Source organism: Microcoleus sp. AT3-A2 (genome assembly GCF_036705685.1).
GTDB lineage: Bacteria > Cyanobacteriota > Cyanobacteriia > Cyanobacteriales > Microcoleaceae > Microcoleus.
This window is the reverse complement of the sequence record NZ_JAUBVF010000010.1, coordinates 1-57,671: the sequence shown is the minus strand read 5'-3', so window position 1 is coordinate 57,671 and position 57,671 is coordinate 1. Positions and strand designations below refer to the sequence as shown.

General features: G+C 46.4%; 48 protein-coding genes, 1 pseudogene and 1 riboswitch. Of the genes and pseudogenes, 23 read left to right on the top strand and 26 right to left on the bottom strand.

Going from position 1 to position 57,671, the window contains the following annotated elements:
* Positions 1-143 precede the first annotated feature (143 nt).
* The 6 genes and pseudogenes from pstB to QUB37_RS08750 form a co-directional block, all read right to left on the bottom strand.
* Positions 144-995 carry a phosphate ABC transporter ATP-binding protein PstB gene (gene pstB, locus QUB37_RS08775; protein ID WP_333161002.1) on the bottom strand — a complete coding sequence of 284 codons (852 nt, stop codon included), beginning with the start codon at positions 993-995 and terminating at the stop codon, positions 144-146.
* A gap of 56 nt (positions 996-1,051) precedes the next feature.
* Positions 1,052-2,032 carry a phosphate ABC transporter permease PstA gene (gene pstA, locus QUB37_RS08770; RefSeq protein WP_333161000.1) on the bottom strand — a complete coding sequence of 327 codons (981 nt, stop codon included), beginning with the start codon at positions 2,030-2,032 and terminating at the stop codon, positions 1,052-1,054.
* 75 nt (positions 2,033-2,107) lie between these two features.
* Positions 2,108-3,109: a phosphate ABC transporter permease subunit PstC gene (pstC, locus tag QUB37_RS08765; protein ID WP_333160998.1), complete on the bottom strand. Its 1,002-nt coding sequence runs from the start codon at positions 3,107-3,109 to the stop codon at positions 2,108-2,110.
* 202 nt (positions 3,110-3,311) lie between these two features.
* Positions 3,312-4,340 carry a phosphate ABC transporter substrate-binding protein PstS gene (gene pstS / locus QUB37_RS08760; protein WP_333160995.1) on the bottom strand — a complete coding sequence of 343 codons (1,029 nt, stop codon included), beginning with the start codon at positions 4,338-4,340 and terminating at the stop codon, positions 3,312-3,314.
* A gap of 210 nt (positions 4,341-4,550) precedes the next feature.
* Entirely contained in the window at positions 4,551-5,816 is a 1,266-nt protein-coding gene (locus QUB37_RS08755) for an NYN domain-containing protein (RefSeq protein ID WP_445300011.1), read from the bottom strand.
* A gap of 60 nt (positions 5,817-5,876) precedes the next feature.
* Positions 5,877-5,981 (bottom strand): annotated as a pseudogene (locus QUB37_RS08750) (IS1/IS1595 family N-terminal zinc-binding domain-containing protein); the annotation flags it as partial.
* A gap of 189 nt (positions 5,982-6,170) precedes the next feature.
* Between QUB37_RS08750 and QUB37_RS08745 the strand changes: the two are divergent.
* Complete coding sequence (locus QUB37_RS08745) at positions 6,171-7,679, top strand: UbiD family decarboxylase (protein ID WP_333160993.1); 1,509 nt, start codon at positions 6,171-6,173, stop codon at positions 7,677-7,679.
* A 184-nt stretch (positions 7,680-7,863) separates the two neighbouring features.
* Here the strand turns inward: QUB37_RS08745 and QUB37_RS08740 are convergent, their stop codons facing one another.
* The 3 genes from QUB37_RS08740 to QUB37_RS08730 are packed head-to-tail and all read right to left on the bottom strand — an operon-like array spanning position 7,864 to position 8,542.
* On the bottom strand, positions 7,864-8,076 hold the full coding sequence (locus QUB37_RS08740; protein WP_333160991.1) for a helix-turn-helix transcriptional regulator: 213 nt from the start codon (positions 8,074-8,076) through the stop codon (positions 7,864-7,866).
* A gap of 20 nt (positions 8,077-8,096) precedes the next feature.
* Complete coding sequence (locus QUB37_RS08735; protein ID WP_333160989.1) at positions 8,097-8,309, bottom strand: helix-turn-helix transcriptional regulator; 213 nt, start codon at positions 8,307-8,309, stop codon at positions 8,097-8,099.
* A 20-nt stretch (positions 8,310-8,329) separates the two neighbouring features.
* A complete protein-coding gene (locus QUB37_RS08730) occupies positions 8,330-8,542 on the bottom strand; it encodes a helix-turn-helix transcriptional regulator (protein WP_333160987.1) in 213 nt (70 codons plus the stop codon).
* A 127-nt stretch (positions 8,543-8,669) separates the two neighbouring features.
* On the opposite strand from QUB37_RS08730, the gene QUB37_RS08725 reads away from it, so the two are divergent.
* Both QUB37_RS08725 and QUB37_RS08720 read left to right on the top strand, forming a co-directional pair.
* A complete protein-coding gene (locus QUB37_RS08725; RefSeq protein WP_333160985.1) occupies positions 8,670-8,912 on the top strand; it encodes a hypothetical protein in 243 nt (80 codons plus the stop codon).
* A 157-nt stretch (positions 8,913-9,069) separates the two neighbouring features.
* Positions 9,070-9,858: a DUF4058 family protein gene (locus QUB37_RS08720; protein ID WP_333161142.1), complete on the top strand. Its 789-nt coding sequence runs from the start codon at positions 9,070-9,072 to the stop codon at positions 9,856-9,858.
* An 80-nt stretch (positions 9,859-9,938) separates the two neighbouring features.
* Here QUB37_RS08720 and QUB37_RS08715 read toward each other — a convergent pair whose 3' ends face one another.
* From QUB37_RS08715 to QUB37_RS08700, 4 genes are read right to left on the bottom strand one after another with little or no spacing between them, the layout of a single operon-like run.
* Complete coding sequence (locus QUB37_RS08715) at positions 9,939-10,250, bottom strand: type II toxin-antitoxin system RelE/ParE family toxin (RefSeq protein WP_333160983.1); 312 nt, start codon at positions 10,248-10,250, stop codon at positions 9,939-9,941.
* Positions 10,247-10,501, bottom strand: coding sequence for a hypothetical protein (locus tag QUB37_RS08710; RefSeq protein WP_333160981.1), 255 nt, complete (start codon positions 10,499-10,501; stop codon positions 10,247-10,249). The genes QUB37_RS08715 and QUB37_RS08710 overlap by 4 nt, the downstream gene beginning before the upstream one ends.
* Before the next feature lie 59 nt (positions 10,502-10,560).
* Positions 10,561-11,232 (bottom strand): energy-coupling factor ABC transporter ATP-binding protein, encoded by a 672-nt coding sequence (locus QUB37_RS08705; protein WP_281363590.1) that lies wholly within the window; start codon positions 11,230-11,232, stop codon positions 10,561-10,563.
* 23 nt (positions 11,233-11,255) lie between these two features.
* On the bottom strand, positions 11,256-11,525 hold the full coding sequence (locus tag QUB37_RS08700; protein ID WP_190663726.1) for a hypothetical protein: 270 nt from the start codon (positions 11,523-11,525) through the stop codon (positions 11,256-11,258).
* Between the two features lie 398 nt (positions 11,526-11,923).
* Here QUB37_RS08700 and psbD point away from each other — a divergent pair, with 398 nt between their 5' ends.
* From psbD to QUB37_RS08660, 8 genes are all read left to right on the top strand, one after another.
* The gene (gene psbD / locus QUB37_RS08695) at positions 11,924-12,982 is read left to right on the top strand and encodes a photosystem II D2 protein (photosystem q(a) protein) (RefSeq protein WP_333055206.1); all 1,059 of its coding nucleotides are present in this window, start codon (positions 11,924-11,926) and stop codon (positions 12,980-12,982) included.
* Between the two features lie 190 nt (positions 12,983-13,172).
* A complete protein-coding gene (locus QUB37_RS08690; protein WP_333160979.1) occupies positions 13,173-13,325 on the top strand; it encodes a hypothetical protein in 153 nt (50 codons plus the stop codon).
* Positions 13,326-13,883: 558 nt separating this feature from the next.
* The gene (locus tag QUB37_RS08685; RefSeq protein ID WP_333160977.1) at positions 13,884-14,165 is read left to right on the top strand and encodes a 4a-hydroxytetrahydrobiopterin dehydratase; all 282 of its coding nucleotides are present in this window, start codon (positions 13,884-13,886) and stop codon (positions 14,163-14,165) included.
* Between the two features lie 141 nt (positions 14,166-14,306).
* Entirely contained in the window at positions 14,307-15,956 is a 1,650-nt protein-coding gene (locus QUB37_RS08680) for an HD domain-containing phosphohydrolase (protein WP_333160975.1), read from the top strand.
* Between the two features lie 293 nt (positions 15,957-16,249).
* Positions 16,250-18,520 (top strand): iron uptake porin, encoded by a 2,271-nt coding sequence (locus tag QUB37_RS08675; RefSeq protein ID WP_333160973.1) that lies wholly within the window; start codon positions 16,250-16,252, stop codon positions 18,518-18,520.
* A 393-nt stretch (positions 18,521-18,913) separates the two neighbouring features.
* Complete coding sequence (locus QUB37_RS08670; protein WP_015176708.1) at positions 18,914-19,354, top strand: RrF2 family transcriptional regulator; 441 nt, start codon at positions 18,914-18,916, stop codon at positions 19,352-19,354.
* A 58-nt stretch (positions 19,355-19,412) separates the two neighbouring features.
* Positions 19,413-20,375 (top strand): cysteine synthase A, encoded by a 963-nt coding sequence (gene cysK, locus QUB37_RS08665; protein WP_333160970.1) that lies wholly within the window; start codon positions 19,413-19,415, stop codon positions 20,373-20,375.
* Positions 20,376-20,820: 445 nt separating this feature from the next.
* Complete coding sequence (locus tag QUB37_RS08660; RefSeq protein WP_333160968.1) at positions 20,821-21,501, top strand: J domain-containing protein; 681 nt, start codon at positions 20,821-20,823, stop codon at positions 21,499-21,501.
* Between the two features lie 149 nt (positions 21,502-21,650).
* Here the strand turns inward: QUB37_RS08660 and QUB37_RS08655 are convergent, their stop codons facing one another.
* The gene (locus QUB37_RS08655) at positions 21,651-23,150 is read right to left on the bottom strand and encodes a cyclic nucleotide-binding domain-containing protein (RefSeq protein ID WP_333160966.1); all 1,500 of its coding nucleotides are present in this window, start codon (positions 23,148-23,150) and stop codon (positions 21,651-21,653) included.
* A 436-nt stretch (positions 23,151-23,586) separates the two neighbouring features.
* Here QUB37_RS08655 and QUB37_RS08650 point away from each other — a divergent pair, with 436 nt between their 5' ends.
* The 4 genes from QUB37_RS08650 (at position 23,587) to QUB37_RS08635 (ending at position 30,782) form a co-directional block, all read left to right on the top strand.
* On the top strand, positions 23,587-24,459 hold the full coding sequence (locus tag QUB37_RS08650; RefSeq protein WP_333160964.1) for a 6-carboxytetrahydropterin synthase: 873 nt from the start codon (positions 23,587-23,589) through the stop codon (positions 24,457-24,459).
* Between the two features lie 213 nt (positions 24,460-24,672).
* Positions 24,673-26,928 carry a tetratricopeptide repeat protein gene (locus tag QUB37_RS08645; protein ID WP_333160962.1) on the top strand — a complete coding sequence of 752 codons (2,256 nt, stop codon included), beginning with the start codon at positions 24,673-24,675 and terminating at the stop codon, positions 26,926-26,928.
* A 388-nt stretch (positions 26,929-27,316) separates the two neighbouring features.
* Positions 27,317-30,658 (top strand): HEAT repeat domain-containing protein, encoded by a 3,342-nt coding sequence (locus QUB37_RS08640; RefSeq protein WP_333160960.1) that lies wholly within the window; start codon positions 27,317-27,319, stop codon positions 30,656-30,658.
* Complete coding sequence (locus tag QUB37_RS08635; protein ID WP_333160958.1) at positions 30,630-30,782, top strand: hypothetical protein; 153 nt, start codon at positions 30,630-30,632, stop codon at positions 30,780-30,782. The genes QUB37_RS08640 and QUB37_RS08635 overlap by 29 nt, the downstream gene beginning before the upstream one ends.
* Position 30,783: 1 nt before the next feature.
* Here the strand turns inward: QUB37_RS08635 and QUB37_RS08630 are convergent, their stop codons facing one another.
* A complete protein-coding gene (locus QUB37_RS08630) occupies positions 30,784-30,915 on the bottom strand; it encodes a hypothetical protein (RefSeq protein WP_333160956.1) in 132 nt (43 codons plus the stop codon).
* A gap of 225 nt (positions 30,916-31,140) precedes the next feature.
* Positions 31,141-31,237, top strand: a riboswitch (TPP riboswitch).
* 7 nt (positions 31,238-31,244) lie between these two features.
* Between QUB37_RS08630 and thiC the strand changes: the two genes are divergently transcribed.
* Entirely contained in the window at positions 31,245-32,618 is a 1,374-nt protein-coding gene (gene thiC, locus QUB37_RS08625; protein ID WP_333123374.1) for a phosphomethylpyrimidine synthase ThiC, read from the top strand.
* A 399-nt stretch (positions 32,619-33,017) separates the two neighbouring features.
* Here the strand turns inward: thiC and QUB37_RS08620 are convergent, their stop codons facing one another.
* The 4 genes from QUB37_RS08620 to pyrE form a co-directional block, all read right to left on the bottom strand.
* On the bottom strand, positions 33,018-33,179 hold the full coding sequence (locus tag QUB37_RS08620) for a DNA cytosine methyltransferase (RefSeq protein ID WP_333055191.1): 162 nt from the start codon (positions 33,177-33,179) through the stop codon (positions 33,018-33,020).
* Between the two features lie 176 nt (positions 33,180-33,355).
* The gene (locus QUB37_RS08615; RefSeq protein WP_333160954.1) at positions 33,356-33,832 is read right to left on the bottom strand and encodes a hypothetical protein; all 477 of its coding nucleotides are present in this window, start codon (positions 33,830-33,832) and stop codon (positions 33,356-33,358) included.
* Between the two features lie 326 nt (positions 33,833-34,158).
* Entirely contained in the window at positions 34,159-35,445 is a 1,287-nt protein-coding gene (gene dcm, locus QUB37_RS08610) for a DNA (cytosine-5-)-methyltransferase (protein WP_333160952.1), read from the bottom strand.
* A 114-nt stretch (positions 35,446-35,559) separates the two neighbouring features.
* Positions 35,560-36,135 (bottom strand): orotate phosphoribosyltransferase, encoded by a 576-nt coding sequence (gene pyrE, locus QUB37_RS08605; protein WP_333160950.1) that lies wholly within the window; start codon positions 36,133-36,135, stop codon positions 35,560-35,562.
* Positions 36,136-36,219: 84 nt separating this feature from the next.
* Here pyrE and QUB37_RS08600 point away from each other — a divergent pair, with 84 nt between their 5' ends.
* A complete protein-coding gene (locus tag QUB37_RS08600) occupies positions 36,220-36,747 on the top strand; it encodes a hypothetical protein (protein WP_333160948.1) in 528 nt (175 codons plus the stop codon).
* Between the two features lie 181 nt (positions 36,748-36,928).
* Here QUB37_RS08600 and QUB37_RS08595 read toward each other — a convergent pair whose 3' ends face one another.
* Both QUB37_RS08595 and QUB37_RS08590 read right to left on the bottom strand, forming a co-directional pair.
* Entirely contained in the window at positions 36,929-37,672 is a 744-nt protein-coding gene (locus QUB37_RS08595; protein WP_333160946.1) for a pentapeptide repeat-containing protein, read from the bottom strand.
* Positions 37,673-37,692: 20 nt separating this feature from the next.
* On the bottom strand, positions 37,693-38,337 hold the full coding sequence (locus QUB37_RS08590; RefSeq protein WP_333160944.1) for a hypothetical protein: 645 nt from the start codon (positions 38,335-38,337) through the stop codon (positions 37,693-37,695).
* A gap of 322 nt (positions 38,338-38,659) precedes the next feature.
* Here QUB37_RS08590 and QUB37_RS08585 point away from each other — a divergent pair, with 322 nt between their 5' ends.
* Entirely contained in the window at positions 38,660-38,971 is a 312-nt protein-coding gene (locus QUB37_RS08585) for a WGxxGxxG family protein (RefSeq protein ID WP_333160942.1), read from the top strand.
* A gap of 375 nt (positions 38,972-39,346) precedes the next feature.
* Here the strand turns inward: QUB37_RS08585 and QUB37_RS08580 are convergent, their stop codons facing one another.
* The 3 genes from QUB37_RS08580 to QUB37_RS08570 form a co-directional block, all read right to left on the bottom strand.
* Positions 39,347-44,704 (bottom strand): PAS domain S-box protein, encoded by a 5,358-nt coding sequence (locus QUB37_RS08580; protein ID WP_333160939.1) that lies wholly within the window; start codon positions 44,702-44,704, stop codon positions 39,347-39,349.
* Between the two features lie 437 nt (positions 44,705-45,141).
* Positions 45,142-45,771, bottom strand: a complete 630-nt coding sequence (locus tag QUB37_RS08575) for a DUF4276 family protein (RefSeq protein ID WP_333160937.1) — start codon at positions 45,769-45,771, stop codon at positions 45,142-45,144.
* On the bottom strand, positions 45,738-46,892 hold the full coding sequence (locus QUB37_RS08570) for an AAA family ATPase (protein WP_333160935.1): 1,155 nt from the start codon (positions 46,890-46,892) through the stop codon (positions 45,738-45,740). Before QUB37_RS08570 ends, QUB37_RS08575 begins: the two co-directional genes overlap by 34 nt.
* Positions 46,893-46,924: 32 nt before the next feature.
* Between QUB37_RS08570 and QUB37_RS08565 the strand changes: the two genes are divergently transcribed.
* Positions 46,925-47,728, top strand: coding sequence for a creatininase family protein (locus tag QUB37_RS08565; protein WP_333160933.1), 804 nt, complete (start codon positions 46,925-46,927; stop codon positions 47,726-47,728).
* Between the two features lie 81 nt (positions 47,729-47,809).
* On the top strand, positions 47,810-48,565 hold the full coding sequence (locus QUB37_RS08560; protein WP_333160931.1) for a DUF561 domain-containing protein: 756 nt from the start codon (positions 47,810-47,812) through the stop codon (positions 48,563-48,565).
* A 211-nt stretch (positions 48,566-48,776) separates the two neighbouring features.
* Here QUB37_RS08560 and QUB37_RS08555 read toward each other — a convergent pair whose 3' ends face one another.
* On the bottom strand, positions 48,777-49,454 hold the full coding sequence (locus QUB37_RS08555; RefSeq protein ID WP_333160929.1) for a calcium-binding protein: 678 nt from the start codon (positions 49,452-49,454) through the stop codon (positions 48,777-48,779).
* An 80-nt stretch (positions 49,455-49,534) separates the two neighbouring features.
* Here QUB37_RS08555 and QUB37_RS08550 point away from each other — a divergent pair, with 80 nt between their 5' ends.
* From QUB37_RS08550 to dprA, 3 genes are all read left to right on the top strand, one after another.
* On the top strand, positions 49,535-50,182 hold the full coding sequence (locus tag QUB37_RS08550) for a DUF2301 domain-containing membrane protein (protein WP_333160927.1): 648 nt from the start codon (positions 49,535-49,537) through the stop codon (positions 50,180-50,182).
* 130 nt (positions 50,183-50,312) lie between these two features.
* Complete coding sequence (locus tag QUB37_RS08545) at positions 50,313-50,966, top strand: YdcF family protein (RefSeq protein ID WP_333160925.1); 654 nt, start codon at positions 50,313-50,315, stop codon at positions 50,964-50,966.
* A gap of 264 nt (positions 50,967-51,230) precedes the next feature.
* The gene (dprA, locus tag QUB37_RS08540) at positions 51,231-52,382 is read left to right on the top strand and encodes a DNA-processing protein DprA (RefSeq protein ID WP_333160923.1); all 1,152 of its coding nucleotides are present in this window, start codon (positions 51,231-51,233) and stop codon (positions 52,380-52,382) included.
* A gap of 476 nt (positions 52,383-52,858) precedes the next feature.
* Here the strand turns inward: dprA and QUB37_RS08535 are convergent, their stop codons facing one another.
* The gene (locus QUB37_RS08535; protein WP_333160921.1) at positions 52,859-57,574 is read right to left on the bottom strand and encodes an FG-GAP-like repeat-containing protein; all 4,716 of its coding nucleotides are present in this window, start codon (positions 57,572-57,574) and stop codon (positions 52,859-52,861) included.
* Positions 57,575-57,671: the final 97 nt, after the last annotated feature.

The following is a 57,671-nucleotide window of genomic DNA, read 5'->3' as shown; positions in this document are numbered from 1 at the left end:
TTCAGTTTTCAAGGTGCGTTGCCTTCCGGCGACTGGGTTTTTAATGTGGTTGAATACCCTAGCCACATTACAATATTATCACGACCAAGAATAAAAAGTCGTCCTAGAAGGAGGGGGCTTTAGACCCAATTTTTTGGTAAGTATTAACCGAAACGGCCTTGAATGTAATCTCTCGTACTGGAATTGCCCGCAGAAGTAAAAATCTTACTTGTCGGCCCAAATTCAACCAGCCGGCCGATGCGACTTTCATCAGTATTAAAAAATGCCGTGTAATCAGAAACACGAGCCGCCTGCTGCATATTGTGCGTTACAATCACAACAGTTAACTGCTGCCGCAGAGTCTGAAATAACTCCTCAATCTTCATCGTGGAAATCGGATCAAGAGCCGAACAAGGTTCATCCATCAGCAAAATTTTCGGCTTCACAGCCAAAGCGCGAGCGATACAAAGTCGCTGCTGCTGTCCCCCCGAAATCCCCTGGGCCGATTTCTTCAAATCGTCTTTGACTTCATTCCAAAGCGCCGCACTTTTGAGTGCAGATTCCACAATTTCATCTAATTCTGCTTTGCTTTTGCGACCAAAAATCCTCACCCCGTAAGCAATATTATCGTAGATGCTCAGCGGAAAAGGATTTGGTCTTTGAAACACCATCCCAATTTGGCGGCGCAAACTATTAATGTTTACTTTCGGGCTGTAAATATCCTGTCCAAAAAACTCTACTCTTCCTTTAATTTGAACCTTTCCCTCCAATTCACCAATCCGGTTGAGAGCTTTGAGAAAGGTAGATTTGCCGCAACCTGAAGGGCCAATAATAGCCGTAATTTGCGGATGAGGAATATTCATCGATAAATTTTCTAAGACTTTGTGACTTCCGTAATAAAAACTTAAGTCCTGAACCCGCAGTGCTGGCATTGCATTGGGGTCAATTTCCGGGGTTGCATCGTCTAGGAATTGATGTGTATAGTCTTCGGATTTTAAGTTAGCTTTAGGTTTCATTATTGGTCTGGTTATATTGTTAATATTTGACTTAGAGATGCACTTTAGCTATTGATTTATCGGTTTTGCACGCGTTTCCGAGTTACTATACGGGATGCGACGCTAGCAATTAAAACCATGCCCAAAAGCACAGAGGCAGCAGTCCAAGCTAATTCGTTCTGCTCCTTGTAAGGAGAGCTGGCGTAGCTATATATTAATACCGACATAGAAGGAGTCGGAGTCAGCAGTGTTTCGGGAATTTCTTTGAGTTTTGAGATAGTTTCTACACCTATAGGAGACTGCATTATCTCGCCCAACTTATCAACTAAAGGAGGCCAAAATTGACTCGACAACGCCGTTACAATCAGCGGTGCAGTTTCCCCGGCGGCCCGGGAAGCAGCGAGTAAAATACCTGTGGTAATAGTTGGAAGTGCTGAGGGTATGATAATGCGAAACATAGTTTGAAAGCGTCCGCCTCCCAAACCAGCAGAAGCGAGGCGGTAAGAAGTAGGCACTAATTTTAATGCTTGTTCTGTTGTCAGAGCAACAACTGGAAGCATGATGATACCGAGGGCAAAACCGCCTGCTAAGGATGAAAATGCTTTGGTGGTAACGACGATTAGGGCGTAGGAAAAGACGCCAACTACGATCGAGGGAACGCTGCTGAGAATGACGGTGATAAAGCGAATGCTATTGGCGATAGCTTTGTTTTCTCTACCAAACTCAGACACAAAAATTCCCGTCATTACGCCTATGGGGACGCTTATTACTGTAGCAATTCCTACCATTAAAGCAGTGCCGATAATCGCATTGGCAAAGCCGTTAGGCTGGTCTTCAACTCCTACGGGTGCTGGTAGAGACACTAGCACTTCCCAGCTCAAATGTGTGAGTCCTTCCCCCAGAATATTGTATAAAATAGCAAACAAAGGGAGCAAAGCCAGAACTGTCAGAGCGAAAGCGATAACTGTCATTCCCCGGCTGAAAAAAGTTCGGCTTAGGGACAGGGGGTTGTTGATTTCTGCATCCAGAATACTGTTTGAATTTTGTGCTTGAGTCATGCGATTTTAGATTTTAGATTGAACCATGGGATAAATCCGGCGGCGCGGCTTGTGACCAAATTGCTTGCGATGATGCTAATTTTTAGCTCCCTTGGCCCCAATTAGCTGAACTAACAATACTGCGATCGCATTTACAAACAAAGTAATCACAAATAAAATTAAGGCTAAATACATCAAAGCGCCGATGTGCAGCGGTTCGAGAGCTTCTCTAAATTGACTCGCCAAAACAGCAGGAATTGAGTAGCTGGGAGCGAGCACGGATGGGTTAATTTGAATCGAGTTGCCAATCACCATTGTGACGGCCATTGTTTCGCCTAAAGCGCGTCCCAATGCCAAGATTGTAGCGCCGATAATTCCTGAACTAGCTGCTGGTAATAACAGCTTAAATATTGTTTCCCAGCGAGTGGCACCGAGAGACATCGAAGCACTTCGCAAATCGACTGGAACTGACAGCAAGACATCGCGGCTGATTGCGGCTACTGTGGGCAGAATCATAATCGATAAAAGTATCCCAGCGGGCAGCATTCCGGGGCCTAAAGGTTCGCTGCTGAACAAGGGAAACCAACTGAAATTATCAAACAATGACTGCTGCAATGGCAACAAAAAGGGAATCAAAACAAAGATTCCCCAAAGGCCAACTATTACGCTGGGAATAGCCGAGATTAATTCAACCATGAATCCCAAGGGCGATCGCACCCAAAGGGGTAAGAAGTTCTCGCTAGTAACTATAGCTACTGACAGCCCTAAAGGAAGTGCGATGATTATGCCGATCGCAGAACTAATTACAGTACCGTAAATAAACGGCAAAGCCCCAAACTGCAACTCGCCGATATCCCACTTGCGATTCCACAAGAATGAGAGTCCAAATTGGCTAATAGCAGGCCAAGCATCTTTAAAAATTACCGCACTCATCCAGAACAGCGTACCCGCTGTCACTAGGGCAAAACCCCATACCAACAGTGTAAATCCTGACTCCATCCATAGACCTTCACCAGCAGTATCTGTCAAATCTACTTCTGTGTTTATTTCTGTCTGTTTCCGAGTCAATCTCTTCGGTTTTTTTGAAATATTCGTCATACCGGAATTAGTGCGTAAAAAGTGAAATATTTGCTTAAAAGAAGAGCAATTCTAATGCACTGGCTGCGCGCTACGCACCTGGTATGTAAGGTACGCATTGCGTACCTTACACAGTAAATTTAGCGCACATTAACCTGATAGTTTATGAATTTTGAGTTATCGATTTAACTCGTCAACTCCTAACCCCGCGCGATCGCCGGAATTAACCTCTGGCAACCACAGTCTGATTAACTGTTTGAACCACCTTTTGAGCTGTAGCTGAAGGAATGCTAGTAAACTCTAACTGTTTGTTGATACCTTGACCTGTAGTCATCACCCAATTAACCATCTTTTTAATAGCCTCTGCTTTCGCAGCAGGATACTGTTTGTAGATTAACAGCCAAGTCAAACCAACAATCGGATAACCGTCGTTAGGATTGCCTTCTACTAAGCGGAAGTCGGCGGGGAATGTTTCCCCTGCTAAAGCTTTCTCTGCTTCAGCCAAGCTAGGATCTACAAACCGGCCAGCTTTATTTTGAATAAATGCTGTTTGGAGATTGTTTTGCCGAGCATAAGTATCTTGAACGTAGCCGATCGCACCCGCTGTATTCTTCACCAAAGCAGCTACGCCGGGGTTTCCTTGACCCCTGACAGGGCTTCCTGGCCAACTCGGCTGAGCGGCAGCTTTGATGCTGCTACCAGTTGCCTGCAAGTGATTAGCAAAAATAAAGGTTGTACCGCTGCTATCTGCGCGTACAGCTACTCGAATGGGAGTATTTGGCAAGTTTTTAGCTTGTCCAGAAATTCCGGCTATTTTAGGATCATTCCAGCGAGTAATCTTGCCTTCAAAGATGCCGTTCATGGCATCCTTATTTAGCCTCAGATTGGTCACTCCGGGCAAGTTGTAAACAACTGCAACAGCACCGCCAGCAGTGGGAATTGCCATGACGCCGCGCTTTACTTCGGCTATTTGCGCCGCCGTCATCAGCGCGTCGCTGCCTGCGAAATCAACATTGCCTCCAATGAATGCTTTGATGCCAGCACCGCTGCCAGTTCCTTCGTAGTTTACAGTAATTTGATTTGCACTTCTCATCTGAGAGAAGTAGCGATCGTAAAGAGGTTTGGGGAAAGTTGCTCCCGTACCGTTTAGTGTGACGGCTGCTACAGCGGAACTAATCAAAGTCAGCGAAAATGCTGCTGCTGCTAGTGTCACTATAAAACTACGTCGCCAACGTCCTGTGAAAAAATTCATATTCCTCCTCTCCCTTAATAGCCGACTTTGCAAATCTCCTCCATAGGATAGACTGAAACATCCAAAGAAAAGGATCTAAAAGAATAAGCTTGTTTTAAATTTTGGTTAATTTTAGATTAAATAATAAAAGAATAAGCTTGTTTTAAATTTTGGTTAACTTTAGATTAAATTTTCATACCGAAGACTCGGAAACCGGATTTCTTAAATAAGTCAGGGATCTGCCTGTGCGATCGCCACTTGATGATCCTTACCCTTTTTCTGAACTTTAAATTTTTGGCATGACTGCAAAAAATCGTGAAAATTGCTACCCAAATGCAGCGATTGCAGCTTTTTAGTAATTGGTTGACCGTATTGCTTGTGAAATTCGGTGGCTACCTGGTTAATGCCAATGTAATTGCCTGGAGATTTAGCAGTTAATGCCAGTACAATATTTGCTATAGATGCTTCCAGGGCGGCTGAGGACTCTGTTTTTGAGGCTGCTGCTGCTTTTGGAGCGATCGCCACTTGATGTTCGTTACCGAGCAATTCCATTTTGAAAACAGACGGACGCGATTTAAAAAAATTAATTAAACTAGAATCAGGCAAAAAATTTTTCACAAGTAAATCGGCATGACACTGATATTTAGTATAAAATTGTTTCTTGATTTTTGTTACAGGAATAGCATTCTGTTTTAACTCAACTATCGCTTTCGCAATCATTGCTACAAGTATCTTTTCTAAAGCATCCAGCGAATTAATCCCAATTGAATTTACTGACTTGGTTTCGGGAACTTTTTGGGATTCAATATCTAGATCCACGACAAGAGGAGTGACACACTCTTTAGTCCCAGAAGAAATTTTGTCTTCTGCTGACTCCAACAGTGTTGCTGCATGGGAAGTTGTAGAATTGAACGCAACATTACGGCGCTCTTGAAAAAGCTCAGCCACACTAGAAAAACGAGCGATTCGCTCATCAATAGATTGGTGTTCAGCCTTCAACAACTCTGCAACTTGATTAGCCAATTCTTCAAAACTAGGGATTTCCTCTTCCCTTTCGCAAGAATAGTGCTTGCTCTCACCATTCTGACAGTTTTCTACAGACAAAACAGAATTTTGCCGACGCACCCGAAACACAGTCAATCCCTGATTTTGCAACTGATTGCAAAGATGATTTAACAAACCATCCGAAGAACAGACAAAAACTTGTCTGACATCCCGATATCGATATAAAATAGCCGCGCCAAAAGCAATCATCTTACCATCAGCACTATTAGCACCACCCGGAACGTGAATTAGTTCGTAACCGCGATCGTAAAGTTCAGCATCCAACTTGCCGATACTTGGGTTTTTCCAGTTAGCAAAAGCAATTTTAACTTGCAGGGGATAGTCGCACAAACCGGCTAAAAATTGTTCTGTATTAACCTTAAGTTTGAGATTTTCGGCATCTAACAGCAAAATCGCAATCCCGCCGGACTCTGTGGTGGTTGCAGGGGCGATTCCTTGCGGGATAGTTTCGTTTAACCGTGTTTCGGTGCATTTGCCATTTAAAGAGTGCGGGCCGGGCGGCTCAAAAAAATGTTTGCGGCAAGCTTTGCAAAGATACCGCTGGTGCCCGTTGGGACGGCCGTTTTTACGAACTTGGTCAGATTCGCATCGAGGACATTTCATTAACCCATTATGCAACCTACTCCCGAACCGAACAAGGCATTACCTATCTTCTTCTTCCTCTTCCTTTGCGCCCTTGGCGTCTTCGCGGTTCGTTAAATACGTATCTTTTAAGCGGTTCAGGAGTAACTTGTGGCAGTCGATCGGCTCATAATAACAAAAGAACGTTAACAATTCTTAAAAAAAATGGCTAGAGACTTGCGGGGATTCCTAAAACTGCTCGAAGAACGGGGACAACTGCGCCGGATTAGCGCTTTAGTCGATTCCGACCTCGAAATTGCCGAAATTTCCAACCAAATGCTGCAAAAAGGCGGCCCTGGACTGCTGTTTGAAAACGTCAAAGGGGCCGAATTCCCCGTCGCAATCAACCTGTTGGGTACGGAAGAGCGCGTTTGCTGGGCGATGAACATGGAAAAGCCGATCGAACTAGAAGAGCTCGGCAAAAAACTGGGAATGCTGCAACAGCCAAAACCGCCGAAAAAGATTTCCCAAGCGATAGAATTCGGCAAAGTGCTGTTCGACGTAGTGAAAGCAAAACCCGGCCGCGACTTTTTCCCAGCTTGTCAGCAAGTGGTACTTGAGGGAGAAGGGCTGGATTTGAACAAAATCCCGATGATTCGCCCTTATCCGGGAGATGCGGGCAAAATTATCACCCTGGGTTTGGTAATTACCAAAGATTGCGAAACGGGCACGCCGAATGTGGGGGTTTATCGGTTGCAGTTGCAGTCAAAAAACACGATGACTGTACACTGGTTATCGGTGCGGGGCGGGGCGCGGCACTTGCGGAAAGCGGCGCAGGCTGGTAAAAAGTTGGAAGTTGCGATCGCCCTGGGAGTTGACCCGCTGATTATTCTCGCCGCAGCAACGCCAATTCCTGTAGATTTATCGGAATGGTTATTTGCCGGACTTTACGGCGGTTCCGGCGTCCAATTGGCGAAGTGCAAAACGGTAGATTTGGAAGTACCGGCGGACTCGGAAATCGTGTTAGAAGGAACGATTACGCCGGGGGAAGTTCTGCCCGACGGGCCCTTCGGCGATCACATGGGTTATTACGGCGGCGTGGAAGATTCGCCGTTGGTGCGGTTCCACTGCATGACGCACCGCAAAGACCCGATTTATCTGACCACATTTAGCGGGCGGCCGCCGAAAGAAGAAGCAATGATGGCGATCGCGCTTAACCGTATTTATACCCCTATTTTGCGGCAGCAAGTATCGGAAATTGTCGATTTCTTCTTACCGATGGAAGCGCTAAGTTATAAAGCGGCAATTATCTCGATCGATAAAGCATATCCCGGTCAAGCGCGCAGGGCTGCTTTAGCATTTTGGAGTGCATTACCGCAGTTTACTTACACTAAGTTTGTGATTGTTGTCGATAAAAGTATCAACATTCGCGACCCGCGTCAAGTAGTTTGGGCAATTAGTTCTAAAGTCGATCCAGTTCGGGATGTATTTATTCTGCCGAATACGCCTTTTGATACGTTAGATTTTGCCAGTGAAAAGATTGGTTTGGGAGGCAGAATGGGGATTGATGCTACTACGAAGATGCCGCCGGAAACCGATCACGAATGGGGTGAAGTTTTGGAGTCCGATCCTGATGTGGCGGCGATGGTAGAAAGGCGTTGGGCTGAGTATGGTTTGGCTGATTTGAATTTGGGAGAAGTCGATCCGAATTTGTTTGGATATGAGATGAAGTAGGGAAGTGCAACAAGGTTGTCTCCTGGCTTTTTTGAGTAAAATACGATTCCTCAATTACTGACAATACAGTATAAACACAACAATGTTGTGTCCTGGTTTTTTTGAGTAAAATACTAGAAACACAACATTGTTATTTCCTTAGACAATAAACTCTCTTTGAATCTTCGCGAGCATTATTTCTTCTTTATTGTTCCAAAATCTCAACTAAATCTTTGATCGCAATCTCAAAAGCACGAGCCATCTTGTCCAAAGCCGTGTAGTCAACAGTTGCCATACCTGGAGAACTGGCATAGGTGGCGATCGTAGTGTATGGAATACCCGTTCTGTTGGAGACTTCCCTGAGAGTCCAACCCTTCTCTTGAGCAAATTCTCGAACTCGCAGCCTAATTCGTCCCATATTCCCAACGATAAATCAGCCTACTCTTCCAAAATCTCAACTAAATCTTCGATCGCAATATCGAAAGCACGAGCCATTTTGTTCAAAGCCGTATAATCTACAGTTGCCAGCTTGGGAGAATGGGCATAACTTCTAACGGTACTGTAAGGAATGCCCGATCGCTCAGAAACTTCTTTCAAAGTCCAACCTTTCTCTTGGGCTAGTTCTCGAACTCGCAACCGAATTAACCCCATTTTCCCGCTGAAAAATCAGTTTACCGTTCCAAAACCTCAACCAAATCTTCGATCATCAAATCGAAGACAGCAGCAAGTTTCTGCAAAGCCGTGTAGTCTACCGTTGCCAGTTTAGGAGCTTGGGCGTATTTTTTAACCGTGCTGTAGGGAATTCCCGTTCTGTCAGACACTTCTTTGAGCGTCCAACCCTTCTCCTCAGCGAGTTCTCGAACTCGCAATCGAATTAATCCCATTTATGCTTGACAGCAGCTATGCTCATATCTTTTAATAAAGATAGTTAACAGCGATCGCCCCCTGACCTGAGAAATCTAGAGCGATCGCCTTTCATTCACCACCCACAAAAGTGGGAAGGATTTTCCTATGATACCAAAACAACCGACTTATCGCGATCGACTTCAACCTTGGTGCATAATTCGCCACCTCCCCAACTGTCAGCGGTTAACAGTCACCCGTTTCGCCCGTCGCCCCGATGCCGAATCTTACCTAAATGCGCTGCGCCGCTTAATGCCCGCAGTCCCGCATACAATTGTTTTCGTGAATGCGCTGTCTGTCTTAAATGAAAACAGCGTTCCAATTCCGATGCAATTGTCGATCGAAGTTTAAGCGTTGAAAAGTGTGAACAACAGGTAAGATGCCGGTTCCACAAACATTAAAATATGTTGTGGGGTGGGCATCTTGCCCGCCCAAGAAACAGGCAAGATGCCTCTTCCACAAATATTCAACTAAACTAGAAATAGATTTGAGTCAAGGAGTCACATCAATGCCATCTCCCTTCCCCGGTATGGACCCGTATTTAGAGCATCCCGAACTCTGGCCTGCCCTACACCACTGGCTAATTATTGAAATTGCCAGATCATTATCTCCGCAATTACGTCCTAAGTATTTAGTGTCTGTAGAAGTGAGAATGTATGAAACCGCTGACGACAATTTATCAATTGGCATTCCTGATGTAAACGTAATTCAGCCAAGAACTACAACCGAATTAATCACATCAAACGTAGCCGTTGCAGCGCCACCAACACAACCCTTGACAGTAAACATTCCCATGCCCTACCAGGTTCGGGAAGGCTATTTAGAAATTAGAGAAAGAGGAAACCAAGAACTAATCACCCTGATTGAAATCCTCTCGCCTAGCAATAAGCGCACAGGAAAAGGACGACAAATGTACGAAGAAAAGCGAGAAGAAATTTTATCCAGTCGCACTCATTTAATTGAAATAGATTTATTGCGGCGCGGTCAAAAAATGCCAGTTATTGGCAATGACATTGAAAGCCACTATAGCGTTTTGGTGTGTCGGGGAAATCGCCGTCCCAGAGCAGATTTGTACGCTTTTAACGTGCAGAACCCGCTGCCTGCCTTTCCTCTGCCGCTGCGATCGGGGGACACCGAACCTATAATCAATTTGCAGGAATTATTCACTCAAATTTACGACATAGCAAGTTATGACCTGAAGATAGATTACCGCAACTGGGAAGTGATACCAGCGCTGTCAGAGGCCGATACAATTTGGGCAGATGCTTGGTTGCGCGATCGGGGATTGCGAGATTAATTTGGTATCAAGCTGGCACGCTGCTACCTGATGTTGAAGCTCTTCACCTTCCCATGCTTCATGGGTACTCACTCACACGATCAATCCTCATCAGATTGTGAGAAGAGAACCCGTAAATCTCGATAACCGCTGACGACTCGCAAAACTTCAATACCTTCCTCAATAGCACGATAGAAAATTAGGTAATCATCGATCGGGAAACTTCGCACCTTGGGAGCCAGTTCATCCCGCTTCTGTCCCATACTGGGAAAGCTTGCCAACCTCTTGCACCGATCGTTAATTCTATTGAGCAACCGTTCCGCAGCATCAAAGCTGCTGTTATCAGCCACATAGTCAATGATCGCTTCGATATCTGGACTCGCGGGAACTGTGAACTTGCAAACATGGATCATTGACCTACCTGAGCTTGCTGCTGTCGTAGTTTGTCCCGCAACCTTTGAAACATCACGTCAGCATCGATGACATCTCCTCGATCCGCCGCAGCAATTCCGATCTGCACTTCTTGCTGGAGTTCCTTAAACCGCCCTTTATAGATATGCTCCCACTCATCCGAATCCAAAAACTCGATGAACGCTAACACCTCTTGTTGCTTTTCAGGTGGCAAGACCCGCACCTTATCGATGATGGCTTCTTCAACGGTCATTTTTTTGCTCCTAGCGACTCTTTGACTTCTACCGCTATTTTACGTCCGCTACTTAACAGCTAAACATCTTGACTTTGCATCAACCGCTGCTTCAAACGCGCCGGATCTCCGCGATCGACAACTTGGCCCTTTTCCAACAAAAAAGCCCCATCACAATAATTCAACTCATCCAAACGGTGAGTCACCCACAAAGCCGTAATCCCGCGATTTTTCACCAACCGCTGCACCGCCGCCACCAAATCCAACTGAGAATCAGGATCTAACAAAGCCGTCGGTTCATCCAACAGCAAAATTTCGCAGTGACGGGCGATCGCCCCAGCCAGGGCAATTCGCTGCTTCTGGCCCCCACTCAAAGCATAAATCGGCCGCCGCTGCAAATCCAGCAAATTCACAGCCTCCAAAGCCTCCGCCACCCTCTCCCGCACCTGAACGTTAGAAAGCTTTTCCTCCACCAAACCAAAAGCCACATCCGCACCCACCGTCGGCATAACCAATTGGTGGTCGGGGTTTTGGAACACAAAACCCACTCGCCCGCCCAGGTCAATTTCCCCCGACTGGGGGTGCAGCAGCCCAGCCATCAGCCTCAGCAGCGTAGATTTGCCACTGCCGTTAGTGCCCAAAAGCATCCAAAACTCGCCCTTGGGTACATCCAGAGAGCAACCTTGCAACACTCGATCGCCCGACGGCCAGCAAAAACCCAAATCCCGCACAGCAACCGCTGACTGGCTCATATCGGCACCAACACCCCCAGCCCTCATTCTGCTGTCATCGAGACAAAGCCAGGGGATCTGCCTGTAGATGACGCCCCCGATTTCTGAGAAACCACCACCCCAGAAATCTCGCTGCTGAGTACAGCCACCTTTTTCTCAGGATTTTTCTCGCAGGTGAGTTCCAAAATTTGCGGTTGGGAGTTGCGAATCGCCGCCAGTACCTGCTGGTAAACAGTCTCAGCGTCCTCCTCCAACTTCCGCTGCACCGACAGCGAGACGGGCGTATTTTTCACAATGATGTCAATGCTGAACATATAGTCTTAAAAACCTAAGTTTGGAGCTCTATCCTCAGTATATATATAGGACTTACCCACGGAAACCCAGTTTCTTAGAAAAATAAGAGGTTGAGGCCGATATATCTACCAAGCCACCGGGCTTCTGACGCAAAGCGCAAACTCTCCTATATATTAGAAGCTCCCCAATGCAGGGCAAGGGCTTCGGGGACTTCGGGGGCTTCGGACAAGTCAAGATCCGGAAGTTTTTTAAGAAAAACTTGCTCTTGTAAAGAATTACCTCTATAATCGTCAATACGGTAAAGAAAAGTAAACTCTGTTCATAATCCAACTTGTTTTCTGCTAAGCAGAGGCAACGGTTGGAGACTAATGACTAGAGAAAGATCCGCTGTAATTATATCCATTTGGAGATTTGCGTAATGACAATCGCAGTCGGACGCGCCCAGACCGAAAGAGGCATATTTGATGTACTCGACGACTGGCTCAAACGCGATCGCTTCGTCTTCGTAGGCTGGTCTGGCATCCTGCTATTCCCCTGCGCCTACCTAGCCATCGGTGGCTGGTTAACAGGCACCACCTTCGTCACATCCTGGTACACCCACGGTTTGGCAAGCTCCTACCTCGAAGGAGCCAACTTCCTCACCGTAGCAGTCTCCACCCCAGCCAACAGCCTCGGACACTCCCTGCTGTTCCTGTGGGGCCCCGAAGCACAGTGGGACTTCACCCGCTGGTTCCAACTCGGCGGTTTGTGGACATTCGTAGCCCTCCACGGCGCCTTCGCACTGATCGGCTTTTGCCTGCGTCAGATTGAAATCGCCCGTTTGGTAGGCATCCGTCCCTACAACGCCCTAGCATTCACCGGCCCCATCGCCGTGTTTGTGTCGGTGTTCCTGCTTTACCCCTTGGGTCAATCAGGCTGGTTCTTCGCCCCCAGTTTCGGCGTCGCAGCAATTTTCCGCTTCCTGTTATTCCTGCAAGGCTTCCACAACTGGACGCTCAACCCGTTCCACATGATGGGCGTTGCAGGCATCTTGGGCGGTGCGCTGTTGTGCGCCATCCACGGTGCAACCGTAGAAAACACCTTGTTTGAAGACGGCGAAGGCTCAAACACCTTCCGCGCCTTCAACCCAACTCAGTCTGAAGAAACCTACTCGATGGTTACAGCCAACCGTTTTTGGTCGCAAATCTTCGGAATTGCCTTCTCCAACAAACGCTGGTTGCACTTCTTCATGCTGTTCGTACCTGTCACAGGCTTGTGGATGAGCTCCATTGGCATCGTCGGTTTAGCATTAAACCTGCGCGCCTATGACTTCGTATCACAAGAATTACGCGCTGCTGAAGATCCTGAGTTTGAAACGTTCTACACTAAGAACATTCTGCTTAACGAAGGCATTCGTGCTTGGATGGCTCCGACAGACCAACCCCACGAAAACTTCATCTTCCCTGAAGAAGTTCTGCCTCGCGGTAACGCTCTGTAATTAGCGCGAAACATCAAAATTTCCAACATTTTAAAAGGGTAAGATAAAGCAGTTTAGGCTTTACCCTTAATGCTTAAAAAGCTCCCGCCACCAGGCAGGAGCTTTTTGTTTCCAGGAGTTGAGCGAATTAGCGCCCTAAAAAAAGTTGATTTTGTACAAAAACCAACTCTGCCTGTAGCTAGAAAAACTTGTGTCTTTATATCTCGTGAACTCTCCTATCTGGCAAGAAATCGATCTGCCTTTCCCAGCCGCCAGAGTTGCAATGAACCTGATAGCCACACAGCGCGGATTTTGGAGAACATATCCGCAAATGGCTGAAACTTCGATCGCCCGATTGCTGTAGAGATCGATCAAAGACCTTGCAGCAGCAGTAATTTGCCCTCATCTTACAAAAATCTCAATTTGCATCCCCCACTTCTAATTCCTTGTGTTATTCTAATAATTGTGAATACTAGAATGATACTCAGAACGCAAGTTCTTCTGGTAACGCTGGCAATGGCTAGCGCACAAATCATCACCTTAAATCTTGTATTTAGGTGATGTGCGTTCCAATATTAAGCCATTTAGCTAAATCTGGAGGTGATGCCCATGATAGAAAGTAGTAAACGCATGGGTCATCAGATTGGAAACTACCGGCTGTGCGCCGGGGCCGCTCACTAGCAGTCAGCCGTCGTCTCCAACGGGAAACGACTTCCACGGGGAACCAGGCTGAGCTAGGGATTCTCCCGGCAGTCAGGTTCTAATCTGAAGACCCGCTAGACCGCTCTCACCTCAAATAGTGTTAAATCTTGAGTATTAAAACTTGAGACTAAACGCTATTGGTGAGAGCGGATAGTTTTTGGTCAGGGTTTCTACACGTTGGCAGTTAATCTGCCATTCCTAATCCCAAAGAAAAAAAATTATGGCTGAGCTAATTAACAATACTGAAATTCAAGAGCGCGCCAGTCAATTGTCAGGCTGGACGGTTGAAGGTAAACAACTGCGGTGTACCCGTTTATTTAAAGATTTTATCGAAGCGATCACCTTTGTCAATAAGTTGGTAGCCCCCTCAGAAGCCGCAGCACATCACCCCGATATAGAAATTTCCTACAACAAAGTTACACTTAACTTGACAACTCACGATGCCGGAGGGTTAACTGAGAAAGACTTTGCGCTAGCCCAAGAAATTTCTACGCTAGATTAAAAGAGTGCCCGCTGGCCCAACAAGAGTCCCCGCTAGAGAAAAGCTCGCAAATAAAAAATCGACTTGGGATTAGAATCGGGTGCTAAAAAGTCGAGAGGCCAAACGTTCAATGTATAAAAGGCTATTCCCCATCATCCGACCATGATCGTATTTGAAAAGCCAGAGTTCAAGAACGAGTCTGCTGCCGAAAAAACCGATCTGATAGAAAAGCTTTTAGATATTGGCGCGGCTCTGTCGAGCGCCCAAGATTTGGGCGACTTGTTAAACTTAATTTTATCCAAAAGTAGGGAAATTACATACAGCGATGCTGGCAGCGTTTACTTAGTAGATCACAGCGACGAAAAATCTAAGCTGCTGTTCAAGGTAGCCCAAAACGCTTCTAAACCGAGACTGTCGTTTAAAGAGTTTGCCCTGCCACTGACAGACAAAAGCTTGGCGGGATACGTGGCAATTACAGGTCAAAGTTTGAACCTGTCTGATGCCTACGACTTACCCGTCGGCGTACCCTATCGGCTAGATACCAGTTTTGACAGGGATATTGATTACCGCACTTGCTCGGTAATGGTACTGCCGATGCAAAACCGACAGGGAGAGACAATAGGTGTACTGCAACTGATCAACCGGAAAACAAAGGCAGATACGGTGCTGACAGCAGACAATGCCTGGGAATCGACGCAGCAGTATTCGGAGTGGGAAGAAAGGATAGTTCGATCGCTCGCTTCTCAAGCAGCAATCTCGATCGAGCGCAATCAACTCCAAGACAGCATAGAAAATTTGTTCGAGGGCTTCGTCAAAGCCTCGGTGCAAGTCATAGAAGCCAGAGACCCCTGTACCTACGGCCATTCAGAACGAGTAGCAGCCCTCACAGTACGCCTGTCAGAAGAAGTAAACACTGTCACCAGCGGACGGCTGCGCTCTATTTACTTTAACAACCGCCAAATTCAAGAACTTCGCTACGCCGCCCTGCTGCACGATTTTGGCAAAATAGGAGTGCCCGAAGCAGTTTTGACCAAACAGAAAAAGCTTTACCCCGCACAGCTAGAAATCATTCGCCACCGCTTTGGCTTAGCTCTGCGGACGATGGAAATGGAATGCGTCCAGTCTAAGTATAAATACTTGCTGGAGCATTCTGCCTACCGAAAACACCCGAGCCAGGAGCCAGAGTGCGCTCACTGCCAGGACATCGAACAGCTAGACACTAAGCTAGCAGAAGCGAAAACCAGATTAGCAGAATACTGGGAAGTGCTGCTAGAGGCAAACGAGCCTCACATTTTGGCAGCAGAACCCCTAGCTCAACTGCAAGAGATTGCTCGACAAACTTATAGAGATATAGATGGGGCAAGGAAACCCCTGCTGAACTCAGACGAGATCGTGCAATTGATGGTGTCGAGGGGCAACCTGACGCCGGAAGAACGATCGGAAATAGAATCTCATGTAATTCACACTTACGAGTTTCTCAAACAAATTCCTTGGACAAAGGATTTAAAAAATGTTCCAGACATTGCCTACGGACATCACGAAAAACTCGACGGTACAGGCTATCCGCGAGGTTTAAACAAGTCAGAAATTCCAATTCAAGCGCAATTGATGACGATCGCCGATATCTACGACGCCCTGACAGCAGGCGATCGCCCCTACAAGCGAGCTCTGCGGACAGAGGCAGCGATGAAAATTTTGCGACAAGAAGCAGCTCACAATAAAATAAACGCTGATTTGTTAGAACTGTTCGATCATCGCCAAGTCTTTAGCGTCCTCGGACACAACTTGGATGTTAAAGTCGAATCAGCCTAGACGAGTCGGTCGTGCTGTGCTAAAAAGTAAATAAGGCGATCAGGTGCTATCTAGTGTCAGCCGTCAAATCAATCCCCAACCCAGTCCTGGTATGGTTTTGACGCAGTTGAGTAGAGGTTAAAAAACAGGCTCTATGCAGCCGTCAGTCACATCTATATACTCGGTCAGCCCGAAAGAATCAAAAGAAAAAGTGAATTTTAGGTCTCTTTTTAGAGTATGCTAGTTGAGCAACAACTGACCACATAGAAGACTAGAAAAGTTTCTCTGTAATCGGTGTGAGGATGAGAGTGAATATGTCGAAATTTTTGTGGAGTTACCTATTAATCAGCCCAGCAGTCTTAGGAGCTACCCTAGTAGTTTCTTCGAGCGCGATGGCAGCAGACGCTCAGCAGGCTGCTGATGCGCTCCAGCCAGCGGCAGCCAAAGCTGAAACCGCTGAAACCTCAGAAGCGAAACTAAATGCTTTAGCTGCTGTTTCCGAAACAACTGCCGCCAAAGCTGAAACCGCTGAAACCTCAGAAGCGAAACTAAATGCTTTAGCTGCTGTTTCCGAAACAACTGCCGCCTCCGAGCCAGTAGAAGAAATTTCCCAAGTCGCTGGCAGCGAAACTCCGGCAGCGATGGCAGATTTGGCCACGGCTGCAACTGAAAGTGCGATCGTCGGAGCCAACACAGCCCCTGCTGAGGCAGTGCCCCAAGCGGCATCACAACCTACAAGTGAATCTTTAGCTGCAGTTGAGCCAACAGTTGCTCAACCAGTAGAAAATTCGGCCCCTGCAGCGCAACTAGAAATTCCAGCCCCGGCAGCTACCGCTCTCCCAGAGCAAATCGGTGCAGTTCAATTAGAAACTCCAGCCCCGGCAGTGGCAGAGTCGATCGAACAAAGTTTGCCACAACCGGCTGAATCTTTAGCTCAAACTGCCACACCACAAGAGCAAAACCCAGCCGCCACATTAGAACAGCTCAACGAGTACAGCAGCGAAGGTGCTGCCGGCGGCGAAACTCAAGGTCAAGTCACCTCTGTTTCCCAACTTTCCGACGTGCGGCCTACAGACTGGGCCTTCCAAGCATTGCAATCCCTAGTCGAGCGCTACGGCTGTATTGCTGGTTATCCTGACGGCACCTTCCGTGGCAACCGGGCAATGACTCGCTACGAATTTGCAGCCGGTTTAAATGCTTGCTTAGACAAGGTGAGCGAGCTAATTAGAGGCGGCACGGGCAACTTCGCTACGAGAGATGACTTGGCAGCCCTCCAACGGCTCCAAGAAGAATTTGCAGCGGAACTGGCAACCCTGCGCGGTCGCGTCGATGCTCTGGAAGCTCGGACATCCGAACTCGAAGCCAACCAATTCTCCACCACTACCAAGCTGACTGGGGAAGCTATTTTCGCTCTCAGCGACGACTTTAGTAGCGACATTAGCGTTTTTGGCAGAGACGGCGAAAGAATCGGCAGCAACAATAACGAAACTGTCTTCCAACAACGGGTGCGTCTCAATTTAAATACGAGCTTCACCGGCAGAGACTTGCTGCTGACCAGGCTTCAAGTCGGCAACGGTCAAAGATTCAACCTTGGGGCTACCAGCGAAGGCACTCAAACTTGGAACGTAGTCGGCAGAACCGACAACGTTGTTGCCCTCGACACCTTGCTATACAAGTTCCCCGTCGGTCAGCGACTGAACGTTAGCCTGATAGCCAACGCTGGCGTTTGGGACGACATTATGCCGACTGTCAACCCTTATTTTGAAGACTTTGACGGTGGTAACGGATCACTGAGCGCCTTTGGACAGCGCAACCCAATCTACCGCTTGGGCGGTGGTGCAGGTATCGGCTTTGACTATGCCTTCGGCGGCAGGGGCTTACTGGGCGGCGTGTTCGGCCCAACTTCTCTGTCATTTGGTTATTTGGCGTCAAATGCAGCCAGTCCGGTTAAGGGTGCTGGCTTGTTGAACGGCGACTACGCGGCGATGGGTCAGTTGACTTTTACTCCTGGACGCAACTTGCAAGTTGCTTTCAACTATAACCACGGTTACTTTAATCGAGGTAACTTTGGCTTTGACAACGGTTTGGGAAATGGAATCGACAACCTCGGCGGTTTCACAGGTACCGGCGTGGCTAATTCTCTCAACGGTTTGAGCGAAGGCTTTGATGGCTTCAATGCTCGCAAAGTTGTCACCAACTCCTACGGGGCTCAGGCTTCGTTGCGACTGAGCCCGAGATTTATCCTTGGCGGCTGGGCTGGTTTAACCAATGCCCGCATTCTCGGCATCGGCGATGCGAGAATCTGGAACTACGCTGTTACCTTGGCTTTGCCCGATTTAGGGAAAGAAGGCAACTTGCTAGGGCTCGTGGTAGGTCGTGAGCCTTACTTGGATAAACTTGAAGCTGCAAGCAGTTTGCGGAGCTTCCGCAACGATGATTCGTATCACGTTGAAGGGTTCTACAAGTTTCAGCTCTCGGACAACATTTCTGTTACTCCGGGCGTGATTTGGGTGACAAATCCTAATCAAGATGACCGTAATGATGACATCATCATTGGTACTCTGAGAACTACTTTCACTTTCTAAGAGCGGGTTAGAGGAGGCAGGGAGGTTATACCCTCTCTGCTGGCCACTCTAAAGGCCAAGTTTAGCCCTGCCGAGCGCAGGGCTTTTTTGTTTGCGGGACGAAGGGGGCGTCAAGAATATATTAAAAATTAAAAATTATCAGTCATAAAGGCAGACAACCAATTTCTTGAGATCAGGCTGTGGTGGAAGGGGAGGGAGTCGAAACGAGAAACTGGGTTGGTTGGGTTCAGATTGCCGATCGTTCCAAGGATGAAGTGATGAAAGTCGATTAAGTTCAGTGGAAAACCGGGGTATAATAAAAGGTAAAGTTAGGAGTTAGAATTGGGAACTCAACATTGAGGAGAATTTTAACATCTGACTTCGGAGTTGATAATTCTGGTATTGGAAGCAATTATGGTAGAACTCTCCTGTAAAAGCGAATACGCAATCTTAGCTTTGCTGGAGCTTGCCGATTGCTACGATGAAGGCGAGCCTCTGCAAATTCGCCAGATAGCGGCTCAGCAAAATATTCCCGATCGATATTTAGAGCAGTTGCTGGCTACGATGAGACGCTGCGGGCTGATTCGCAGCCAGCGAGGAGCTAAGGGAGGTTATATCTTGGCGAGGGAACCCTGGAAAATTACACTCCTAGAAATTATCAACTGTCTCGAAGGCTCAGAGTTCGATCGCTCTGAAAAAGACTCGCCTGCTCAAACTGTAGAAAGTGCGGTGATTTGGGAAGTTTGGCAAGAAGCTCGATCGATTGCCAACTCAGTTTTGCAAAAATATACGCTACAGGATCTGTGCGAAAAGCGCAATGGCAGACGGCAGCTCGATATCATGTATTACATCTAGTTAAAATATTGCCAACTAGGAATTAACATTTACTTTCAACCACAAACTGACAAAGATTATGCGTATTGCTGGCGACATTACAGAATTGGTAGGGCGGACGCCTCTGGTGCAACTCAACCGCATTCCCCAAGCCGAAGGCTGCTTGGCTCGGATTGTGGTAAAACTTGAAGGCATGAATCCGGCAGCATCGGTGAAAGACCGCATCGGTGTCAGTATGATCAATCAAGCCGAGGCAGAAGGGCTGATTACTCCAGGCAAAACGGTTTTAGTTGAACCGACTTCTGGCAATACCGGAATTGCTCTGGCAATGGTGGCGGCGGCTAAGGGCTACCAGTTGATTTTGACCATGCCGGATACGATGAGCACGGAACGCCGATCGATGCTGCGAGCTTACGGGGCCCAACTAGAACTGACTCCCGGAATTGAGGGCATGAGTGGCTGCATCCGCCGCGCTCAAGAGATTGTGGACAAAACTCCCAATGCGTATATGTTGCAGCAGTTTCGGAATCCAGCGAACCCCCAGGTTCACCGTTCGACAACGGCTGAGGAAATTTGGGAAGATACAGACGGCGAAGTGGATTTCCTGATTTCGGGAGTCGGCACCGGCGGTACGATTACGGGTGTGGCAGAGGTGATTAAGTCGCGGAAACCAGAGTTTAAGGCGATCGCCGTTGAGCCCGCCAATAGTCAGGTACTGTCGGGCGGAAAGCCTGGGCCTCACAAAATTCAAGGTATCGGTGCTGGTTTTGTGCCGCCGGTGCTGAATGTCGATTCGATCGACGAAATTATAGTTGTTACGGATGACGAGTCGATCGCCTACAGCCGCCGCTTGGCCAGAGAAGAAGGACTGTTGTCCGGTATTTCCAGTGGTGCGGCACTATGTGCGGCTGTGAAAGTCGGCAAGCGCCCCGAAAATGCAGGGAAATTGATTGTAATGATTCAGCCTAGCTTCGGCGAACGCTATCTGAGCACTCCCTTGTTCCAAGATCCAGAACTCAATATGGCGATGGCCCTCAACTAGGCTAGCCTCCGACCCAAGTAGCAGAAAATGAGAGCAGGGCGTACAGTGTACGCCCTGCTTGGCTTTTGAGTTTAAAGGATTGTGATAGGTTGTAGCTCCCTCGATGGCGAATGATGCCGAATTTCTGAATACGCTTTTTTTTGAACCGCTTTGGGCACGTTAACGAAGGGGGCGCTGAGTGCTCTTGTAGCGAACGAAGAGAAAAGAAAAGAAGGAGCTAACTGTTGGCGGGAGGAGCGCTCTAGGAGTCCTCAATGTCGATCGGCTTGCCACTTCAAAAGCATCAATCTTTTTCTAAAATAGATTTATGATAATTTGAAAACTGACGTTTTTAACTTACACTTTTTGACATTTATATCAGATAAATACCTAATAAATTAGCAAATAATGATATTTTTGTCAAGCACTTTGTCGCAAATTATCCAGATTTCAAGGAAATAACAGCGTGTCTTCCGTTACCAATCACTACAAAACCCTAAAAATTAGCCCAACCGCAACACAAGCCGAGATTAAACAAGCATACCGCCGTTTAGTCAAATTATTTCATCCAGACAGCCGCAGCGACACAGCGGGTCACGAAGAAATTGTCCGCCTCAATGCAGCCTATGAAATATTAGGAGACGCCCAGCACAGACAATCTTACGATCGCCAATTTTCCGAGCAAACCGAACAGCAATCACCAGCCGCACCAAACGTCAGCCGCCAGCAAACACAAACAGCACGGGACGCTGACGAACAAATGGAACAGTGGCTGATTAAAGTATACAAACCCGTCAATAGAATGCTCAACAGCATCTTGAAGCCGCTTAAAAAAGAAATAGACGAATTGTCAGCAGATCCGTTTGATGACGAACTGATAGAAAAGTTTCAACTTTATATCGAAACCAGCCGCGAGTTCCTCAAAAAAGCTCATAACTTTCTTACCTCAATGCCCAATCCATCTAATGTAGCCGGAGTTGCGGCCCATCTCTACTACTGTATCAATCAAGTCGGAGACGGCATAGAAGAATTGTATTTATTTACCCTCAATTATGACGATCGCCACTTGCACACCGGTCAAGAACTGTTTAGAATTGCCGCTAGACTGCGGCGGGAAGCACAGAATGAATTAAAAATTAAAAGTTAGGTAGTCAAGGAGAGTGGGAGAGTGGGAGAGTGGGAGAGTGGGAGAATTGCCCAATTCCCAATTCCCAATTCCCAATTCCCAATTTCCTCAGCATTCATCCGTTAAATCCGTTAAATCCCCTACACTGCGCGTTGCCGAACTTCCTTCTTTCAAATTCCAAAAAGAACTTGAATGCGCTTGCGAATTTTAATAAAAGGAGTTTGTCCCAGAGAGTCGCCATCTAACAATCCCAAATCTCTCAAAGCTTGCTGGCGTTCCGACAATTTTTGAGCAATCTGATCGGCTAAATTGGGTTGTTCTCTTAAAAGTTTTTGCAAATCGTGACGTTCCACCACAAACAAAATTGCATCTTCGCTAGTTTTTACAGTCGCCGTTCTCGGAGTACCCAACAGCAAAGATATTTCCCCAAAAAACTCGCCCTCATGAAGCGTAGCAATATACTGACCAGCTTTTTGAGAAAGAACTTCTACAGCACCCGAAAGAATAATATAAAAAGAATCGCCAGGATCATTTTCTTTACATATAATCTGTCCCGCTGGAAACAGTTGTCGGTAGCCGTATTCAATTAACTGTCGCAGTTCTAAATCCGTACACTGTTCAAAATAAGTTACTCGCCGCAACAAATCTCGCAGCGTCCAATTATTAGGGGATTTAGATCCTGGATTTTTAGGTTCTGAAACGGGGGAATTAGATTTCAACTCGGCTGAATGTTTGGGATTATGTGGAAAAAGTTTGCCGTTGGAATTATCGTCTTTGTTCTGGTGAAAATGTTTAGTTAACTCTTGCGGGTTTCGCAGCCACAAATCCCGCTGGGGAAAGGGAATTTCTATCTTTCGGTGACGCAATTCGTAATCAATTAAAAAATTGACCGTGCTTTTAATAGCATCGCTTTCCTGCGGCTTATCAATCCAAACTAAAAGCTCAAAATTTAAAGCGTTATCTCCAAAACCGTGAAACCCTACTTTAGGAGAAGGGTGGGATAAGACATTTGATTCCATCCGCGCCGCAATTAGCAGCGCTTCCGTAACTATTACTGGGTCAGAGCCGTAAGCAACGCCGACGGGGATGTGGAGGCGACATCGGGCGTCTCTGTAACTCCAGTTAATAATGTTAGTTTCGACAAACTTAATATTTGGTATTATTACAAATAATCCGTCAATTGTTTTAATAACTGTGGAACGAATAGAAATCGTTTCAACTGTTCCTAATAAATTGTCTATTTCAATAAAGTCTCCGACTCTAATTTGGTTTTCAAATAGCAGGGTGAGACCGCTGATAAAGTTGCTGGCGAGATTTTGCAAGCCGAAGCCGAAACCAATGCCGACAACGCCAGCTAAGACGGTGAGAGAAGTGAGGTTGATGCCGGCACTTTGCAGGACGAATATACAGCCAAGAGTTGCTAAGATATAGCTAATGATGGTGGAAATTGCTTCTCGACTGCCACGATCTAATCCCATCCGAACTAGCAAGCTGCGCTTGATTCCTTCACTAATAATCTTAGCTATAATCAAGGCAAATATAGCTAAAATTATCAGTTTAACGATCGCACTAATGGACAGATGAGCGTCCCCGATATAGAAGAGGGGGGTTGTCATCGCACCCGACCAATTTTCAAAAAAGTGATCGGCTCGTGCAGTAATCCTATTCATTAATATTTGGTAATGGGTAATGGGTGATTAGTTTTGAGCGCAACTGAACCGCAAACTGTTAACTATTGCAGAGCTTAGGCGAAAAACTCGAACTGTGGAGTGCCCTGTGTGGCAAAAAGGTCGATTCCCTACCCTTGGGGAACGCTTCGCGAACGGAATAGCTCAGCTTCACCCACTCTCTCAAAGACTCGTAACTGATGGGTTAGTAACAGATGGCGAGAAACTGTTTTGTAGCGGTATTTTCTGCCGGATATCTGTGTTGTGGCGTAAAATAGGTTCGGCGGCTCGATCGAGCGACTTGTTGCCAATATTTGGAAAATTGATAGAAATTCATTTACAGCACCCTCAAATAATCGAAAAATTCCAGCAAAAATTAGTTTATCCTTAAGAAGCGAGTCCTTTACAGAACTTAACAAGCTTACCCTACTTGACTTTTATGCAGTGCATCATCAATCGTCGGGCACAGTTTTCGGCGAGTCACCGGTACTGGCTGCCGGAGTTGAGCGAAGCCGAGAACTTTGAGCGGTTTGGCCCAACTGCCCGCGCACCGGGACACGGACACAATTACGTCCTTTTCGTTTCCATGATAGGCGAACTCGACGAGTACGGCATGGTGCTCAACCTGTCTGATGTCAAGCACGTCATCAAACGGGAAGTTACCAAGGATCTCGATTTTTCCTTTCTCAACGAAGCGTGGCCGGAATTTGAGCAGACTCTGCCAACTACTGAAAACATAGCACGGCAAATTTGGCTGCGCCTAGCGCCTCATTTGCCTGTGAGCAAAATTCAATTGTTTGAACATCCCGAACTTTGGGCTGAATATTTAGGAAACGGAATGGAAGCTTATTTAACTTTGTCCACTCATTTTAGCGCGGCTCATCGGTTGGCTCGTCCCGATTTGAGCTTTGAAGAAAACTCGGAAATTTACGGCAAATGTGCTCGTCCCAACGGTCACGGTCACAACTATCATTTAGAGGTGACTGTTAAAGGGGAAATTGATGCGCGGACTGGCATGATTGCTGATTTGGGAGCTTTACAAAAAGCCGTTGACGATTATGTTGTTGAACCGTTCGATCACACTTTTTTAAATAAGGATATAGCTTATTTTGAGAACGTTGTGCCGACGGCAGAGAATATTGCAGTTCGGATCGGGCAATTATTGCGATCGCCCGTTCGGGAATTGGGCGCCCAGTTGCACAAGATTAAGCTGATTGAAAGTCCGAATAATAGCTGTGAAATTTACGGCGCTGATTTAGAGGAAGTGGCGGCTGAACGTCAGCAGCCAGAAGCAATTGTAGCTAGGGTTTAAAGCTAAAAATTGGGTCTGTTGGGGCGGGTTCACCGGGATATTGGGCTAATTGTGCAGATTGGTAAACCCGCCCCGATGATTTCGAGGGTTATTCAACCGGATTAGGCGCGAGAATATATTTTTGGACAAAAGTTCCACAGCCAGAATTATTGGCACTTTTCCTGAAAAGTCAAGCTGCGCGCGTATTTTGGAGATAGTAAGTCAGCATTCCTCATGTCAGCTATTCTAACTGCTGAGAGTATGAGGTCGATCGCCCGATCGCTGACAACCAAGCACCAATTTCTCCTAAATGAGTTGACGTTTATGCGCGTCTCTAATCTAGCTCTCTTGACTCTGGCCGCCCTCGCATCCCAGAATTTAACTGCTAATACTAGCACCAATCCTGCTGCACCTCCTATTTCTCCTCAGACACCGCAAGCTAGCAACTTTGTTGATGCTGTAAATAATACTGAATCGCGTCGGGCTGAGTCAATTAGTGAGCCTGAGACGATCGCCTACGAACAATTTTCCCCAAATATTACCGTATCCCGTCGGGCTGAGCCGATTAGCGAGCCTGAGACGATCGCCCACGAACAATTTTCCCCGCGAATTGCTGTAAAATCGCCGACAGGTTTGTTGGTAGCGGCCGCTCAACCCGATTTATCTGCTAGTGCAAAAACCAAGGCGAATACTCCTGCTGCATCCGGCGATGAACTAACAAAATCTTTACAAGAAACCTGGCTGGCTAAATTAATCGAAACTGGGGCTGAAAGCAATCCTCAAGTTCGCGAGGTTTTCGCTTTTATCTCTCCGTCTAGTGGCAGTGCTGAATCTGGGTATGGTTTTAACAGTACCATAACTCTGCTCAATATTTTGCTGATTCTTGGTACGGTATTTCCACCGATGACAATTGCATTTTTTTGGATGATGCGACGGCTGATAATCAAACAGTTGGTTGCTGATGCCAATAAACGATTGCAAGGCATTGGTGTATTAGAATCAGAACTAAGAAATTCTAGCCAACTGAATCAAAAGTTGAGGGATGAATTAGAATCGCAAATGGGTGCCGCTAAACAATCCATTGATTTTTTAACTAGAGAAACTGAACTTTCCAAATCTTCCGTGGAGCAAATTGAGACTCTCAAATCTCAATTTATCATGCACCTGCAAGTTTTGCTGAGAGAAGTTGACGAGAAAAAATCTCAAATTGTTCAAGAAATTGCCCAAGTTCCCGCAGTTGTTGCCAAAGAAGCTCTCAAAATCGCACCTCAAGCGGCCTTAGACAATTCCCAAAATTCGCAAACTGCACCCGCTAGCGACGAAAAATTGATTGCTGACGATTATATTAAGCAGGCCGAAGGGCTTTATTTTCAAGGCAATTATGATGAAGCATTAGTCTGTTTGGAAAAAGCTGTTTTAGCGAATAAATTTTTGAATGAGGCTTGGTATTGGCGCGCAAATGTGTTAGTAAAATTGCAGCGCTTGGAAGAAGCACTCGCCTGTTACGACCAAGCAATATTAATTAAACCGGATAACTACGAAGCATGGTATAATAAAGCGAGTTTGTTGGCCAAACTGCAGAAGTACGAAGAGGCGATAGCCTGTTACGAGCGAGCAAGTTCGAGCGAATCCAGAAAATACGCTTGTTGGCACAGTATAGCGGCTTTGTTGGCTAAATTGCAGCATTACGAAGAAGCGATCGCCAGTTACGATCGCGCCCTCGCTATCAAAGCAACCGACAGCGAAATTTGGCACAACAGAGGTGCGATGCTGGGCAAAATACAGCAGTACGCAGCAGCAGTCGATTCTTACGATCGCGCTCTGGCTTTCAATCCCAACAGATACGAAACTTGGTACAATCGAGGCAATATGCTGTGGAGACTCCTCCGCTACAGCGATGCTATTGATTCTTACGATCGGGCGATCGGCATCCGGCCCGATAAATACGAAGTTTGGTACAATAGAGCTGCTGTGCTCGGAAAATTGCAGCGATATCAAGAATCGATCGAATCCTACGACAAAGCAATCGCCCTTAAACCGGAGGATTTTGAAGTGTGGCACAACCGAGGCGTAGCTTTCGAGAAACTATCGCAGCACGAAGCAGCAATTGCATCTTACGAATCAGCAATTACCATTAATTCCGAGTGTTACGAAGCTTGGTTTGGCAAAGGCGAATCATTGGCCAAATTACAGCGCAATGAAGAAGCGATCGCAGCTTATGAGAAAGCGATTGCTATTAAGCCAGACTCCTACGATGCTTGGCATCACTTGGGCACAGCTTTGTCAGAATTAAAGCGTTATGAGGAAGCAATGGCAGCTTACGATCAAGCTATTGCCATCAAACCTGACAATGCGGAAGCTTGGCGCGATCGCGGCGCAATTATATCAGAATTAAAACAGGATACAGACAAAATTGACTCGGGGGAATCTGATATTACAAATGCCTCTGATAGCAAGGTCGAGCAACCTAAGTCAGCAGATTCAATGTAAGAATTGATGATTACATAGCACTTTTCAGTAAAATCAGGTACGCCTGGAAATTGGAATGCGATCGGGGCGTACTTCACTTATTTGAGAATCGGTATAGTGGCTTAGGGGAAAATTGCGTGAGTGCGATCGGCACGGGTGACTCTGGCGAGACTAACTTGTGGGTAGGAACGCCCTGCGGCTTCAGTTGTTACAGCTATTTGCGAAAAAAATGAGCAATGAGGAGGCTCAGTCAAGTTTACAGTCTCATCATCTAGGCATTATGCCGAATAATTTGTTTATTATAGAAAAGACGCTTTGGTTATAGATATAACTTCACTCTTGCATGGCCCCTAGTGAGTTTCAGCCCTACTTACAAGAAATCTGCCGGCGCTACGAGGATTGGTGGACTGTGGATGTCTTCACCGAAACGATCGCGGAGCGACAGGCAACCTTCTCATTTGAGCAGATAGTGCAAACTGAGGAGAAGAAACCAGAGGAAGAGAAAAAGGCACAAATCGTCTCACTGCGAATATTACAAGGAATCCAGGATTATGTCGAATCTGAGCATATTTTGCTGGTAGGTTCCCCCGGTGTCGGCAAATCAACCGCGCTTTTTCGTTGTTTGGTCAGCTTTGCAAAGGAAGAGGTTGAGAAACCAGAACCTCGAATTCCTGTGCTGATTCCCTTGAAAAGGTATAAAGTCAGTTTTTCTAGCCCTGAAGATCCTTCAGGGATGTTGACTCTGATTAGAAATGCACTTAAGCCACAACTACGACTAACAATTCCAGAAGTTGAAGAACTATTGTTTCAGAAACGGCTGATTCTACTCTTAGATGGCTTGAACGAGATGCCAGCAGCAGACACAGTTCGTACAGAACTGAAAACATTTCGTGAGGAGTGCGAGCAGATTAAGATTCCACTCATCTGCACAACACGAGAGCTAGGAAACGGCGATCTAGGTATTAAAAGACGACTGCAAGTACAGCCTCTTGATCCTAGAGAAATTGATCGCTTTTTGCGAGAATGTATGCCCGCTCAAGCGCAACAAGTGTTGCAATTGTTAAGCCGAGACAACCGAGAGTTAAGCCGCACGCCATTTGTTTTGTGGATGCTGTATCAATTGTTTCAGGACAGGGGTACTGCTGCTGTAGATACTTTGGGACAGGCATTCCGTCAATTTTTTCACACTTTCAAAAAATATAAGGAAGGCGCACCCGTTACAGATGAGCGTCGTAAAGATTGGAATCCTTGGCTGGAACATTTAGCGTTTACAATGCTGAACTCTCCAGAGCCAACTGATCCTGGCTTAATCATCTCTGATGAGCGAGCAGAAAAATTGCTGGTTGAAAAGTTTGGCGATCTTCATGGTGCTCCATCCCGGATTGAAGAGTTGGTTAAGTATCACGTTTTGGAAAGAGTCTCTGAGAGGGAAGTTAGTTTTCAGCATCAACTAATCCAGGAATACTATGCGGCGGAATACTTGCTGCGAACCCTACCTGAGCTTCTGAAGGATGAGGAAGGTGAGACAAAACTGAAGTGTCATTATCTTAACTACCTGAAATGGACCGAGCCGATCGCCATCATGCTTGGACTACCGGAACTCACTGAAAAACAGGCAGAAAAATTAATAGCGCTGGCGTTAGATGTAGATTTGAAGTTAGGTGCAAGGTTAGCGGGGGCAGTGAAACCAGAGCCAGATATTCAACAAAAAACAGTAAGCATGATTGCTAGCCAACAGGTTCCAGAATGGTTGAGGATATTCCTCCTTGGAGAAACCAAATCTCCACAAGTGGCTCATGAATTAATGAAGACAATCAAAGACCCAAATCCAGTTACCCGCAGGAACTCGGTTTTCGCATTAAGGCAATTGAATAGTGAAGCCGCTATGCCTCTAATAGTTATAGCAATTGAAGATTCCGATCCTAATGTACGTAGGACTGCTATACGAGTAATTGGAGAGTTAGGCATTAAAGATCAAGAAGCAATTCCCCTAATAACTCAAATTCTAAATAAAGAGCAAAGTGACTTGGTTCGTGAAGCGGTAGTAGTATTTGTGCTAAGCAAATTAGATTCTGAAGCAGCTATTATGGAATTACTTAGGATAACACAAGATCCCAAGTATCCTAAAGTCGGAATAATAGCTAGGCGATATCTGGAGAAAAAGAACCGTGAAATAGTAATTAATGTCTTAATTAAATTTTTGAAAACGAGTGACAACTTTATTCGTATAAGTGCGCTCCACCTATTAGGTGAGTTAGGGGATGAAAAAATTCTACCTAACTTATTTGAAGCCAAGTTAGATTTGAGCACAGATGTCCATAATGCAGCTTGTGATGCTCTTGATAAGGTGAAAAAGAGAGCACTAGCTAAGGAGAGTGGTGAAATAGAAAGTCAGCAAATGCAACAACAAGACCAAATTAATATGTGGCGTGGATACCTAGATTCTGAAGAATACATCGCAAGAGGTAATGCAATTCATTCTCTGGCAAGTCTTCTTGCTAAAGAAACAGTCATCCCTTTAATAGAGAAGGCTTTAGACGATCCACACCCTTATGTGCGGGGACACGCAATTACTCATTTGCTGAGACTTATGGGTAATGAAGCAATTCCTCAAGCAATTAGAGCTTTAGATGATCCAAACTATGAGGTTCGTGATAAGGCAGCTCAGGCATTGGCTGGTTTGAGGCAAAATCTACCTGAAAAGTTAGAAATCCCGGAGGAGACAGTTTCTAAGCTGATCGAAATTTTAAATGAAGATCAAGATACAAATGAAGATGAAGATACATCTGTCCGTAGCGTAACAATACATACTCTTATAAATCTCTGTTCTCTACAGCCAAGTTTAGTAGGTAAAGATTTGGAAAGTGCTTTTCTAAAGGCCTCAGACTCTTCAGATATGTTCCTACGCAGTAAGGCTGCCGAAGGTTTGCAAAATTTTAGCAGTGACAGAGTTTCGATGAGATTATTGGAGATGGTAGAAGATCCAAGTTTTTTAGTGGCTTTAACTGCAACTGAAACATTAAAAAATATGCCATATAATATAATTACGGCTAAACATCTTCCTGCTTTGAGTGAGTTAATTTATACTTCACAAGAAACGTTTGCGCTTGAGGCGATCGTTGCCATTCAATCACGCTGCCGCTTCTACAACTACGAATTTTATCAGCAAGCCCAGGAAGCAGATAATTTAGGATTTGAAGATGCTTTAATCAGGAATTTATACAAAGATATAGATAAAATAATCTCTCAAATTCAAGAAAATCCGGAACTGCGCCAGGACGACAATGAAGATCGACTGAATATAGAGATCGTGGATCAATTGCGTAGCTTAGGGCATGAGGCCTCACATGAAACAAAAATTAATGGTAATGTTGACATTGTTGTTAGAAAAAATGATTTTTTATGGCTTGGAGAAGCCAAAATCTATAGGGGCAACAATTCTTTATGGGAAGGGTTTTTACAACTCACTACAAGATACTCAATCGGTGATTTTAATCAAGAAAATGGTGGTTTATTAATTTATATTCGTGAGGAAGATGCAAGCTCAATTATGCAAAAATGGCAAAAATACTTGATTGAAAAAAGCTTGCCAGATTTTAGTTACAGACCTTACAAAATGAAAAGCCTAGCTTTTATATCAACTCATAAACATGAAAGATCAGGGCAACCCTTTCATGTCAGACATATCCCAGTTATGCTTCATTCTGATCCCAAAGATAAAAGTGGACGAGGTAGAAAAACATCACCTTAAATCGCAAAAACTCAATCAGGAGAGCGATACTTGTACAGATAGCGATCGCACTCCTTATCGCCACCCTACGATTCCATCAACGATCGCACCCACTGAAAATCACCCTCACTCAGCGCTGGTATAGACTACACTGAATAATCGATCGCCAAATCTAAAGCAGCCTCCCGATCAACTTCACCCAAAACCTCAGATAAATTCACAACAGGTTCTTCATCTCCTGACCTATCTTTAACTTTATCGTCTTGAAAAAGCTTCAAAACAAAAACAACGCGCCGATCGCCTAGCAGCCAAATTGCGCGAGATGGGGATTAATCCTGATGAGGTGTGATTGTTTTTAGATTGTTAAATGGGGTACGATCGCACTTTTTAAACAGCAGGAGTATCAAAAGTCGGGAAAGGCGATCGCTCCCCTCATCTATACTCTCAATATTAAGATTTCCTTAGTTGCTGCCGTCGCGCACAGAAATCGGTGATACAATCAACAGCTTAGCTAGGGGTGCCCGAATATCCGGGCTGAGAAAACACCCTTAGAACCTGAGTCTGGGTAATACCAGCGGAGGGAAGCTGTTTATCAAGGAAATTAAATATGCGTACCGAATGGATCGCTAAGCGTCAGGGGCACACCAATGTATCTCAAATGCACTACGCCCGCCAAGGTGTAATTACTGAGGAAATGCACTTTGTTGCGAAGCGAGAAAATCTCCCGCCAGAACTGATCCGCGCGGAAGTAGCACGGGGACGGATGATTATTCCCGCTAATATCAATCACACGAATTTAGAACCGATGGCGATCGGCATTGCGTCTAAATGCAAAGTCAATGCTAACATCGGTGCATCTCCCAACTCTTCCAATATGGAAGAAGAAGTTGACAAGCTTAAATTAGCAGTGAAATACGGCGCTGATACCGTGATGGACTTGTCCACTGGCGGCGGTAATTTGGATGAAATTCGCACTACAATTATCAAAGCTTCACCGGTGCCGATCGGTACTGTACCAATTTACCAAGCACTAGAAAGCGTTCATGGTAATATGGAAAGTCTGACGCCCAATGACTTTCTTCACATCATTGACAAACACGCTCAACAAGGTGTTGATTACCAAACAATTCACGCCGGAATTCTGATCGAGCATTTGCCGTTGGTAAAAAATAGACTAACTGGAATCGTCTCTCGCGGCGGCGGCATTTTGGCGCGGTGGATGCTGCATCACCACAAACAAAATCCTCTCTACACTCACTTTAACGACATCATTGAAATCTTCAAAAAATACGATGTTTCGTTTAGTTTGGGAGATTCTTTGCGCCCCGGTTGCACTCACGATGCGTCGGATGAGGCTCAATTAGCTGAACTCAAAACTTTGGGACAATTAACTCGCAAAGCTTGGGAACATGACGTGCAGGTAATGGTGGAAGGCCCCGGCCACGTGCCGATGGATCAAATTGAGTTTAATGTCAAAAAACAAATGGAGGAGTGTTCGGAAGCTCCTTTCTATGTTTTGGGGCCGTTGGTGACAGATATTGCGCCTGGATACGACCACATTACCTCAGCAATTGGGGCCGCGATGGCTGGTTGGTACGGTACTGCAATGCTGTGTTACGTGACACCGAAGGAACACTTAGGATTGCCGAATGCTGAGGATGTCCGAAACGGGCTGATTGCTTACAAAATCGCGGCTCACGCAGCAGATATTGCACGGGGTCGTCCGGGTGCGCGCGATCGCGATGATGAACTCTCGAAAGCACGTTACAATTTCGATTGGAACCGTCAATTTGAGCTGTCATTAGATCCAGAACGGGCAAAGGAATATCACGACGAAACTTTGCCAGCGGATATCTATAAAACTGCTGAATTCTGTTCGATGTGCGGCCCTAAATTCTGTCCGATGCAGACTAAGGTTGATGCCGATGCTTTGACAGAATTAGAGAAGTTTTTGGCTAAGGAACCTGTAGCCCAAAGCTAATTCGATTAATTCGTAGGGTGCTGATAGCGCACCTTACGAATTAATCCTAAAGCTGTTTCGTTTCTTGCGGGGCGGGCATCCTGCTCGCTCAAAAGTAGGGTTCTGATGGCGCACATTACTTAAGGTTATATTAAAAGCAGTTTCCCAAAAAGAGAATTGCGAGGTTCCCTTGCAGGTACTTTTTTGTTGCCAAGGAATCCAGAATTTTATCAAGATTGGGATGAGCAAAAAAAGTCGCTATTTGCTCTTTAGTTAATAGGTTGCCATCTGGATCATGCCCAAATTCTTTATTTCACCTTTTCAATATAAAACTCTTCATCAACTTAATTTCGTCTAAACTGAACTCGCCTCGCCAACCCAGTTCGCAAGAATGAAGAGAGTTGCCACTGCGATAGTCAATTAGCCGCCTACCCTGTACTGGTAAACTAACTGAGCATCGCGATTGATTTCGCTGCTTAATACGCATTCCGTTTCCAGATTCAAGGAACGAGCGGCGGCCTCAAACGCTAATCTCATGCCGCCTATTCCTGAGAATAAGTCAATAAATCGAATTTTTTTCATAGCCATTAAGCCTGCGCTAAAAACTCATATTTTGTACGATTTTTCAATCGACGCAGAGCCTCTAGATATTCATTACCAGGTAGAGCCTGGTAACGAGAAATTTTCAATTTGTAGGGTGCGTTAACGCCGTGTAACGCACCGCCAGCCTAATGCACCATTTGAGCTAAGTAAAAGATTTACCTGGATATGTTAACTTGCGCTGTCTGTTGGCACGTTGAAAGAATGCGGCGATCGTTTGAGCTAATTTTGCGAATAGAATGCAGATTTGTTAGCTGAGTATTGATTTCAATTGTTTGAATTTTTCCGGCTGAGATTGCCTTCCCCGACAGTGTATTTCCCTCAATTTTACCAGTGAAGCACGCAAAGTCCGATCGCGGCGCGTAGATTGCACCAACCACCCGATCGTCCTGGCGTTGAAACACTATATAGTTTTGAAGAACTTGGTTGGGCTGTGGCGAATCTCCGTACAGGTAAATACCATCTGGCAAAGCAGCAACATTAGTCTTAGATGGATTTTGTTGTGCTTGAAGCGGTTGTTGCTGAATGCCAACACCAATTAGTGTCAGAGGACAAATAAAGGCTGTTGCCAGTAGTTTCCATTTCCTTTTAATAGATGCAGGTAAAATCATTACTGCTTCTCCTTGCTGCGTCATGTAACATATTAAAACAGTTTTCTCTAGTTAATATCTCACTCAGGTTATAATTCCGATCTGCTAAAATCTGCCGATTGGTAGAGATTCTGAACCTGAAAGCTGGCGCTTGTTTAGCACCGACAACTTTATTTTCCTTTGTGATCCCAGTACCTGAGCTAATTTTGATAAAATTAGAGCGAGCAGAGTTTATAGTTCCCTTCAATAAAACACCGCTCTAAGGTTGATGCCGATGCTTTGGCGGAATTAGAGAAGTTTTTGGCTAAGGAACCTGTAGCGCAAAGCTAATTGATCGGGTGGGCGTAAATACTCGGCTCACCCTTCCCAATTCACCACGAGCTAACTTTTTGTTTGGTAGAACACAAAACATTCTGAATAACTTCTAGAGCAACAGATTTAACTACATTAATACTTACACTATTACCCAGTTGATGATAAGCTTTATCATCATTAGGATGCAAAATAAAACTATCTGAAAAACCTTGTAACCGTGCTGCTTCGCGGGGAGTAATCCTGCGGACTCGGTTATGATAGTAAACTCCTAATCTATTAGAATCACTGGCAACAATTGTTACAGAAATTTTCTGCGGATCGAGAAATTTATAGACTTCAAAGGAAAAATTACCGGATACAGGTTTGTATTGATTGTTGTTCCGTTGCAGGTACTTTTTTTTTACCAAGGAATCTAGAATTTCATTAAGATTGGGATGAGCAAAAAAAGTAGCTATTTGCTCTTTAGTTAATAGCTTGCCATCTTGGTCAGCTCCAAATTCTTTATTGCGCCTTTTCAAGATAAAAAGATTCATTAATTCAATTTCATCTAAACTGCACTCGCCTCGCAAACCCAGTTCCCAAGAATGAATCGAATTGCCGCCGCGATAGTCAATTAGCCGCCTACCGTGCAGTCGGCTGAAATCATTGTTAACTATTTGTTTCAAGGCATTAACAAATTCTGGCGAACAATCATATTTTGGTTCGGGATTGTCTTCCAAAATATCTGCAACTGTGACAGGTTGACTTAACGGGGAAAAGAACGATAGCTGTTGATGACTAGAGGAATGCGAATCTTTTGGGCCTAAGTCAGAAATTAAGCCAAATTGGGGCGAAGCATTTAAAATTCCTACTAGGTAAACTCGGACACGGTTCTGAGGTAAGCTAAAGTTAGAGCTGTTAAGCAAAAAATAATCGAAGCTGTAACCTCGGCTTTTGATTTCGCCCTTAATAGTTTCGAGGGTTCTGCCGCCGTCGTGGCTGACAAGCCCCCGCACGTTCTCGAAAATAAATGCTTGAGGTTTAAAGGTATCAATTAACCTCGCAATCTCAAAAAATAGGGTGCCTCTGGTGTCTCCAAAGCCCTCTTTTTTGCCAGCATAGGAGAAAGACTGACAAGGAAATCCCGCTAGTAAAATTTCATGTTCAGGCAGTTTGTCAATTAATCGGATGTCGCCTAAAGGTGTGTCGGCAAAGTTTTTCTGGTAAACTAATTGAGCGTCGGGGTTGATTTCGCTGCTTAATACGCATTCTGTTTCCAGATTCAAGGAACGAGCGGCGGATTCAAAGGCTAATCTCATGCCGCCTATTCCTGAGAATAAGTCAATAAAACGGATGGTTTTCATAGCCTTAAACTCGCTGGTTAAGATTGATATCTTGCACTATTGTTAACATGAGGCAGAGCGAAAATATCTCCGTTACCAAGTTCTACCTGGTAACGAAGGGAAGCGCATAAACTGCTATTTCTTGCTACTAATCCATTCCTTAAGATCCTGAATGGTAAAAATGGCTTGAAAATCCAATCCCGCCTCGCGATATAATTCCCCTCCACCTTGCTCTCTGTCAATCAGCGACAAAACACGATCGACTTTATAACCCGCACCCCGCAACCTTTCCACCGCCTGCATCGCCGACTTACCCGTCGTCACCACATCCTCCAAAACCGCCACATTCGTCCCCTCTGGCAACAGCGGCCCCTCAATATACGCCATTGTCCCGTGTCCCTTCGTCTCCTTTCTGACAATTAGCGCCGGAATCGATCGACCTTCCAGAGCCGAAACCACACTCACAGCAGTTACAATCGGGTCAGCACCCAAAGTCAAACCGCCCACAGCTTCCACATCCGACGACAGCATCGACAACAGCAAACGTCCCGTTGCCAAAGCACCTTCAGCGTGCAGCGTCACCGGCTTGCAGTTAATGTAATAAGAACTTTTCTGCCCCGAAGACAACACAAAATCACCTTCGCGATAGGCAAACTCGCACAATAAATCTAGAAGTCGATCGCGCAACACCTTTAAATCCGCAGCATTCATAACTCACACCGTGTAAAAAACACAAATAATCCGTCGATAATCAGTTTATATTGGAATCGGAATTAATTAAGGAGGCCCAAATATATGAGTCAAAAGTTAAAAAGCCTGAGCGGCGCGTTGATTCTCGCTGTCGCCTCTGCCGCAATGGCATACGTCAAACCAGCTCAAGCACAAACAGAGCGATTTCACCCGATTGCCGACGACTTCAACCGACAATACTTTGAAGCTTCAGGAGACTTTTACCACAACGTCAGCTTGCAAGGTTACTTGGGCGACTATTTAGGCATCGGTTCCCCCAGCGGCGTCGTTGCCTTTCCCGAAAAAGAAATCGAGCGGGATGCCAGTCGCATCAACGGCTTTTACCGACGAGTCATGCAGCGGCAAGTTTCCAGCGACCCGATTCTCCGCGTCCCAGATGCCGTCAATCCCTTCGATGCCTCAATCATGGCACTGCCTGCAGCTTGCCAGCTAGGACCTCAACCAAGCGGCTGTTTCCCCACTCCCGCCGGACTCCAAGATCAGTTTACACTTCCAACACAGCAGGAAGGTTCACCGACTGATCCAGGACCAGTTAGAGGACTTTATCAAGTATCGCCGGCTGGCCAGAATTAGTCGATCGACAGTTGCGAGTTTTGAGCCGAGGCGGGTTTACTCAATCTTGGATTTGTATTAGAGAGAAAGCCTCAACCCGCCCCAGAAGCTCATGTTTTGGCAATCGTTTCGGTAAACGCGCCACTGACTTTTTTTTCACAATCGCAGTTATTTTACAATAATAAATATTATCCAATATTTATCAAACAATGCTGCCATCAGGCATGATTGTTCTTTTCAAAATAGCTTCGCCCAGATTAGCTCCCGCCAAGTTCGCTCCTCTGAGATTTGCCCCGGTCAAATTAGCCCCTCTCAAATCAGCTTTGCCAAGGTTTGTCCACCGGAAATCTGCCGCGCTCAACTCTGCAAAACAGAGATTTGCCCGGAAAAGATATGCTCCAGTGAAGTGAGCTTCCCCGAGGTTAGCTTTAGAGAAATTAGCTGCATAGCAATGTGCTTCAATCAATTCGGCTTGAGTCAGATTGGCTTGACTGAGATTAGCAAAGTTGAGGTTTGCGCCCATCGCATTAACTCGAGACATCACCGCACCGATTAAATTCGCCTCTCCAAAATCGGTTTGTTGGAGATTGGCACCGCTAATGTCAGCCCCAATTAAATTAGCACCGCTCAAATCAGCTCCCCTCATGTCGGCCGCTCGCAGGTTGGTTCCAGTTAAATTAGCTTTAATTAAATTAGTTTCGAGCAGTTGCGATCCAGCAAGATTTGCTAAACTGAGGTTGGATTCGGCGAGGTTTGCCGCAATTAATTTAGCCTTAAACAAATCAGTCTTAAAAAGGTTAGACCGCCAAAGATACGCACCTCTGAGATTTGCTTCGGCGAGGTTAGCTTCACTGAGATCCGGTTCTATATTTGGGTTGAGACTTCTCCATTCAATCCAACTAACTGCACCTTTTTTTAACAGCGCTAAATGCTGTGTGTTTGCCATAATTGCATCTCCTTTAACGGCTATTCCTTGCGACCAACAATTGCTGGATTTTCTCGACCCGTCACATTTTCCACCGCCGCAATTGCTGCCTGGGAACCTGCTATAATATCTCGTTCTGCGCCGCCGAGGTAAAGCCGTCCGAAACTTCCTACAGCCTGAACCTCTAAGATGTTAATAGATGCGCCTTTTTCTGCTTCATTAGCCGCAAGCGCTGCATAGGCTGCAGGTTCTACTTCTAAGACGTAAAGCGTTTGTCCCGCCAGCAGCAACTGTCCGCGGCGGGTGCGGTTGATTAATTGTGTTTGGTGGGGGTCAATGTTGCGAATAATTTGACTGGAAATCACTCGCGGTTTGATACCTTCTTCTCTGCGGACTCCCATGAATTCTAGAATTGCTTTGCCTGCGGCCCGCGTTTCCCCCTGCAAGCCCGAGTGTACTTCCAGAAGACCGTACAAGCGTTCGACTATCTGCACTCCCGGGCGCACGGAGGCTGATTTGAGAGCGACATCGGTAATTCGGTTAATTTCGATACCGGGCGAGATTTCTATCCACAGCGACGCATCCCCCGGCAGTGGCAAGAATCCGGCGGCGATGGTGCCGATGTATGCTGCGTGCTGTGGTTGCAAGTTGTCTAGAAATACGTAGCTGCGTAGCTCTATACCCAAAAGTTTCTATCTCCGTCGATCGAGTTCCAACACTTGTCTGTGCAATATCTGAGTTTACCTTTTTTTGTCAACAACACCTTGTCTATTGTTGGGACTGCCGCACTGCCTCACAACCGAGTGAGGTGTCAGACCCGTGATTTCTAGTGCTGGAGTGCCTCAGCAAGCAATTTTAAATTTTGTGCGCCTGCTAAAAATATGATATCAATCTGTAGTAATACGTGGAACTTAGCAATGTTTACCGCTAGAGATGGATTTAACTTTAATAACCCCTCGATATAGTTTTGATAGTTAAAGATTTTAGCCAACAGAGAGCATTTGAATTATGAAACGTTCTGATTTATCCAAAGCAATCGGTGCAGGTATTATAGCTGCTGGTTTAGCCATAGCACCAGCTCATCTGCCTGCTTCTGCTCAGACAGATACAACTCCTGGTACTAACAACACTACCACCACCACAACTCCTCGCTCCGATGTCTACACTGCTGAAACCGATCGCGATTTTGATTGGGGATGGTTGGGATTGCTCGGCTTGTCTGGCTTGTTGGGTTTGATTCCCCGCAAACGTGAAGAAAATGTCCGCTATACAAATACAACGAGTGATCGCGAGCCCGCCGTGCGTAGTGACTACCGCTAAGAATTGAGTATTAGGGCTGTGGGCATTATGCAGGGACAGGATGTTTTAACCTGTCCGACTAGCACCAATAATCATCAAAAAACCTCCATCAGTGAGGTTTTTTTGTTTGAGATGATGCGCGAGCAAACGACAATAAAATTGGTTACATCTGACCTATTGCACCATTTTCATGAACAGGCTTTCCGCCCTGTTCCACAAAGAGTGAATTTTCTTGCATACCGTTGCTCCAGGCCAATCAATAAAATCATTATTGAGAATGGTGCAATATTTCAGATATAACCGGACTTGAGATTATTAACTTATTCCTTTTTTTCCTTCAAGTTCTTAACGTCTTCGCGGTTCGTTAAATAAAGACTTTTCCGACACAAAAACACTTTAAATAAGGTTTTGGCCCGATCGATCGAGTACCTCCCAAATCGCCTGCACCAACTTTTCGGGGTCTAAAGGCTTACAGATGTGTCGCTGGAACCCCGCAGCCAGGGCCTGCTGATAGTCAATCTCTCCAGCATAAGCCGTGAGGGCGATCGCCGGAATCCGTCCCCCTTGGTCGGGCGCCAGAGCCCGAACCTGTCGCATCAACATATAACCGTCCGTGTCGGGCATTCCAATATCGCTCAACAGCAAATCCGGCACAGACTGAGTTAAAACCGCCAAGGCATCGGCGGCGTTAGCAACTGCTGTAACACTTGCCCCACAATCCTCAAGCAGAAAAACCACTAAATCTAGCGCATCGGCATCATCATCCACCGCTAACACCTTGACACCGCTCAAATTGAAGGATTGATCCGGCGCCGCAGTTCCCGCAGGACTTGTCTGAGATTGGATCGGCATCAGAGGTATCCTGACAGTCAAGGTTGCACCTTGTCCTTCGCCGGGACTGTCAGATTTCACTGTACCGCCGTGGAGTTCGACGAGATGGCGGACGATCGCCAATCCTAAACCCAATCCGCCAAACTTGCGCGTCATCGAGCTGTCAGCTTGCTGGAAGTAGTCGAATACATAGGGCAGAAAATCAGGTTCGATACCTTTTCCCGTATCAGTTACAGTAATTTGGGCCAAGGTGTCCACCCGATCGAGAACGACTTCGATTTTGCCGGACGGCGGGGTGAACTTGACGGCATTCGACAGCAAATTCCAGACTACCTGCTGAAGTCTGCCCGCATCGCCCAACACCGGGCCGAGATTCGGTGCAAATTGAGTGCTGATTTGAATCGACTTGGCTTCCGCAGCCAGACGCATCGTTTCAATGGCAGCGCTGATTACCCCGGCTAAATCCACAGGTGCAATATTCAAGTTAACCTTACCTTGCAGAATCCCCGACACGTCGAGCAAATCTTCGATAAGCTGAGTTTGTAGTTTGGCGTTGCGCTCGATCGTCTCTAAGGCGTAACGCTGCTTTTCCGGTGTCAGAATGTTCGATTGAAGCAGCTTCGCCCAGCCCATAATCGGGTTTAAGGGAGTCCGCAATTCGTGGGACAAAACAGCCAAAAATTCGTCTTTGACGCGGTTAGCCTGTTCTGCCTCTTCCCGCGCTGCCTTTTCCCGTGCTAGAAGGCGTTCCCGTTCCGCTTCTGCAACTTTGCGATCGGTAATATCGGTGTTAGTGCCACACCAGCGCAGCACGTTGCCTTGATCGTCGCGAATCGCCACCGCGCGGGAGAGAAACCAGCGGTACGATCCGTCTTTGCCCCGCAAGGGGAAAGTATCTTCCCAGAGTTCCCCTGTTTCAATGCAACGCCTAAATTTTGCGACAACGCGCTCGAGGTGTTCCGGGTGCTGTACCTTTTGCCAGCCCCAGCCCTGCATTTCCTCTAGGGTGGTGCCCGTGTAGTCAAACCACCGCTGGTTATACCAAAAAATCGCCCCAGCAGCATCTGTCATCCAGGCCAACTGAGCGATGTTGTCAGCTAGAGCGCGGAACCTAGCCTCGCTTTCGTGCAGCTCATGCAGGGCTCGCGCGTGCAGGATCACCGTCCAGAGGCGAGCCACCACTTCTTGCATTAGCCAAACTTCATCGGGCCGCCAGTGCCGAACCACCTTTGATGCCACCAGCAAAAGAGCCACCCAGCGCCCTTCCTGAAGGCAGGGAACATCGACCAAAGCGCGAATGGACACGGCACCGTAGTTATCGACCAAATGGGCTGTATACGGGTGATTAGCGATATCTGAGATGACAAGGGTTTGACCTGCCCAAGAGAGAGTTTTCAGTTCTCGCGTCTTAAAGTCTGAGATTTGATAGATGCCGACGGTGCTGGCAAGGTCGGATTGGTGCCAGTCTTGCTGCACAATTGCCCGATCGGCTTCTACATCAATTTCGTGCCAGATGCAGCGATCGACCTTTAAATATTCTCCCAGACTGTTCATCGCTTCCGACAACATTTCTGCGGGGTTGAAGCGCTGCCGCAAGCGGGCTTCGAGATCAGAGAGAAACTGCTCGTTGAGTTGGGCTTGTTTGCGATCGTGAATATCGGTGTTTGTGCCGATCCACTCGACAATCTGGCCTCCTGCGTCGCGAATTGGCACGGCCCGGGACAAATGCCAGCGTTCCATTTGGTCTACTGCCCGCCGGAGGCGCAGCTCAACTTGATAAACTTCTCCTGTGATTAGACATTCTTCCCAACGGGCCCAAGATTCTGCCAAATCCGAGGGTGGGACTAGGGATTCCCAATTGCTTTGAACGGCTTCCTCGTAAGACATCCCCAGATATTCCAACCATTTTTGTTGATTGGTAAAGCGAATTTGTCCGCCGGAACTTACGTTCCAAATCAGGTGGGGCAGCGACTCAGCCAGGAAGCGGAAGCGGCGATCGCTTTCTGCTAAGCTTTCTTCGGCTCGTTTGCGATCGTCAATATCAATGCCGATACCAGCCCATTGCAACACCTTTCCCTTCCTGTCTTTGACGGGCACAATTCGCGCTAGATGCCAGCGGTAGATGCTGTCAAACCGGCGCACCCGGCACTCGAATTCGTAGGATTCCCCTGCTTGAATCGCCTTGGTGCGCGTGGCGTCAACTGTTGGCAGATCCTCATGATGAAATAATTGCAGCACCGGTCCAGCCAGGGGCAATTGTGCTGGGTTCATGCCCGTATAGGTTTTCCAATGTTGGTTGCAAAACTCTAACCTGCCGTCGGCGGTGTTGATCCACATTAATTCCGGGACGCCATCGGCGAGGGTGCGGTAGAGATTTTCGCTGTGCCGCAGTGCTTCTTCTATTTGCCTGCGCTCGGTTTTGTCCTGCATAATTTTCAGCAAACCTTGCACCTCGCCGGCTGCGTCGCGCAGGGGCATCACCAGCCCGCTGCCCCAAAAGCGGCTGCCGTCTTTGCGGACGTGCCAGCGCTCGTTTTCTGCCTTTCCCTGAGTCAGGGCGATGTGCATTTCTGCTTCCGGCTTTCTAGCAGCAGAGTCTTCTGGGGTGAAGATGATGCGTCCGTGCTGCCCGACGATTTCAGCTTCGGAATAGCCCAGCAATCTCTCGGCGCCTACGTTCCAACTGGTAACGTGTCCGTCGGTGTCGATGGTGAAGATGGCGTAGTCTTTGGCGCTGTCGAGAATCAACTGCAGGTGGGTTTCACGCTCGCGCAGTGCTGCTTCTGCTTGTTTGCGCTTGGTAATGTTGCTGGTGAAGCCGACTATTTTGGTCAGTTCACCTTGCTGGTTGCGGATCGAACAGCCGCGCTCCCAAACGTCTATCCAGCGCCCGTCTTCGTGCCGGACTCGGTACTCGACTTCGTAGCGATCCGGAATATTCAAGATTGATTGCCCCCCGGCCTGGAGGCTTGCCAAATCGGCGGGATGGATGCGTTCTCTCCACCACTCTGGTGTTGCCGGTGCATCCTCTGGGCACACACCGACGATCGAGTACAGTCCCTCGGAACGGTAAACTGAGTTTGCTGCCAAATCCCACTCAAACACCAGGCCGTCGATCGCCCTTGTTGCTAATTGGAAACGGTTGTAGCTTTCTTGCAAGGCGAGTTCGGCCATTTTGCGAGCGGTAATTTCCTGTACCACGATATGAATCCCGACAATCTCTGGGCCCCTGTCTCTGAGCGGCCACCAATTCTGTAGCCAAGTGCGAACAACAGTGGGTTGAGCCCTAGTTTTACCCGTGAGTTCAAAATTCCGGATCGGTTCTCCGGTGTCTAGAAGGTGGCGCAACAAAGGTTCGGCTGTGTCTGCCCAGTCGGGGACAATTTCGCGTAGGGTGCGGCCGATGTGCGCTTCGACGGCCAGGCCGTTCATTTGGGCAAACCGCTGGTTGATCCGCAGGAACCGCAAATCTGTGTCTAAAACGGCTAAACCCACGGGAGTTGTTTGGTAGAGCGACTCTATCTCTAGAAGTTGACGGCGCACGGTTTGTTCGCTTTCTTGTAGGGCGAGTTCGGCCTTTTTGCGATCGGTAGCATCAAATAATACTCCGATAAACCGCACTGCTTCGCCTGCCTCGTCGTAGAGATAGCGCCCGAACGCGCTCAACCAGCGGATTTCTCCGCTGTCGGCCCGGATGATGCGGTATTCGGGGGAGTAGAGCGATCGGGTTTGCCGAGCTGTTTTTATTTCCTGCAGGACTTGCTTTAAGTCGTCTGGATGCACGCAGTTTCGCCACAAAGCCGCGCTTGCTTCGCCGTCTGGTACTGGTTCGCAGCCCAAAATGCTGAAATGGGTCGCCGACCAAATTACTCGATGTGTTCGCACGTCAAAATCCCAGGTTGCCATGCCTGAACCTTCGATGGCCACGCTCAAACGTTCTTCGCTTTGTTTTAAGGCAATTTCAGTTTGTTTGCGAGCGGTGATATCTGTGAGGGAACCGACGGCCCGCAGGGGATTGCCTGACTCGTCCCAAATTGCTCGCCCTCTGGCTAAAATCCATTTGTAGCGCCCGTCGGGACAGCGAACGCGGTACTCGCAGCAGTAATGTGAGGTTTCTCGATCCAAGTGTTGCTGCCAATTGCTTTGCATTCTATCCACATCATCGGGATGAATGTAGCTCAAAAATTGGCCGAAGTCCTTGACTTCTTCCGGCCGACGTTCCAAAATCTCTAAACCGCGATCGCTAAGAATCTGGCAATTGGTTTGCAGGTTGTGATCCCAAATGCCATCGTTGTTGCCCTGCAAGGCTAGCTGCCACCGTTCTTCGCTTTCTCGCCAAGCTTCTTTGGTTTGATTGGCGCGATCGATTTGTACGGCGGCAACGGCAAAGTCTGCTAGGACGATCGCGATCCGCAAGTCTTCGGCATCGAATTGGCGATCGGAATCGTGAGATACAATCCATATTGCCCCCAGCGGTTGATTTTCTGCTTGCAGTGGCACGACTAACGCTTCGGCGATCGGCAATTCTAGCTGCTGTAAGTCGGTGAAGTATTGTTCTGGAGCGAAGTAAAGCTGGGGAGTTTGGCGATCGAACCCGGCTCCCGACAAACGCAATCTCCGGGGTGTGTTTGTGTGTTCTGCGGCTTCCCACGCGCCCGCCAATGCCTCCCAGCGAAAGATTTGTTCGGAACGGGCATTTTCTTCTAGTAAGCATACTCCGACGCTTCCTGCGCCGCACAAATCTTTAGCAATCGCCACCAGTGTTTTGAGCAGCCTGTGCGGTGAGGTTGCCAATTGTCTAGCCAGCGTTTGCAGCGCTCGGTTTTCTGCTTTGTGATCGTGCGATCGAGGGATGCGGCGCGACAGTTCCTCGGCGATCGGAATGTCGGTTAAATTAGTTTGTGGGGTTTGCCAAGCTTCCATCAATTAGTGGTCTCTACGTCTTTCGGTCTGAGCTGGCGAGCGTATATCAGCGCCTTCTTAAAAGCATTTGCTATAAATTGTAGCATCTAGCGAGATACAGAATATGTGAGCTATATTGGAAATTACTTTTTAGTTTTCAGGCTAGTTGATTGGGAGTAGTCCAATTTTGTAAAAAGCGTTTTTTCGGACTGCGAGCATCCCCATCGCTTTATATATTTTTAGCGATGGGATGCTCGCACGAAGAGTGAAAGCTTGCACGCTTGATGATAGGAGGAACTCTTGGGAAAGTAAAAAGCGTTGTTTAGGACTGCTTGCGTGACCGCACAGCACAGTATATAAATATAGCGAGCAAGGTGTGAAACCCGCGCCAGAGCTTGGTCTAAAATCTCGCTTTTTCCACAACAGGAATCGCGGGTTCGTATCCGTTTTTGGGCGGGTCAAGGAATCAATTCGCCCCCACAAAGAGATAAAATAGTATTCAGAAAAGCCTTTAATTCTGGACAGACTGCGGCAGCCTCCATGAGATTTTGTCCCTCTAATATTCTTTTGGCATCCCGTGCTTTATCATAACTGCGACGTTTTCCCTGTTCAAATATTTCTTTAATCCGATAAGAAGGTGGATTATTGTGATTGACCAGTTCAGGAGAACCGCTAGGAATGGCTCTATTGCCTCCTGATATTTGCTGAATTTTTGACCAAAAAGGTAACAGCCAAGCTTCAAAGTCATGGGAAGCTGCATGGGGATAAAATTTAGGATTTTCCCCCACCCATTTTTTCATTTGAGCCTTAGCGTCTCCTGCATCTTTAAAATCTTTAGTTCCTGTATAAACATCTGTTAATGCAATTACAGCATCATAACCATCTTTTCCTAAAAAATTTTTAACTACACGCTTTAGCTTGTTTTCTTTAGGAATGCGGCCGTGTTGAGGTTTAGTATCGAGTTTTGGCATTTGCTGCAAACGCGATTCCAAAAATTTTCGCAATATAGGCATAAAAGCTGTTTCTGTTTTTCCTTCTACTATGATGGCAATCTTCACGGTCTGCCTCCAATGATATTCATTGCCCAAAGCTGATCCAAGCTATAATCTTTTAACCAGTGTTCTAATTCTATAGAGTCAGCCCAAGTTAGAGTTGTTAATCCATCTTCAGTATTGCAGACAAGCACCTCTTTAGGCTCTAAAAATCCGATCAGTCTATCTGAATGAGTTGCTACAATTAGTTGAGTTCTTTGAGAAGCTTCTCTCATAGCATGAGCTAGTTGTTGTAACAACTCTGGATGTAAACTAACTTCCGGCTCATCAATCAGCGTGACAGCGGTCAAATCTCGACTTTGCAGTAAGGTGATTAACCAGAGAAATCGCAGCGTTCCCTCGGATAGTTGGTGCATATAAAAAGGATCAGAAAAATTTCGCTCCTTCCAAGTCATTGCTAAAGTTCCGGCTGCTACTGGCGGAAAGCTTAATCGTTCAAAATTAGGAAAGGCCGCAGCAAGCGTATCTTGGATAATTTCAAATCGATTTGGATCTGTTTCTCGCAGGTAATAGAGGCATGAAACTAAATCTTCTCCCTTGGTACCGGGCAAAGTTGCAGGCCGCATAGATTGAGGTAAACGTATAGGACTTTGAGGAGAAAGATTCAACTCCCAAGCCTTATAAAAGCTACATGAAGCTAAGTGCTGCCTCAATGTTTCAGGTTCCCGATACATCTTAGGAACCTGAGCGAGTGAGCTTTCAAAAGGATTGTACTGCCAGTTTGGACGTAGTAGCTTTTCATCGTCTGGACTGTAATATTTGACATCTAAACCGCGAGATTCAATATACTTAAAAGGTTGAGAAGCATTAAGATCGCGCCGTTGGGTTAGAGTTTCTGAACCAATTTCATAGAATGGACCTTTGGTTGCAAGTTTCAGAGAATATTTAAGGGGTTCCTGATTCTCTATAGGCATTGATAAGGAGATTGACACGCTATCAGCCCGGTCTAATGTTACCATCTGATTTAGACCGCTCAACTCTGAAATTTTGGACTGTAACTGACCGTTGGCTGATGCTGCTAAAAGTGAGAATATTTCTAAGAAAGAACTTTTCCCAACACCGTTAGCACCAATCATCACTGTCAGAGGTCGCATTTCCACCTCTGCCGAAAACAAACGGCGAAACCCCTCGATCTTTAGGCGCTCAAATGTGTTCATAACTTTTGCCCTTGAGCTTGTAGAATCGTAATATGCACAATTTTATTCCAGAATCGCGCTTTTTTCCCTATCTAACTTGGACAGAAATTCAGTCTATGCTGGATAAGGAAAATACTGTGATAATTCTGCCGCTAGGTGCGATCGAACAGCACGGCCCCCATTTGCCTTTAATTGTAGATGTGGCAATTAGCACAGCGGTGACAGGCAAAGCCCTGGCAAAGTTAGAGGCAAATATTCCCGCCTATGCTTTGCCACCTTTGTACTATGGCAAGTCGAACGAACACTGCCATTTTCCCGGTACCATTATGCTCAGTGCTCAGACACTTTTAGCAGTCATCAGTGAAATTGCAGACAGTATTTATCAGGCTGGATTTCGTAAATTAGTGTTAATGAATGGCCACGGCGGACAGCCACAGATAATGGAAATTGCGGCGCGGGATATTCATCAAAAATATCAAGATTTCTCAGTTTTTCCGCTGTTTGTTTGGCGCGTTCCTAATGTGGCTGCTGAATTATTAACTGCGAAGGAGTTGGAGTTTGGGATTCACGCTGGTGATGCAGAAACGAGTTTGATGTTGGCAATTTTGCCATCGCAGGTAAAAATGGAACTGGCTGTTACAGAATATCCGCAGGGTTTACCAAGAGACAGTTTGCTGAGTATGGAAGGAAATTTGCCTTTTGCTTGGCTGACGCGAGAGTTGACTGAAAGTGGTGTGTTGGGCGATGCGACGGTGGCGACGAAAGAAAAGGGAGCTCGTATTCTCGAATCTCTCTCGGACGGCTGGGCACAAGTTATCAAAGATGTTTACAAATTTCGCCAGCCGCGTAGTAATTAAAAATTAAGAATTAAAAATCAAAAATTGTTCTAATCCGTGTCAAAATGAGTCTAAGAAATTTTTTGAGTTGGAAAACTAACGATGAGTGTAAATTCTAAATTGCAGCGCGCTTTTGAGCAAGGTCGCGCCCTGAAAATTATCAGCGGTTTAAATAATTTTGATGCGGCGAATGTTGCGGCTGTCGTCAAAGCAGCGGATCTCGGCGGTGCTTCCTTTGTCGATATTGCTGCCGATCGCGATTTGGTATTGATGGCAAAACAGTTGACAAATTTGCCAATTTGTGTATCTGCTGTGGAACCGGAAAAGTTTGTGCCTGCAGTAGAAGCTGGCGCTGATTTGATTGAAATTGGCAACTTTGATGCTTTCTACGCAGTAGGCCGCCGCTTTGAAGCTGAGGAAGTTTTGCAGTTGACTCGCGAAACTCGATCGCTGTTTCCAAACATCACTCTTTCTGTAACAGTTCCCCACATTTTGGCACTCGACAAACAAGTGCAGTTAGCAATTGAATTAGTCAAAGCTGGCGCTAACATCATCCAAACCGAAGGTGGCACCAGCGCCCAACCAATTCACGCTGGCACATTGGGATTAATTGAAAAAGCAGCGCCTACTTTGGCCGCAGCCTTTGAAATTTCCCGCGCCGTATCCGTCCCCGTACTCTGCGCTTCCGGTATCTCCAGCGTCACCGCACCCCTCGCTATTGGAGCCGGTGCTGCGGGTGTTGGTGTCGGTTCTGCTGTCAGCCAACTTAATAGCGAAGTGGCGATGATTGCGGCTGTTCGCAGTTTGGTTGAAGCTTTGGCTTTGGTTTCGCGATCGCACTTGTCGGCTTCCATTTAATTAAGAAGGAAGAAGAAGGAAGAAGGAAGAAGGAAGAAGGAAGAAGGAAGAAGGAAGAAGGAAGAAGGAAGAAGGAAGAAGGAAGAAGGAAGATTTTTTCCATCCCCCACTCTCCCCATCCCCGACTCTCCCACTCTTCCCCTCTCCCACTCTCCCCATCCCCCACTCTCCCCTTCTCCCCTCTCCCACTCTTCCCCTCCCCCACTTTTCCTTAATAATTGATAAACCACACGGCATAATCATCTAATAACTGATTGTTGCGGGAGATTACATCAACTGACTCTAACTCGAATAAAGGCAACATAAACTTTTGGCGATCGCTGACGCGCTGCACTTCCACAAATATGCCTTCTTCCTGAACCACCAAATCCTCCAACCGATTAATTGTGAATCTATCAGTATAAGAAGGTTGAGTTTTTTTGAGCCGTGCATATTCTTTTTTGCGGCCTGAACCCATTGTATATTCTTCTTCCCATTCAAACTCTTCTATGCCGGTCACGTGGCAGGGAAGTTGAATATTTTGCTTGATGTACTCTAGATATTTGACTGTATTTTTTAGAGTACAATCAATATTTTTAGAACCCAAAATCTTACTGATTTTAGTTTCAAATTGCTTGTTATTAAATGGCATATTTTTATCGAGATGCGCTAACGTTTCTGGATCGAACCCCGCTCTCAATTCGGATAATTCCTCCAGCAGGCTCTGAAAGTCGTTGACCGGTTTCGGTCTTCTGCCTGCTACAATGGTTTCATCAAGCTGAACTGGAGGAAGTTCGGATTGTGAAGAAAGGGATTTGCTTTGATCGGGGCGATCGTCCACTTTAGACTTGTTAACTTTAGACTTGTTAACTTTAGGCTGGTTAAGTTTAGGCTTGTTAAATTTAGGCATCGCTCGGTCTCGCTGGATCGGTTTATCAATAAAGTATATCTTGGCAGAAGTACATTCGTGTCTGATAGGAGGAAGCTGTAATGCAACTACTGAAATCACCTGATGAATCGCCAGTCTATCAAGGACAATTCGGCGAATTTACGATTACTCAAAACGATCGCACGGGAGTGTTGATTTACCGCGCTGGATTGGGGGTGGCGGCGCTGTGTTTTGCGATCGGCACTACTCTGGTGCTACAACAGGGCGACAACCCGATTGCAATCCAAGCTGTAACGCCTGTTTTTGCTTGTTTCTGGATAGCTTTAGGCGTCAGCTTGGCAACTATTCACATTTACATGATTGCGCTGCACCGAACACTACAGGCGTTTTGGGCGATCGGCGGCGCGGCAGCATTATTTGTCGCCCTACAAAGCAGCCAACCTCTAGCTTTAGCAGTGTACGAACATCCCGCCACGTTGTGGGGAATTGGCTTTACTTTTGCAGCCTTAAATGGCATTTATTTTAAGGAAGCATTCTGCTTTAATCGCCTCGAAACTAAGTTTTTGACTCCGGGAGTTCCTCTGTTAATTTTAGGACATATTTTTGGATTTTTGTCAGCCGAGAATGAACAATTTTTGCTGGCAGTTTGGGCGGCTTTGTTTATCATCTTTGCTGTGCGTAAGTTTTTTCAACCAATGCCGCAGGATATCGGGGATAAAAGCGTTTTTGAGTATCTGAAACACCAATAATTTGGGAATGGGGCATTGGAAATGGGGTATTGGGCATTGGGAAATTCTATCACTTTCCCACTATTTCCCTCTTCCCCAGTCTCGCCGAATCGGTCTCCATACCCGAATAAAACATCTAGATCGAGTTAAAATGAGAATTCGTCTAATCCGCCGCCGAGAAATGTGGGCAGTTACCAAGGAAGGTTGGGTAATTGCTCTGATGGGATTAATAATTGCAATGATCTTAATTCTCACAAATATCCATCCGTTTTTGGCTGTAAATGCGCCGATTAAAGCAGATATCTTGGTTGTCGAAGGCTGGTTGCCGGATTATGCGATCGAAAGTGCGATCGCCGAATTCAAAAAAGGCGAATACCGCCAATTAATCACCACAGGAGCTCCTTTAAGTAAAGGCTACTATCTCGCTGAATATAAAAATTATGCCGAACTAACTGCCGCGACTTGTATTGCGCTAGGATTTGATAAAAACAAAGTAGTAGCAGTACCAGCAGCGAGTGTTGTGAAACATCGCACTGCTGCTTCTGCGATCGCACTTCGCGATTGGCTGGCTGCTTCTGCCATAAAAGTTGACTCAATTAATCTTTATTCCTTTGGCCCTCACGCCCGCAGAAGTTGGATTGTATTTAAAGAAGTGTTGAATCCTGACACTAAAGTCGGGATTATAGCGGCGGAATCGCAAGATTACAATCCCCAACAATGGTGGAAATCGAGCGAAGGTTTTCGGACTGTGATTGGAGAAATTATTGCTTATATTTACGCCCGTTTCGTTGATTGGAAAACCTAGCCAGTAATTGTCAACTTCCCTCTTAATTCTCTTCGCTTTATTAGCGCCTTACCCGTTCGCAAAAAAAATATATAACACTTTTAAATCTGTGGAAATACAGAAAACAGCAGTGCCCTTTTTTTACCCGGACATCTGTGAAAATACAGGCCACGGTAGTGCCATTTCCCTAGCCAAGGAATACAGGAAATGGCAATGCCGTTTCCCTACTGTATTCATTCCACCGAAGATGATAAAATTATTTTCAGATAAGTTGAGGGTAACTCGTTGCTAGAAGAACGCGCTTACTGGTTAGCATGGTCACAAATTAACGGTATCGGGCCGATTTTGTTGCAAAGATTGCACGAAAATTTCAATAGTTTGGCAGAAGCTTGGGCGGCAAAACCAGTAGATTTAATGCGAATCGAAGGGTTCGGCAAGCAGATAATTGAAACCGTTGTGCAAGAACGCACTAAACTCAATCCCGAAGAATTTATCGAAAAACATCTTATAAAAAATCCCTGTTTTTGGACGCCTGCAGATCCAGATTATCCCCGCTTATTATTGGAAATTCCCAATCCGCCACCAGTGTTGTATTATCGTGGTAATGTCGATCGCAAAGAGAATCACGGAATTACGCCGACGGTGGCAATTGTTGGTACTCGTAGCCCTTCGGAATACGGCAGAAGGTGGACTCGCAAAATTAGTACGGCTTTGGCTAAAAGTGATTTTACTGTGGTTTCGGGATTGGCGGCGGGCATTGATACAGAGGCTCATACAGGCTGTTTGGAGGCGGGAGGAAGGACTTTCGCAGTGGTGGGGACGGGAGTAGATATTGTATATCCTAAACAAAATGAGAGGTTGTGCGATCGCATTTTGCAGCAGGGATTGGTAATTAGTGAATATCCGGCGGGGACTCAACCGAATAGAACTAATTTTCCGCGCCGAAATCGCATAATTGCTGGCTTAAGTCGCGCTACAATTGTGATAGAAGCTCCGCATAAATCGGGTGCTTTAATTACTGCTTATCAAGCCAATGATTTTTGCCGGGATGTGTATGTTTTGACGGGCAGATTGGATGATGAGCGTTCTTTTGGTTGTTTGGAGTTGCTGAGTAAAGGTGCTCATCCGATTCTGCCGAGTAGCGATCGACTGTTAAGCGAAGACAGGTTGTTGGAAATGCTCGGAGCTATGCCAAAATTGGATAGAGCCGAGCAGTTGTCGCTATTTCCTCCAAATCCGACGGTTGAGAAGCAAGGGCCGCCGTTGGAGCCGGAATTGGCTAAGGTGTTAAGTGCGATCGAATCTGGGCCGATTTCTTTTGATGTAATTGTAGAAGCAGCGGGATTAGAAGCGGGCACAGTTTCTAGTATACTTTTGCAGTTGGAATTGTTGGGATTAGTTTCGCAGTTACCAGGAATGCGATATCAGCGCTGCTGATTTGTAAGTAATACGGTTTAGGCTATTGGTGTCAACTTAAGTCTAAAACCCTCTTTATCTCTCGTTTACCGCCGAGGCCAGATCCCCCTAAATCCCCCTTAAGAAGGGGGACTTTGAGAAGATTCTTGTCCCACCCCCTACTCCCCTTTTTAAGGGGGGTTAGGGGGGATCAAGACCTTGATAGTCAGCGGTAGAAACCGCATATATACAAACGAATTCCGTTTAGGCTATGGGTGTCAACTTAAGTCTAAAACCCTCTTGCTCTCTCGTTTACCGCCGAGGCCAGATCCCCCTAAATCCCCCTTAAGAAGGGGGACTTTGAGAAGTTTCTTGTCCCACCCCCTACTCCCCTTTTTAAGGGGGGTTAGGGGGGATCAAGGCATTGATAGTTAGCGGTTGAAACCGCATATATAGAAACGAAGTCCGTCTCTAAGATACTGAAGAATAATAAGGACTAAAGTCCTCATTACGAACCTTTAAATCAATCCGAAATTAGCAGCACTAATACTGTTAGCAGAAACTCCAGCCAGAGAAGCTAAAATCTCCCCTGTTTGTGCAAACCGGATTAATGTTGCATCGCTATCTTGGACAATGGCCAATTGCGAGAAACTCAACCCGTTACCCAATACTAACAAGTCTTGACCGACTTCAAAATCAGTAATCGTATCAGTACCGGAGTTGGTAGAGAGTAGGAATTTATCTAATCCCCTTCCTCCTACCAAAGTATCACTTCCCAAACCGCCCGCCAGTAAATCATCTCCCTTACCTCCGTAAAGAATATCATTACCATCATCGCCATTCAAAATGTCAGCACCACGGTTGCCAAACAAAGCATCATCACCGCTACTTCCGAGGATTGTATCGCTACCTTTGCCACCGAAAATAGTGTCATTACCCAGACTTCCATCGAGGGAATCATTGCCCCTCATTCCCATCAACACATTATTCCCGCTGTCGCCAGTCAGGATATCGTCGCCATTGGTACCGAGAATTGCATCCGGGGAATTGCTGCCCAAATCTGCATCACCGCTGACAACAGGAGTTGCAATCCCAACAGGCAATACTACAGCTTCAATTCGGCTATCTAAAGCAGTACCAGTATTGTCAGCAACTACCTGGGAAATAGGTTTATTTCCGGCACCAACTGATTTGAAGTCTTGAGTGGTTGGGCCCAAGGCTACTTGTTGGAGGCGGGCAAGTGATTCAGGAATTGATGTTCCGGTTGGGTTGGAGACAGCCGCATCAATGCGTTGATTGGCTGTTGCCATTACTGTCGCTGCTTGCGATGTAATTTGGCTGACTTGTTGAGAGTTGAAACTGGGGTCTATTTGCTGGATTTTCGCGCCAGCTTGCTGAATGATTGGTTCTAAGGCTGCGGCATTGCTGAGGTTTAAGACTGTACCGGATTCAATTTGATTGGTAATTGAAGTGACAACAGCTTTGACAATATCAGTATTGACGGCAAGGGAAGCACCATCAATCAAAGCGCTGGTTTGAGTGATGAAGTTTTGGACTTTCACCATTGCGGCTAAGACTTGGACTCCGCCCGGTATGTTGTTGTTGGTAGCTTCTATTGGATCGAAGCTAGTTAAGTCAACATCACCGGGGAGAGAAAGGGCGGCTTTGACGAAAGATTGGGCTTCTTCTGGTTCAATTCCTTTGTCGATTAAGTCGGCGATTAAGCTGGTTAGGAGTGTGACTACACTGGCATCTGGTGGTGCGGTGACTGGTGTTTCTAGGGGTAAGCCGGTGGCGGTGTCAGTGCCTCCTGTGGCTACTAGATTGCCTTCTGATGGGTCTATTTCTCCGTTTTTGTTAGTGTCGAATGTCTCGAAGGGGATGTTGAGATTGAATTTACCGCCTGTGTCGGTTGTGGTGGATGGTTCGTTGGTGTCGAGGATGCTGTTTTTGTTGGCATCTAAGAAGACAATTGCACCGGAGATATAGCCATCAATCACCCAGCGGCCATTTTTCGTTGTTACCGTGAAAGTCTGTTCGCTACGGCCACCGTAATTGTCTGTAGCTATTAACTTCACCTTGAAGGGTTGCGAACCGCTTGGGGGAGTTCCAGTGAATGTGATGGTGTTTTGCCAGTAGTCGTATTGAAGCCAAAGCCAGCTAGTTTTTGAGTCACTGTATAAAGGACTGCCATCAGGTAGAGTTAACTGGTAATTAATCTGGTCGCCATCGAGGTCAGTGTATACATTTTTGATAGGTTGGTTAAACTCAATGGGCTGGGAACCCAGGTTAATTTGCTCTTCTGGCGGGTGGTTCTCAACCAGAAAACTCCCTCCGAAGGCAAAGGGGGAACCTGCCCAAGCATTATCAATTGCTTGCACGCCCCAGTTATATGTCCCGCGAGGCAAGTCTTTAAGTTGCCACTGGGTATTTTGACTAACATTCCCCAACCCAACAATTTGTCGAGTGCCGTCCTCCAGAGACATCGGGGAAAGAATATACTTACCGTCGGAAGTCTTAACTCGCAGGTTATAGCTTAAACCATCATCAGGAGTTTGAAGGTCAGTTGCTTTGTTCCATTTAAAAGTGACTGTTCCACCATCCGACTTAGCCGTCGTCAGCCCTGTGGGTGCAGTGGGAGGAGTGTTGGCATTAGGGGTGTTGTTGTGGAAGACTTTGGTAAACAAGCTATACTTACCTGAATCACCTGTAAGCAGGATATCCAATTTGTTATCCTGGTCATAGTCTCCCCAAGCAGGTGTGGAAGAGTAATTATTACCAGCCTGTACGCCACTGTCTATTTGTGCGCCGCTATCGGTAAAGCCATTGCCCGTGTTGCGATAGACTTTGGTGACGCCTGTTACTGGGCTTGCGAAATCTTGTTGCTCCCCACCAGTGACCAGGATATCCAATTTGCCGTCATTGTCGTAGTCTCCCCAAGCAGCTTGAGCGTAACCCAAACCAGGTATCTGTGCACCTATGTCTTCAAAGGTGGCTGGCCCATTGGTACTGGTTGTGTTGCGGTAGACTTTGGTGAAAAGCTGGGATGAACCATTCGCGCCGTCTATCGCCCCCGTGAGCAAAATATCAAGTTTGCCGTTGTTGTCGTAGTCTCCCCAAGCCATATCAAAAACAGTGGCGCCAAAGCGAGGGAATTCTGAACCTAAACCAGGCAATGATACGTTTGTGTCTTTAAAAACGCCATCGCCCAAGTTGCGGTAGAGTTTGGCTTTTTGCCTTGGCCACGGTGATTGAGTCTGTTGTGACTCCCTTACCCGGATCAGAACATCGAGTTTGCCATCATTGTCGTAATCTGCCCAAACCCCAGGACTGGTAGCACCAGCTATTTCGCTAGTAGAAAATAGTGGTTCGCCAGTATCAAGACGTGCTTTGCTATCTTGAAAGCGGTCTTGATACATAGAGCCTGTGTTGCGGTAGAGCGTAGTGGCGATCGAGTAGTCGCTCCCAGAACCTTGTGTATTGAGCAACAGATCGGGACGCCCGTCATTGTTGTAATCTGCCGAACTCGATCGAATAATTGCAGAGGAGAGGTTGTTAGCCAGAACTCCATCTGGGGTAAATTGCACACCACCGTTGTACGTGCCATTGCTGTAGATTTCGTACTTAAAAGTGTTGTTGCCATTGTTAGTGATCGCAGATGTATCCAGCCTGCCGTCATTGTTGTAATCTGCCCAGACTGGACCATAACCATCTCTTCGATTAGCTTCGCTAAAGCCATATTCGCTCAACTTTTGGCCGGTGTTGTTGTTGTAGGTTCCGGTGTTGTCGTAGATGTACCTGTTTCCGAGGATATCTAGTTTGCGATCATTGTTGTAGTCTCCCCAGATGGCCGAAGATAAACCAGATATCGGAGCGTTCGTGTCGGTGAAAAGTCTGTCAGCATCAAAAATTTGCAAGGTGGTAGAGCTTTGAGTGCCAATATTGGCACTATCCGCACTAGCGATCCGAAACGCGATTTCTTCTGTTCCCTCACCTTGAGTATCCGGCAAAATGTTAATTGTGAAAGTTTGAGTAGCTTCGCCTGGTTTAAAGGTGACGGTGACTTGACCAGAGTCACTGGAGGCAAATTTCCAATCTGTTCCCTCAGTCGCTGAACCACCAGTAACAGGTTGTATGTACACCTGGGAAATTTTGTTTAGAGCATCCGCAGTCCCAGTGCGAGTGAGAGTAATTTGTTTCGTCGGAACGCTTTCATTGACTTGGTAAGTAGCTTGGGAAAAATTTACCGTGGGAATACCAAGTAGCGGTCCGCTGTCGTTATCGGCGATCGCTACCGTCACGTCTGGACCACTTGTGTTATATCTGGTATCAGAACTCGATACATAGTGAGTAATTTTAGCGCTGTGCGCGCCTTCCCCAATCGTATCGTCAACCGCCTTCACTGTAACGCTTTGAGGGACATTCCAATTATCCGCAGTGAAAGTGAGAGGAGCGATCGCCGCTATCTGCTGACCTGTTGTGAAATTGATAGTTACCGGGGCGATCGGCTGTGACGTTAATTTGATGTCATAATTGCCATTCGCGCCACCTTCTGTAGCAGTTGTACTCGTAGGTGTAATGAGCACATATGCTGCGTCGTTATCGGCAATCTGTACTTTTACATCCTGAACAGCCGTCCCGCTATAGTTAGGGTCTGTACTGGTAAGGATGTGAGCGATCGTGCCGCTGTGCGTACCTTCGGCTTTGCTATCGTCGGTAGCGGTGACAGTGACTGTTTGCGGGATATTCCAGTTAGTGCTGTTGAAATTAATTGCAGAAACCGGATTAATTTCACTCCCCGTATTGAAGCTGAGGCTAACAGGTGCGCTCGGTTGGCTGTTGAGCTTGACTGTATAACTGCCCGTTGCACCGCCTTCTATAGCATTTGTACTCGTAGGTGCAATGGTAACACCTGCTTGTTCGTTGTCGGTAATCGCTACATTTACATCCTGAACCGTCTGACCGTTATAGTTAGTGTCTGAACTGGTAAGAGTGTGAGCGATCGTGCCGCTGTGAGTGCCTTCGGTTTTGCTATCGTCGGTAGCGGTGACAGTGACTGTTTGGGGGATATTCCAGTTAGTGCTGTTGAAATTAATCTCAGAAATCGGATTAATTTGACTGCCTGTCTGGAAGCTGAGGTTAACATCTGCGTTCGGTTGGGTGTTGAGCTTGACTGTATAACTGCCCGTCGCACCGCCTTCTGTAGCAGTTGTACTCGTAGGTGAAATACTCACACCTGCTGTGTCGTTGTCGGTAAGCTGTTCGACATCTAAACTGCATTAACTAAGTTACCTTTATTTTTTATTTTTCGGTTCCATTTTATAATTAGTC

Excerpts from the sequence above, each read along its gene's own strand:
- pstB (WP_333161002.1), bottom strand. The coding sequence starts at position 995 with ATGAAACCTAAAGCTAACTTAAAATCCGAAGACTATACACATCAATTC.
- pstA (WP_333161000.1), bottom strand. The coding sequence starts at position 2,032 with ATGACTCAAGCACAAAATTCAAACAGTATTCTGGATGCAGAAATCAAC.
- pstC (WP_333160998.1), bottom strand. The coding sequence starts at position 3,109 with ATGACGAATATTTCAAAAAAACCGAAGAGATTGACTCGGAAACAGACA.
- pstS (WP_333160995.1), bottom strand. The coding sequence starts at position 4,340 with ATGAATTTTTTCACAGGACGTTGGCGACGTAGTTTTATAGTGACACTA.
- QUB37_RS08745 (WP_333160993.1), top strand. The coding sequence starts at position 6,171 with ATGGCTAGAGACTTGCGGGGATTCCTAAAACTGCTCGAAGAACGGGGA.
- QUB37_RS08740 (WP_333160991.1), bottom strand. The coding sequence starts at position 8,076 with ATGGGACGAATTAGGCTGCGAGTTCGAGAATTTGCTCAAGAGAAGGGT.
- QUB37_RS08735 (WP_333160989.1), bottom strand. The coding sequence starts at position 8,309 with ATGGGGTTAATTCGGTTGCGAGTTCGAGAACTAGCCCAAGAGAAAGGT.
- QUB37_RS08730 (WP_333160987.1), bottom strand. The coding sequence starts at position 8,542 with ATGGGATTAATTCGATTGCGAGTTCGAGAACTCGCTGAGGAGAAGGGT.
- QUB37_RS08725 (WP_333160985.1), top strand. The coding sequence starts at position 8,670 with ATGATACCAAAACAACCGACTTATCGCGATCGACTTCAACCTTGGTGC.
- QUB37_RS08720 (WP_333161142.1), top strand. The coding sequence starts at position 9,070 with ATGCCATCTCCCTTCCCCGGTATGGACCCGTATTTAGAGCATCCCGAA.
- QUB37_RS08715 (WP_333160983.1), bottom strand. The coding sequence starts at position 10,250 with ATGATCCATGTTTGCAAGTTCACAGTTCCCGCGAGTCCAGATATCGAA.
- QUB37_RS08710 (WP_333160981.1), bottom strand. The coding sequence starts at position 10,501 with ATGACCGTTGAAGAAGCCATCATCGATAAGGTGCGGGTCTTGCCACCT.
- QUB37_RS08705 (WP_281363590.1), bottom strand. The coding sequence starts at position 11,232 with ATGAGCCAGTCAGCGGTTGCTGTGCGGGATTTGGGTTTTTGCTGGCCG.
- QUB37_RS08700 (WP_190663726.1), bottom strand. The coding sequence starts at position 11,525 with ATGTTCAGCATTGACATCATTGTGAAAAATACGCCCGTCTCGCTGTCG.
- psbD (WP_333055206.1), top strand. The coding sequence starts at position 11,924 with ATGACAATCGCAGTCGGACGCGCCCAGACCGAAAGAGGCATATTTGAT.
- QUB37_RS08685 (WP_333160977.1), top strand. The coding sequence starts at position 13,884 with ATGGCTGAGCTAATTAACAATACTGAAATTCAAGAGCGCGCCAGTCAA.
- QUB37_RS08680 (WP_333160975.1), top strand. The coding sequence starts at position 14,307 with ATGATCGTATTTGAAAAGCCAGAGTTCAAGAACGAGTCTGCTGCCGAA.
- QUB37_RS08675 (WP_333160973.1), top strand. The coding sequence starts at position 16,250 with ATGTCGAAATTTTTGTGGAGTTACCTATTAATCAGCCCAGCAGTCTTA.
- QUB37_RS08670 (WP_015176708.1), top strand. The coding sequence starts at position 18,914 with ATGGTAGAACTCTCCTGTAAAAGCGAATACGCAATCTTAGCTTTGCTG.
- cysK (WP_333160970.1), top strand. The coding sequence starts at position 19,413 with ATGCGTATTGCTGGCGACATTACAGAATTGGTAGGGCGGACGCCTCTG.
- QUB37_RS08655 (WP_333160966.1), bottom strand. The coding sequence starts at position 23,150 with ATGAATAGGATTACTGCACGAGCCGATCACTTTTTTGAAAATTGGTCG.
- QUB37_RS08650 (WP_333160964.1), top strand. The coding sequence starts at position 23,587 with ATGCAGTGCATCATCAATCGTCGGGCACAGTTTTCGGCGAGTCACCGG.
- QUB37_RS08645 (WP_333160962.1), top strand. The coding sequence starts at position 24,673 with ATGTCAGCTATTCTAACTGCTGAGAGTATGAGGTCGATCGCCCGATCG.
- thiC (WP_333123374.1), top strand. The coding sequence starts at position 31,245 with ATGCGTACCGAATGGATCGCTAAGCGTCAGGGGCACACCAATGTATCT.
- QUB37_RS08620 (WP_333055191.1), bottom strand. The coding sequence starts at position 33,179 with ATGAAAAAAATTCGATTTATTGACTTATTCTCAGGAATAGGCGGCATG.
- QUB37_RS08615 (WP_333160954.1), bottom strand. The coding sequence starts at position 33,832 with ATGACGCAGCAAGGAGAAGCAGTAATGATTTTACCTGCATCTATTAAA.
- dcm (WP_333160952.1), bottom strand. The coding sequence starts at position 35,445 with ATGAAAACCATCCGTTTTATTGACTTATTCTCAGGAATAGGCGGCATG.
- pyrE (WP_333160950.1), bottom strand. The coding sequence starts at position 36,135 with ATGAATGCTGCGGATTTAAAGGTGTTGCGCGATCGACTTCTAGATTTA.
- QUB37_RS08600 (WP_333160948.1), top strand. The coding sequence starts at position 36,220 with ATGAGTCAAAAGTTAAAAAGCCTGAGCGGCGCGTTGATTCTCGCTGTC.
- QUB37_RS08595 (WP_333160946.1), bottom strand. The coding sequence starts at position 37,672 with ATGGCAAACACACAGCATTTAGCGCTGTTAAAAAAAGGTGCAGTTAGT.
- QUB37_RS08585 (WP_333160942.1), top strand. The coding sequence starts at position 38,660 with ATGAAACGTTCTGATTTATCCAAAGCAATCGGTGCAGGTATTATAGCT.
- QUB37_RS08580 (WP_333160939.1), bottom strand. The coding sequence starts at position 44,704 with ATGGAAGCTTGGCAAACCCCACAAACTAATTTAACCGACATTCCGATC.
- QUB37_RS08570 (WP_333160935.1), bottom strand. The coding sequence starts at position 46,892 with ATGAACACATTTGAGCGCCTAAAGATCGAGGGGTTTCGCCGTTTGTTT.
- QUB37_RS08565 (WP_333160933.1), top strand. The coding sequence starts at position 46,925 with ATGCACAATTTTATTCCAGAATCGCGCTTTTTTCCCTATCTAACTTGG.
- QUB37_RS08560 (WP_333160931.1), top strand. The coding sequence starts at position 47,810 with ATGAGTGTAAATTCTAAATTGCAGCGCGCTTTTGAGCAAGGTCGCGCC.
- QUB37_RS08555 (WP_333160929.1), bottom strand. The coding sequence starts at position 49,454 with ATGCCTAAATTTAACAAGCCTAAACTTAACCAGCCTAAAGTTAACAAG.
- QUB37_RS08550 (WP_333160927.1), top strand. The coding sequence starts at position 49,535 with ATGCAACTACTGAAATCACCTGATGAATCGCCAGTCTATCAAGGACAA.
- QUB37_RS08545 (WP_333160925.1), top strand. The coding sequence starts at position 50,313 with ATGAGAATTCGTCTAATCCGCCGCCGAGAAATGTGGGCAGTTACCAAG.